Here is a 57,671-nt window from a genome sequence, read left to right as displayed (position 1 = left end):
GATGCGTTAAGAATAATATCATTTTTTGCAACTAATGAACCTTCATTAACAATTGATTTTTTACTCTTTAATTGGATCGCTTTTTTACTGTAAATTTGTTTGCTGTTACTGATGTCATTTTGACTACTCAATCGTATATCTTGTTGAGCCTGCAAAGCACCCTTATTGACGATTTTACCATCCGCTGTCACGGTAATGCTTCCTGCACTCGCACCTAATTCACCCGCATTATGCACACCAACCCCTTTTTCGGTTCCCACTAGGTTGATTTTACCTGCGTACATGCCACCCAATGCCGAAACATCTATCGATACTTCAGGTTTGTCACCTGCTTGCTCATCCAACGGCGTGATTTTTTGGGTGTCTCGACTGACTTTATTACGCCCCGTCACCACGGTTAACTCATTCGCCCAAACCGATGAGTTAATCGATACCGTACGAGCTATTAAATCCGTATAACTTTGTGTTGAACTGTCAAGCCCTTTTCCTGTGACCGCAATATGTCCTTGCTCAACCTGATACCCCGTTAAATCACCATTCTCTATTATCGGTTTTCCTGTCGTTAGCGTGCCACGGCTGGCATTAATAAATCCACAACCATTACAGGTGATCCCCGATGGATTGGCGATAACAACCTGCGCTTTTTGACCCGCAACTTCAACCACTCCATTTAATTGACTCGGGTTGCGTGAATTGACTTCGTTTAATATGATTTTTGCCGATCCCGTGCTATTTAATAATTCATTCCCCTGAACATACCCCCCAATTTGCGTTTTGCTAATCTTACTGCTGTTATTTAAAATAACCCCTTGCTTGGAAACATCAAATTGTTGGTATTTATTATGTGATACCCCTTTCTTATTCGGCGTTTGTATATTTACCTGCGTAGTGCCATTAGCTGCTGATGTGACCAAGGGTTGTTGTTTTTTGTTGGCTTGACCGTCTGGTACGATGTGACTACCATAAACTGGAGAGCTAATACTAACAAAGCCTAACGAAATAGACATAAAAAAGGTTATCGGTTTTAATTTAACAAAAAGCGATTTAAGGGAAGCTTGCTCCCTTGCAGATGAAGTTTGTTCACTGCCTATCGGTGTTTTAGCAATATCCGCAACAACCATCTGCATGCCACGTTTTTTGTTAAAAATCACTCGGTATAAACGCTTATTCATAATTTATTCCTTGGTCCTTATTTATTCTGTTATTGTTTTTTATGCTACTTTTAATTGGTAAATTCTCAATATACAATACGCTAAAAGCTAATTTAGTAATTCCAGTTAACACTGAATCCTAACACTAATGGGTTAGTTTTAAATCCTTTGGGTTTGCGTATCGGTGTCCCCGCAAATAAATCATAGTAAAAACCATAATTATTGCCCCTAACACCCATAACTCCTCCCGTTAAGTGTCTACCTAATAAATATTCACTCTTCGCCCCAGAAACTTCACCCGTATCTATCCCTAAGTAAGGCTCATGATTAAAAGGGGCTTGCCAAGCAAGCTCATTACGCACATACCACCCTCGGTCCGCTTTTAACGTTAATTCTCCATCAAAACCACGAACACTCCAGCGACCACCTATCGAAAACTGGTCCGGCGAGGTTAAATGCTCCCCCCGAGTATATTGACCTTGATAATCAAAACGATAACGTAATTGTTGTTCGCCTAAACGAAAAGGAACGTTGGCTGAAAAATTAACTAAAAAAATGTTCGATAACGCACTGCCATTATCTTCCGGATTATGCTCCTCTGGCGCTTTTTTAGCATTGAACCAACGAACCCCTTTTTGATAGGTGAGCCCTGCATCAAATGTCATATCATTAATATAATGCCGATGTTGTAAACCTAATTGCCAGTGTGTCGTTTTTCGTTGCTGGATTTCTATTTCGGTGTCATCAATGTAGTTATGTGATTGACGTAAGCTAATACCATAACTTAATGTCGTTTTTTGTGACTCATTGCGGTGAATCACCCGACTAAGTTGTATATTTTCATTGCGACTTCGACCACTGTATTTATAATCATAATTTTGTCCAGCTACCGTTTGATGATATTTATTCCCCGATAACGAAGCATTAAACAACCAATAGCCCCATGGCACAGAATACGATAATAGATAATTGCGTGAGCCATATTTCCCTTTACCATTTAAATCATGACCTCCCGACGCATAAAAAGAATCACTCAATGATAATAAGTTATCCAAATAAATTGTCGCACCACCTTGGTCCCGACCTGTCGTCTTTGTGCCTGAATCATCCACCGATAAACCAATGCGCCACATCTTACTTTGCTTGCGACTAATAACAATATCACTTTCTCCTGGTTTGTCTCCAGGGACCAGATGCATCTGAGCACTTACCGTCGGCAAACGTTGTAAATTTTCAAGCCCTTGCTCAATATCGCGTAAATTGAGTGTTTTCCCTTCTCTAACCGGTATAGCACTATAAAGTTGCGCATATTTATCACTATCATCACTATAGTTAATGTGTCTGACTTTTCCTTCAACAAGCAATAACTTTAATGTCCCATCACCTAAATCTTGCTCTGGCGCAACCACTCGGGTCGTAATAAAACCATAACTCACTAAACGGTCTTGTAATTTACTCATCAATAAATTGATACCTTGACCGCCCAAACAATGCCCTTCCCCTTGTTGGACAAACTTTTTTAAAGGAATATACCAGGGCAACTGGTCTCTACCTACTAATTCAACACGATGAATATTGAAACACAATGACTCAATAGGGAAATCTATCTCTGAAGTTGAGGTTGTTGCAGGTAATAAACGAATATCGGGAGAGGTTGGAGTTAATGTTTCTTCAAGTGCTTTTTGACGTTCTTGTTGGTGGATTAATTGCTGGTCACTAAGTGTTTGTGTTTGTGGTTCTGCCAACAAATTTGAAACGGGAAAGATAATTAATGTTAAACCTAATAGATACTTTTTCATCAAAATGTTTCTTAGTTTAATTTAAGCCTAATATTTAATCAAAATCAGATCAAATACTAAACTGGATTAAATTTAATGTCTATAAAAAACACAGATTAATGTTATTAAATAATTATTTTTTATATTATTTCAGTAATTATTTTTATCATTTATTAAGCTTTAACGGTAAAAGTCACTTACGTTATTTACGATAATTTGAGAAATGGGCGTAATAAATATAGAAAATAACGCTTTTATTACATACAAGAAATATAATAATTACTCTAAAAAAAACACCCTAGATTACACAAAAAACACAAATAAAATCAATACCTTTTCTGACCGATTTTTTGTAAGAAAAAATAGTGAGTTAATGTGTTTTTTATGTTTTGAATAGAAGGAGATATGGCACAATAAGCAATACAGTAAACAGGATTTGTTAGCCATCGCGTATGAAAATAATAATGGCTAAAAAGCGGTGCTAAGCAAAAATTAGTAATTAAAAAATTAATTATCTGATTTAGTGAAAATATTAACTACTATCTTTAAATAACAAAGATACAAAATTTTTGACAAGATAAAATCCCAGCATTAAAGCTGGGGTAATATTATTTACCCGAATATTTTAATTCCATAGCGACGACACTCTAAATACCAAAATGCTATCCCTGTAGGAATACCAAAACAAGCTGCTTTACAAGCTATATATATCATTAACATCATATATAAAATCTACTTTATACATAATAAATAGTATTATTGATATGGTTAATTCAATTATGATTACACTACAAAAAAACAGAAAAGGAACTACAGTTACACAATATAATAATGCCAAATATTTTCTATTTTTTATCCTTAAAGCCTTTTTTAATAATATTTTCTGTTAATGTACTAAACCTGTAACTATCCTCTAAAATAGTACAGCAAAAAGTAGTACATTCGCTTTGGTAAGAATAACACAGTACCAAATCGTCTTTATATTAAAATTATAGTTTAAGCAGAGATTTTCTGAATCTAGTTTACAATCACAACTTCTGCGGTACTATTTGCCCATTTTTTACATTGGTATTGCTTATTATCTTGTAAAAAAGATTCAGGATTTTATACCGTTTCATATCTAACCAAGTCATTAAAAACCACTAGCTTGAAGAACTTGTTTTTTTGTGGTTAGCTTTAAACTAAGCAAAACTAGTTGATGAATGTTGATATTAAACGCTTTGGCGATAATTTGTGATACAGCTGTATTCCTGCACCGATAAATTGCTTACCTTGATAAATTCGCACTAAGGTTTCAACTTGCGCAGAGCTTTCAAGTTCGATGCTTCGTCCTAATAATATGTCTTTACCTTGCGCATTACTAAGGATGATTTTTGGGCGTTCTTGCAATGGGCTGTCTATCGGCATTAGTAAATCATCTTTAAGTTCGATATTTTGTAGCTGCTCTAAGGTGACCATGTTTTCAATCGGGTAATTGGATACTTGTAAACGCCTTAAATAAATAACATGTGCCCCACAACCAAGTAATTCACCTAAATCATCAATGATCGTTCGAATGTAAGTTCCTTTAGAGCAGTGTATTTCTAACGTTAATTCTCGATTATTGGCGTTAAAATCAATAAATCGATTTTCGTAAACGGTAATAGGTCTTGCTTCACGTTCAATGACAATGCCTTGGCGAGCATATTCGTAAAGTGGTTTTCCTTGATATTTTAGTGCTGAAAACATGGTTGGTACTTGTAAAATATCGCCACGAAAATGCGTTAATGCTTGGTTAATTTGTGATTCAGTCACTTTGACTGGTTTAGTACAAATAATTTGACCATCAGCATCAGATGTATCGGTTCGTTCACCAAGTTTGGCAATCACACGGTAGCGTTTATCTGAATCCAATAAATACTGCGAGAACTTGGTTGCCTCGCCAAAACAAATAGGTAACATGCCTGTCGCTAATGGATCAAGCGCACCTGTGTGCCCCGCTTTTTTAGCGTTAAATAACCATTTTACTTTTTGCAATGCATCATTAGATGTCATGCCTTGTGGTTTGTCTAGTAATAAAACGCCGTGAAGATCACGGCGAGTTTTTTTTATATTTATCATTTATTTTATACACAAATATATAGTTACCTGAAATTTTTGACAAAATCAGGGCTATTTTTAATATTAATCTTTATGACGTTCATTATCCTGTTTGATAACATCTGCTACCAAACTCGACATTTGCATCCCCTTAACTAGCGATTCGTCGTAAAGGAATTTGATTTCGGGAATGATTCGTAAACGCATCGCTTTGCCAATTAAAGTGCGAATATAACCTTTAGCGTCATTAAGTACCGCTAAACCTTGTTCAATCACTTGAGGATCGTCGTCATTTAAAAAAGTGACAAACACTTTAGCATAGGCAAGATCACGAGAGATATCAACACCTGAAACCGTTACCATACCAAGACGAGGATCTTTAATTTCTCGTTGTAAGATAATTGCAATTTCTTTTTGTAGTTCATGTCCTACTCGAGATGAACGATTAAATGCTTTTGCCATATCTATTTTCCTTAAAAAATGAATAAGCAAGGCCTAAAACCTTGCTTATAACATGTTGCGTAATAATTAGATAGTACGCTTGATTTCGATGGTTTCAAAGACTTCGATCGTATCGCCGACACGAACGTCGTTGTAGTTACGCACACCAATACCACATTCTGTTCCGTTACGCACTTCATTAACGTCATCTTTAAAGCGACGTAATGATTCAAGTTCGCCTTCATAGATAACAACGTTATCACGCAGTACACGAATTGGGTTATGACGTTTAACCACACCTTCAGTGACCATACAGCCAGCAATAGCACCAAATTTAGGTGATTTAAACACATCACGCACTTCAGCAAGACCAATAATTTCTTGTTTATATTCTGGTGCAAGCATACCACTCATTGCTTGTTTAACTTCGTCAATTAAGTCATAAATAACAGAATAGTAACGTAGATCTAAGTTTTCTGATTCGATCACTTTACGCGCAGAGGCATCGGCACGTACGTTGAAACCTAAAATAATCGCATTCGATGCCGCAGCAAGTGATGCGTCTGTTTCAGTGATACCACCTACGCCAGATCCAATAATTTTAACTTTAACTTCGTCAGTAGATAGTTTAAGTAATGAGTCGGAAATCGCCTCAGTAGAACCTTGAACGTCTGCTTTTAAGACAATATTAAGTTCAGAAACATCCCCTTCAGTCATGTTACTAAACATATTTTCAAGTTTCGCTTTTTGTTGACGAGCAAGTTTTACATCACGGAATTTACCTTGTCGGTAAAGGGCAACTTCACGTGCTTTCTTTTCATCACGCACAACAGTGGCTTCGTCACCGGCAGATGGTACGCCAGATAAGCCAAGAATTTCAACCGGTATTGATGGACCTGCTTCAGTCACTTCTTTACCAAGTTCGTTACGCATTGCACGGATACGTCCGTATTCAAATCCACAAAGAACAATGTCACCTTTACGCAAAGTACCTGATTGAACAAGAACAGTTGCTACCGAACCACGACCTTTATCAAGGAATGATTCAATTACCACGCCACTTGCCATACCTGTTTCGTATGCGGTTAATTCAAGGACTTCTGCTTGTAGTAAAATCGCCTCAAGTAGTTGATCAATACCTGTTCCCGCTTTTGCTGAAACATGAACAAACTGAGTATCTCCACCCCAATCTTCTGACATTACACCATATTGTGCAAGTTCACCTTTTACCCGTTCAGGATCGGCTTCTGGTTTATCAATTTTGTTAACAGCAACAACGATTGGTACATTTGCAGCTTTAGCATGTTGAATAGCTTCAATTGTTTGTGGCATCACGCCATCATCGGCAGCAACAACAAGTACCACAATATCAGTAGCTTTAGCACCACGAGCACGCATTGAGGTAAATGCCGCATGCCCTGGAGTATCTAAGAAGGTAATTTCACCGCTTGCAGTTTTAACATGATAAGCACCAATGTGCTGAGTAATACCGCCAGCTTCGCCTGATGCGACTTTGGCTTTACGGATGTAATCAAGTAATGAGGTTTTACCATGGTCTACGTGTCCCATAATAGTAACAACTGGTGCACGAGAAACCTTTTCAGCCCCTGTATCACGGTCGCTCATAAGTGATTCTTCAAGTTCATTTTCACGACGTAATACCACTTTATGCCCCATTTCTTCAGCAACTAATTGCGCAGTTTCTTGATCAATAACTTGATTAATGGTTGCCATTGCCCCCATTTTCATCATGGTTTTTATCACTTCAGAGCCTTTTACTGCCATTTTGTTCGCAAGTTCAGCAACTGTGATCGTTTCACCAATCACAACATCACGATTAACCGCTTGCACTGGTTTGTTAAAGCCTTGTTGTAAGGTACTTTTACCTTTCTTTTTATGACCACTGCGAGTTGCTGCTCGTGCTTCTTCGCGTTCTGCTTTACCTTCTGATAATTTGCTACCTTTTTTCTGTTTATTCTGTTTACCACTGCGACCTCGACCACGTGCGCTTTCAACTTCACGGTCGGTGTCGTCTTCAGCTGCTCGGGCATATTTCGATGTTGTTACATGATAATCTTCTTCTTCGGTAGTTTCGCTTTCATCAACATCATTATACTGCTCCGCTAATTTACGTGCTTCTTCAGCCATACGTTTAGCGTCTTCTTCTAATTTTCGACGATTTTCTTCTTCGGCTTTACGTTTAATTTCGTTTGCTTCCGCTTCTAATCGTGCTTTTTCTTCTTGTGCTTTTTTTACTTTTGGATCAGTGGATTGTTCTTGCGCTGCTTTTGCCTTTTCTTCTTGTGCACGCTTTTTAGCTTGTGCTTCTTCGCGTTTTTTTGCCTCTTGTGCGGCTAGTCTTTCTTTTTCTTCCGCTTCTTTTTGGGCTTTTTGCTCAGCTTCAAGGCGAGCCTTTTCTTGCTCTGCGGCAATTTCGGCGGGATCGCGTTTAACGAAAGTTCGTTTTTTACGAACTTCTACTTTAATTTCTTTGCTTTTGCCACCCCCACTCGACACATTCAAGGTTGAGTGCGTTTTACGTTGCAATGTTAACTTTGTTGGGCCTTGCTGAGGTTTTAAGTGAGCAAGCAAAGCTTCTTTTTCCTTTTGTGTCACAGTATCAGATGCAGATTTGTTCATCCCCGCATCGGCAAACTGTTGCAAAAGAGTTTGCACTGGAGTGTTGATCTCTTTAGCCAGTGTTTCGATTGATACTTTGGTCATGTATTACTTTTCCTCAATTATTCATCTGCAAACCAACAAATATTACGTGCAGCCATAATAAAATCGCCAGCTTGTTCTTTTGTTATACCTTCAATATCAGCTAAATCATCAGTACCTTGTTCTGCTAAATCTTCCAAAGTAATGATGTCATGTTGTACTAATTGATAAGCTAACTCTTGTGTCATACCAGGTAGATTTAGTAAATCTTGAGCTGGTTGTTTTTCACCACTATTTGCTAGTGCAAGTGTTGTTAATGCATCTTTTGCTCGACTTCTTAATGCTTCAATCAGATCTTCATCAAGTTCTTCGATTTCAAGCAATTCATCAACCGGTACATAGGCAAGTTCTTCAAGCGAAGTAAAACCTTCTTCAACCAATAATTGAGCAAGGTCTTCCTCAATATCCAAATGTTTTACAAAATTACTGATTGCCGCAAAAGATTCAGCATGATGTTTTTCCTGTAAATCTTCGGTGCTCATTACGTTTAATGTCCAACCAGTAAGTTGCGATGCTAAGCGAATATTTTGACCGTTTCGACCAATGGCCTGTGGTAGAGTGTCGACATTAACCGCAACATCCATGGTGTGCTTATCTTCATCAACAACGATCGAAACCACGTCGGCTGGAGCCATAGCATTAATAACGTATTGTGCTGGGTTGTCGTCCCATAAAACAATATCAATACGTTCACCACCGAACTCATTAGATACGGCTTGCACACGTGCACCACGCATTCCTACACAAGCTCCAACAGGATCAATACGGCGGTCGTTACTGCTTACGGCAATTTTAGCACGGGAACCTGGATCTCGAGCCACGCCTTTGATGTCAATCGTTTCTTCACCAATTTCAGGCACTTCAATGCGGAATAATTCTTCCATCATTTCTGGGTTTGAACGGCTAATACAAAGTTGAGCAGGTTTATTATTTTGCTCTACAAGATATAAAATACCACGAACACGATCACCAATACGGAAATTTTCACGCGGTAACATGTCATGACGTGACATCATAGCATCAGCATTGTTGCCTAAATCAAGAATTACGCTATCACGATTGGTCTTTTTAACAATACCTGTCACAATATCGCCAATACGATGTCTAAACATGTCAATTACCATGGCACGTTCTGCTTCACGTACTTTTTGTACAATCACTTGTTTAGCCGTTTGCGTGGTGATACGATCGAAAGCAACGGATTCAATTTGTTCTTCAACATAATCACCTAGTTGTACTGATGGGTCTTCGTATTGTGCTGCATCTAACGTCATTTCTTTCGTTGGTTGCGTAACGTCATTAACAACTAGCCAACGGCGGAATGTGTCATAATCACCAGTTTTATGATCAATTTTTACGACAACATCAATATCAACAGCATGTTTCTTTTTAGTGGCCGTTGCTAATGCAGTCTCTAGTGCTTCGAAAATTTTGTCGCGCGTAAGCGCTTTTTCGTTTGATACTGCTTCAACAACAGCTAAAATTTCTTTATTCATCCTTTTACATCCGTACTCTATTTAAGGTTAAAATTAGGTACAATGTTTGCTTTTTGTATATTGCTAAAAGCAAACACTTCATCATTATCATCAACAGTTAATGTGATCATTTCACTGTCGATAGACTTAATTCGTCCTTTCCATTTGCGACGGTTAGCAACAGGAATACGCAGACTCACTGTAACTTCTTCGCCGATAAAACGCTGATAATGTTCAAGCGTAAACAAAGGCCTGTCCATTCCTGGCGATGAAACTTCAAGATTGTAAGCATCTTTGATAGGGTCTTCGACATCAAGAACTGCACTGATTTGTCGGCTAACATCAGCACAATCATCAACCGTTATACCATTTTCACTATCGATATAGACTCGTAATACAGGATAACGACCACGAATATATTCAACCCCGACTAATTCAAAACCAAGTGCATTAACTGGCTCTTGGATAATGCCGGTTAATTGTTGTTCTATATTAGCCAAACAAACCTCCACTGCAGAAAATAAAAAAGGGCATAAAGCCCAACATTTTTTTAAACTTACGTTTAAATGATAACACGAAAAAAAACCTCGACATGCGAGGCTTACATTTAAATACTAACTATAATGAAGCCACTTGTTTCGAACTTTCATAAATAAAAAAGGGTAGATTGGTTTATGAATGAAAATTTAAGTGGTTGCGGGGGCTGGATTTGAACCAACGACCTTCGGGTTATGAGCCCGACGAGCTACCAAGCTGCTCCACCCCGCGATAGATGAGTGAGAATTATACGGTATTTTGAATAAAATGCAACTGGAAATCACGGTAGTTTTATTAATATGTTTAAAATCACAAAAAATATTACACATTAATTTTTTCGTGTTTAACATTGTATCGGTGCCTGCTTCCTTAAAATGAAATAATAGCTGAGTTTATATAAGCACAATAATTTGATTTTCAATGCAACTATTGTGCCTATAACTCATTGTCATAAATTACTTACATAAATTACTTATTAGTTGTCTTTTTCATTGTTTTAACAAAATGGGCTAACTGGCTAAGCATCTGTTCTGAATTATTAAGATTTTGCTCAATAATTTTAACCGTTGCTGATCCACTGATTGCGCCTACCGCACCTGATTTAATGGCTTGGGCCACTTGTTCAGGATCTGAAATACCAAATCCTTGAATCGCTGGTGGTGCACCAAATTCAGTTAATTTCTTTAATAAATGTGCAAGTGGTTTATTGGCACGATTTTCAGTACCTGTGACTCCTGCTCTTGATACCAAATAGGTATAGCCTTTGCCTTGACTTGCGATATTTTTAATGACTTCATCGTTGGCATTAGGAGGACAAATAAAAATAGGAGCAATATTGTATTTTTCGGCAGAATTTGTAAATTCTGATGAATGTTCAACAGGGACATCAGCAATTAAGACTGAATCAACCCCTGCCTTGGCACATTTGGCATAAAAATTATCAATACCTTTTTTAAAAACTAAATTAGCATAAATCAATAACCCAATTGGAATATCAGCATATTGCGATCTAATCTTGGTTAAGATATCAAAACACTTTTCAACCGTTATTCCACCATTAAATGCACGAATATTGGCATTTTGGATAGTTGGACCATCGGCCATGGGATCTGAAAATGGAATTCCAAGCTCTAACGCATCAGCACCCGATTCGATTAATGTTTGAATAATTTTAAGCGACAATTCTGGTGTTGGATCACCAATAGGAACAAAAGGAACAAAGGCACCTCGTTTTTCAGCTGTTAACTTAGTAAACAGTTTTTGATAACGGTTCATTCCACTTCTCCTTTTGCTTTTAAAATATCATAAACGGTAAAGATATCTTTATCACCACGACCTGATAAATTAACAATTAATAGCTGATCTTTAGTTGGGTTTTCTTTGATCATTTTCATGGCATAGGCTAATGCATGCGATGATTCTAATGCAGGAATAATGCCTTCACTACGTGATAAGGCTTTAAATGCTTCTAACGCTTCTTCATCAGTAATAGAAACATAATCAGCTCGCCCTATGCTATCTAAGTAAGCATGCTGTGGTCCAACCGATGGGAAGTCAAGCCCTGCTGATATTGAATAGGATTCTTCGATTTGTCCTTCGTCGGTTTGCATCATTGGCGATTTCATACCAAAATAAATCCCCAATTTGCCGTGTTTAAGCGATGCGCCATGTTCACCTGATTCAATACCATGCCCTCCAGGCTCAACACCAATTAATCTAACCGATTTATCGTCAATAAAATTAGCAAACATACCAATAGCATTTGAACCACCACCAACACAAGCAATAACAGCATCAGGCAAGCGTCCTTCTTTTTCAAGAATCTGCTGTTTAGCTTCACGGCTTATCATCTGTTGAAATTCACGCACAATTGTGGGGAAAGGGTGTGGTCCAGCTGCTGTACCAAGCATATAGTGGGCTTTTTCATAACTACCAGACCAATCTCGCAATGCTTCATTACAGGCATCTTTCAAAGTTGCTGATCCCGTTTCAACAGGGAGCACTGTTGCCCCCATTAATCGCATTCTAAACACATTTGGGGCTTGGCGTTTAACATCTTTTGCCCCCATATAAATTCGGCATTTTAAACCAAGTAATGCGCAAGCTAAGGCTGATGCAACACCATGTTGACCTGCGCCTGTTTCAGCTATAATTTCGGTTTTTCCCATTCTTTTGGCAAGTAAGGCTTGCCCTAATACTTGATTTGTTTTGTGTGCACCACCATGAACTAAATCCTCTCGTTTTAAATAAAGCTTAGTTTTAGTTCCTGCAGTTAAATTTTTACATAATGTCAGTGCGGTTGGTCTACCAGCATAATTAACTAATAGGTCATTAAACTCTTTTTGGAAGCTTGGGTCATTTATTGCAGAAATGAAGGCATCCTCAAGTTGCTCAAGTACTGGCATTAATATTTGAGGAACATATTGCCCACCAAATTCGCCAAAGTAAGGATTTAATTTAGACATAACCATTCCTTTTTAAATTAAAAAATTAAATTTTTTCAAATACTGCTTGGATCTTCTGTTTATCTTTAACCCCGGGTGAAACTTCAACCCCTGAATTAAGGTCAACACCAATCACATTCGTCGCTAAAGCTGATTTGATATTTTCTGGATTAATGCCTCCAGCTAAAATGACATTATTTAGATCTTGATTATCAAGTAGCGACCAATCAAAGCTTTTCCCTGTACCGCCAGTACCGTGATCAAAGATATAACGAGACACTAATGGATTGGCATGTTCAGGTACAGCACCATCAATACTTAATGCTTGCCAAATTTGACAAGTTTTGGGTAATTCTTGGCGCAATGTTTTGATATAGTTTTCATCTTCATCCCCATGCAATTGCACTGCATATAAAGATAACTGTTTTGCTATTTGGCATACGGTTTCAATATCTTCATTGCGAAAAACCCCAACCCAGTTAAGTGGTGCTGCGGCAATAACTGTTCTTGCTTTAATGGGTTGGATATAACGCGCTGAATTTGTAACAAAAATCAAACCACCATAAACCGCACCGGCTTGATAAGCACTAACCGCATCTTCCGCACGGGTTAAGCCACAGACTTTATTTTCCCCTAACATTACTTTGCGAATTGCTAACGTTAAGTTGGCTTCTGACATTAACGCACTGCCAATTAAAAAGCCATGTGCATAATGGCTAAGATCTTTAATTTGATTGTGAGTATAAATTCCTGACTCACTAATAATAATACGATCATTAGGAATCAATTTAGATAAGTTTTTTACGCGATTTAAATCAACGCTAAGATCACGTAAATTACGATTATTAATCCCAATCACTCTAGCCCCAAGATCGATTGCTCGTTCAACTTCGTCTTCGGTGCTGGCTTCAGTCAATATGCCCATATTAAGTTGATGAGCAATATGACTTAAATGACGATACTCATCGTCCGTCAATACTGATAGCATTAAAAGTATTGCGTCAGCTTGATAATAACGTGCCAAGTAGATCTGATATTCGTCAATAATAAAATCTTTACAAAGTATAGGTTGTGTAACTTCATTTCGAACTATGGGTAAAAATTCAAAACTACCTTGAAAATATTTTTCGTCTGTCAGCACCGAAATAGCCGAAGCATAATTTTTATAAACCTTAGCTATACTTGCGGGATTAAAGTCATCTCGAATTAATCCTTTTGATGGTGACGATTTTTTACATTCTAAAATAAAGACAGTTTTAGGTTGATTTAGCGCCTGATAAAAATTGCGATCACTAGGGGATATCGCTGATTTAAAGGTATTAACTGGCTTTACTGCTTGCTGCTCAGTTAACCAAATTTGTTTATCCTCAATGATTTTTTTCAATACTGTTGCCATTTCAACATTTTTTACTAATGCTGCAATTGCCATATTATTCTCCACTCATTATCTTGCTGCTAATTGTTGTAATAGTGTATAAGCTTTACCACTGTGCATCATTTCTATTGCACGCTGCGCATTTTGTTTTAAGTCTTCCTCACCGAACAAACTCATTAACATCGCAACATTAACCGCAATAGCTGCCTGATGAGCTGGTTTACCATGACCTTGTAAAATGGCAATCAACATATCACGATTCTGCTCTGGTGTCCCGCCTTCAATATCTTTTAAGGTAAATGTTGGTAAACCAAAATCATCAGGAGTAATTGAGAAGTAATGGATTTCGCCATTTTTAACTTCGGCAACTTGAGTTTCACCATGAATAGCAACTTCGTCCATTCCTGCACCATGCACCACATAAGCATGGGTATAGTTCAACATTTTTAACGTTTCAGCAATTGGTTTAATTAAATCAGGATGATACACGCCTAATAAAATACGTTTAGGACGTGATGGGTTTATTAATGGTCCTAGTACATTAAAAATGGTACGCGTTTTTAACTGTTGGCGAATTGGTGCTGCATGACGGAATCCTGAATGATATTGCTGCGCAAATAAAAAACAGACTCCAAGTTCGTCTAATGCTTGACGAGATGCTTGAGCTGGCATATTCAATTTAATACCTAAAGCAGATAATACATCCGAAGATCCCGATTTACTTGATACCCCACGATTACCATGTTTTGCCACTTTATAGCCCAATGCAGCTGCTACAAAAGCACTCGCTGTTGAGATATTAATACTATTGGTACCATCGCCACCTGTCCCTACAATATCAGTAAAATCATAATCGGGAATATCAAAAGCATCAGCATTTTCAAGTAAGGCTTGAGCGGCACCTGCAATTTCATCAGGTTTTTCACCGCGAACTTTCATACTAATCACTGCGGTAGCCAAGACGGTTGGTTCAATCTTACCTTGAATAATTAAATTAAAGAGGATTTTACTCTCATCTTGAGTGAGCACTTGCCCCAAATATAATTTATTTAAAATGGATTGAACATTGTATTCTTGTTTATCGACAATGGCTTCTTGTTTTGGTTTTTCTTCTTTTTGAGGTGGCGTAAGTGCCCACTCTATCGTTTGCTCTAATAATTTTACGCCTTGAATAGTTAAAATCGATTCTGGATGGAATTGAAAACCACAAATGCGATCTTCATCATTACGCACCGCCATAACAACATTATTACAAAGTGCATTGATAGTAAGTGTTTTGGGAATATTCTCCCCTTTTAAAGAATGATAACGTGCAACAGGTAACGGATTTGGTAACCCTTTAAACATGGCTTGCTCGTCATGCTCAATCAGCGATGCCTTGCCATGTAAAATATCACCAGCAGGTACAATACTACCACCATAAGACTCCACAATAGCTTGATGACCAAGACAAATACCAATGATAGGCAATTTACCTTTTAAACGTTTTAACAGCTCTGGCATACATCCTGCATCACTTGGTGCTCCTGGACCTGGTGATAACATTAAAATAGGGTTTTGCATTTGCGATAATTTTTCAATAATCACATCAGCCGGAATAGTATTTCGATAAATCGTCACACAATGCTTACTATTACGTAATTGATCGACCAAGTTATAAGTAAAAGAATCAATATTATCAATAAATAAGATATTAGCCATTAGAATACACCTTCTACATTATGCGCTGCCATGATAGCTCGAATAACTGCTCGTGCTTTATTTCGTGATTCATCTGATTCAGATTGCGGTTCCGAATCTAAAACAACACCACTACCAGCTTGTACTGTCGCTATGCCATCTTCTACATAGGCACTACGAATCACAATACAGGTATCAAGATCGCCATTAGCAGTAAAATAGCCTACTGCACCACCATAACTACCACGTTTTACTTTTTCAGACTCAGCAATTAATTGCATGGCTCTAATTTTAGGTGCCCCAGTTAAAGTTCCCATATTCATGGTTGCTTGATAGGCATGAAGGGCATCTAAATCATCACGCAGTTGCCCAACAACTCTTGAAACTAAATGCATCACAAAAGAGTAGCGATCGACTTTTAACAAATCTTTGGTGTAACGAGTACCGGGTTTACAAATACGCGCTAAATCGTTGCGCGCTAAATCGACTAACATTAAGTGTTCTGCCAGTTCTTTCTTATCGGTACGCATTTCGAGTTCTAATCGACTATCTAAATCATAATCAATATCGCCATTAGCAGTTAGACCTCGTGGACGTGTTCCTGCAATGGGATATATCTCAATCTGATTTGTTGCTTTAGTATATTTAAGTGCACTTTCAGGCGAGGCGCCAAATAACACAAAATCACTATCTTGCATATAAAACATGTAAGGGCTTGGATTATTGGTTTTTAATACCTGATAAGCTGATAACGGTTGTGGACAAGGTAAACTAAAACGCCGCGAAGGCACAGCTTGAAATATTTCTCCCTGCTCAATTGCATCTTGCATTTTTTTAATAACTGTATTGAAATCATCATCACTTTTATTACATGTCACATCGATATTAGCAAGGGACTGAGTATGAATGGTTTTCATTGGGCTATTTAATGTTGCTTGTAAATTAGCTAACCGTTGTGTTAAACGCTCAGTTTCTTTTGAATCAGAAGTAAAAACCGTCGTTTTTAAAATGGATTTATGATCTTTGTGATTAATTTCTAGTAATGTTTCAGCTAAATAAAAACAGAAATCTTGACAACGCTGCTCATTAGGTAACTTAGGTAAGTTTTCAAATCCAGCGACAAGATCATAACCAAATAATCCCCCGACAAAAATCGCATCAGAGCTTGCTGTCAAAGGTAGATTTACTACAGTTAACAGCATTCTTAATGCATCAAAGACAGATAGCGATTTTAAACGTGAATCTTCGTCTTGCAAATTATCAATAGTCGGAAAAACTAACGTTAACTTTTGCTCATTTACTCGTTGCTCCACAACATTATTCGCAAAAGCCTGTTGTAATAACGGTAACAGCTTTTCACCATTAGAGGTTAACGCATGGAAAGTGACTTCATTGTTGATTGCCGTAATACGCAATGCACTATCAACAATCATTACACTTTTAATCCCTTGCTTATTATCAATTTCGGCTGATTCAAGCAACAATGTTGCCGGTTTACTATTACATAACTGATAAAACACTTGGGTTGGATCTTGATAATAACCGATGGTTTGGGTTATTTGTGTTAATGTCGGCTTATTCATTGTTGACTCTCTACTGTTTAAATTTTTATTTAGACTGATTCGTTTAACATCCAAAAACTAAAAAACCCGCATAAAACGGGTTTCGTAAAATAAGATAATCTCATTACATCACCCACAAAAAGTCATACGCCACCAACCAAAGCGAGTGAATTGACGAGTAATAAGATGTAAATATTGTGCTTTCATAATTTTTATTGATTAAAAATAAACTTTGTACTATTAAACTAGTTCAATGATGCAATGTCAAGGATTTAAATTTAATTTTATGATGAAAAACCAATCAATTTAAATAACTCACTATTTTTTTTAATAGGTAATAAAAAAAGACTTAAATAAAAAACTTCTTATTTAAAACTAGTCAAAAAATTCAATAGCCTATAAAATAGTTAACTCATTTTTATTATAAAAAATTATAAGGATTTTTGAACTATGCCAGTATTTTATATCGTCATTGGTGTTATTGTTTTACTTGCGTTAATTACGGTTTTAAAAGCAATTACGATCGTTCCACAAGGTTATCAATATACTATTGAACGTTTTGGTAAATATACCCATACCCTTGAACCTGGTTTAAATATCATTATTCCATTTATGGATGGTGTTGGTCGTAAAATTAATATGATGGAACAGGTACTTGATATTCCATCACAAGAAGTTATTTCAAAAGATAATGCCAATGTGCAAATCGATGCGGTATGTTTTATTCAAGTGCAAGAAGCTGCAAGGGCTGCGTATCAAGTTAATCAGCTTGAACGTGCGGTGATTAATTTAATGATGACCAATATCCGTACCGTGCTTGGTGGCATGGAATTGGATGAAATGTTATCACAACGTGATCACATCAACTCTAAGTTATTAAGCATTGTTGATGATGCAACTAGCCCATGGGGAATTAAAATTACTCGTATTGAAATTCGAGACGTTCGCCCACCAACAGAATTAATTGCTGCGATGAATGCGCAAATGAAAGCAGAACGTAATAAACGTGCAGAAATTCTTGAAGCGGAAGGTGTTCGCCAAGCAGCGATTTTACGCTCAGAAGGTGAAAAGCAATCTGAAATCTTAAAAGCAGAAGGTGAAAGACAATCTGCCTTTTTACAAGCTGAGGCTCGTGAACGTGCTGCTGAAGCAGAAGCAAGAGCTACTCAAATGGTTTCTGATGCAATTGCAGCAGGTAATATTAATGCAATTAACTACTTTGTTGCCCAAAAATATACTGAAGCGTTACAACAAATTGGCTCAGCTGATAATAGTAAAGTGATTATGATGCCACTTGACGCGTCAAGTTTAATGGGTAGCATTGGCGGTATTGCTGAATTGATTAAAAATACGAAATAAAAAATCAATTTTTATACTTAAACATAGTGTTTCCCTAAAATTTTTTGACAAAATTTATAAACGCTATGTTTAAGATTTTTACTGAATGAATTTTAAAGGTAATTGATAATGAATGATTTTTTTATGGTTTTCTATAATTCGCCTCATTGGGTATTTATTGCCTTAGGAGGTTTACTGCTAATTGCAGAGTTACTTGGCACGGGTGGCTACGGGCTTTGGAGTGGAATTGCAGCCATTATTGTTGGTCTAATTGCTTGGGTTTTACCCCTTTCTTGGCCAACTTTGTGGATTTTATTTGCAATTCTAACGCTTGTATCTGCTTACCTTTGGTGGCTTTGGCTCAAAAAGCAAGGTAAAGATAAATCTAGTAAAGGCGAAATCAATCAACCACAACAAGATTTAATTGGTATTAAAACCGTTGTCACTGATGCTATTGTTAATGGTTCAGGTCGAGTAAAAATCAAAGATGGAACGTGGTCAGCTAGCTGTGATCAAGATTTAGATATTGGCCAAACAGTTGAAGTTATTGGTGTGAATGGTTTAACTTTGGATGTACTGCCTATAAATCATTAATATTATTCATTCTATTTGGTTATAAAAATAAACAGGACGCATTAACAATGCGTCTTTTTGTTATAAGAGCGAAAAATGAATGACAAAAAAATGATTTTCATTTGGGTAAATATTTGAAATCACCTTTTTCAATTCACTTAATGTCATATTCTCTTGTTTTGCGTGTTCTTCTGTTAATTGTTCAAGAGTGATTGGTGTAACGCTAATTATTTTTATAGTACAAAAATACTCATCAGTTTCAAAAGTTCCAACACGAAGCTTATCACCAACTTTAAAATGTGATTCACTTCTATCTCTGATAGTAATGACTTTTAGACCTGCTAATATATCAGACTTAAAACGTTGATAAAAAGTAATATCATTTTGCACGGTATCATCCTATGTAAAAAGTTAATTAGCTTTAGATTTTATTTTTACAACAGTATATAACCATTATTACCTAAAAAAATACTCAACAATAGACTTAAGATTGTTGAGTATAAAATAGCAAATTGATTCTAGATAATACGGCTAGGATACTATAATTAATAGTATCCTATTGCTTAGTATTTAATGCGACATCGATGTCTTCACGCCACCCTCAGGAATTGGCACATAAGCCGTTTCTTTATCTGTTCTTTGTTTATTATTGCGTACTTTTAACGCCGTTTTAATACCAAAGAAGATAATACCGTAAACAACCAATAAGAATAAGATACTTAAACCCGCATTGGTATAATTATTAATAACAATATGGTGCATATTATCAATTTGTTGTGCGGTTAAATCACTACCCTCAGCAATGCGACGATTGTATTCATTCGCTAAATAGAAGAAACCTTCTAATTGCGGGTTATTGCTAAATAATTTCAATGATAATGCCCATGTTGTACAAATCAATAACCAGATAGCCGGAATGATAGTTACCCAAATATATTGCGCTCGTTTCATTTTGATTAATACAACTGTTGCTAAGACTAATGCAACCGCGGCTAACATTTGGTTAGAAATACCAAATAATGGCCATAAGCTCTTAACGCCACCTAATGGATCAACTACACCTTGATAGAGTAAATAGCCCCACAAACCAACGCAACCAATTGTGCCAATAAAACCAGCAATAAGTGAGTCTGTTTTTTTCAAAAATGGAACAAAATTACCTAATAAATCTTGTAGCATAAAGCGGCCAGATCGGGTACCTGCATCAAGTGCTGTTAAAATAAATAGCGCTTCAAACAAAATACCAAAATGGTACCAAAAGCCCATATCTGCACCAGGTAGAATTTGATGGAACACATGCGCAATTCCTACTGCTAATGTTGGCGCACCGCCGGCACGATTTAGTACTGATGGTTCACCAATGTCTTTTGCGGTTTGGATAATTTGATCTGGAGAAATAACAAACCCCCAAGAGCTCACTGTTGCCGCAGCATGTGCTGTTACGTCTTGCAATTGAGCCATGATCATCGGCGCATCTTCAGTACCAAGTTTATGAAGATCAGGCATAGTAATACCTAATGCTGCAGGTGGTGTATTCATTGCAAAATAAAGACCAGGTTCAATAATTGACGCCGCAACCAAAGCCATCATCGCAACAAACGATTCCATCAACATTGCACCATAACCAATAAAACGGGCATCGTTTTCATTAGCAAGTAATTTAGGTGTAGTACCTGACGAAATTAATGCGTGGAAACCAGAAACTGCACCACAGGCAATAGTGATAAATAAGAATGGAAATAACGACCCTTTCCAAACAGGTCCTGTACCATCAACGTATTGTGTAACAGCTGGCATTTTTAAATCAGGATTTAAAATAACAATACCAATCGCTAAACCAACAATAACACCAATTTTTAGGAAAGTCGCCAAATAATCTCGTGGCGCTAAAATTAACCATACAGGTAACATTGCAGAAACCAATGCATAACCAACTAATACATAAGTAATCGTTGTTGCTTTGAAGGTTAAAGCTGGGCCCCAATATGCATCATGAGCAATAACACCACCAAACCAGATAGATAAAACAAGTAGTACAATACCAATCACAGATACTTCAGCTACTCTACCTGGTCGAATAAATCGCATGTAGATCCCCATAAACAGAGCAATCGGCACAGTTGAGCAAACAGTGAAAACACCCCATGGACTTTCCGCCAAGGCTTTAACCACAATTAGCGCCAATACAGCTAAAATGATCAACATAATTAAGAAGCAACCAAATAGCGCTATCGTGCCTGGTATTGGTCCCATTTCTTCTTTAATCATTTCGCCTAAAGATGAACCGTTACGGCGAGATGATAAAAATAGCACCATAAAATCTTGTACAGCACCAGCAAAAACAACACCAGCCAGTAACCAGAGCGTACCCGGTAAATATCCCACTTGGGCAGCAAGTACTGGACCGACTAAAGGTCCTGCACCTGCAATAGCGGCAAAATGGTGCCCAAACAATACATATTTATTCGTTGGAACGTAATTTAAACCGTCATTATTGAGGACTGCTGGAGTTGCACGAGTTGGATCTAATTGCATTACTTTTTTAGCAATATACAAGCTATAGTATCGATATGCGACTAAGTAAATCGAAACTGCCGCCGCAACAATCCAAAGTGCACTAATATGTTCACCTCGCCGTAGTGCAACAACAGCTAAACAACATGCACCAACAAAAGCTAGGATGAACCATGGAATATGCTTAAAGATTTTATTATTCATAATGATTCTCTTTGTGATTTATAAGATTAATTAGTTTGTTACTTAGTACCATAATGCGTATTGTTAAAAGACATTGTGACAAGATAAAACGGAAATTTTACCAATATCAACACCTATTTTTCATACAAACTAAAGAAATAAGCAACAACTAAAGACCTTTTTGTGTTCAAGCGTATAGTAATTTTTTGTTTTTAAGAATGATAACAATATTTAGGTTATAGGTTAGATAAAGAGTGTGAGTGGTTATAATTGGCAACTTAGCGGTAAAAGAAATAGTAATAAGGCAAAAAGATATCAAGGTTATTATAATCCCAATAGCTCTTTAAGTGATTTTAAATAACGACGGCTAACTGGCACAGAAACATCGTTGATAAGAATAACATCAACCCCTCCAGTTTGATTAAAACGAATTTCTTTAAGTTTTTTCAGATTAATCAGATATTGCCGATGGCAACGGATAAGGTCCGTTTTATTCTCAAGAGTTTTTAATGTTAATTCGGTTAGATACTCATTATTTTCTTGATTAAATACATAAATACCACTTATTTTGGAGGAGACATAAAATACATCATCAAAATTCAATAAATAAATTCGGTTATGGCCAACACATGGGACATATTTTAGATTTTGATTAATGCCATCTAATTGATTAATATTTCCTGAAGAACAATGATTATGCAAACGATATAAAGTTTTGTTTAATCGTTCTTGTTCAACAGGCTTAAGCAAATAATCAAATGCTTGTTCTTCAAATGCTTTAACCGCAAATTCACCATAAGCTGTTAAAAACACAATTCTTGGCATAGTTTCAGGATCAAGCATTGATAACATTTCCATACCATCTATTTTAGGCATTTGGATATCTAAAAACACGACATCGGGTTGAAGTCGATGAATTGCACGAATCGCTTCAATTGCATTGTTACATTCAGCCACGATACTAATTTCAGGATCAGTTTCAAGCAAACAGCGTAAATTTTCACGGGCAAGTAATTCATCATCAACAATAATAACGTTTAACATTACGCACTGATATCCTCTTGTAAAGGTAGTATTAGCATAACTTTAGTATATTCATCAGGTTTACATACTATTTTTATACCATACTTTTCACCATAACGAATCTTAATTCGTTTATCAACTAAATTAAGCCCCAAACCTTTGGTATCTTTTTTATGTTCACGATAATGGCCTGCATTATCGATCACTTCTAAAACCAATGATTGATCTGACTTATAAGCACAAATAGTTACATTACCATCACCAAGTAATTGAGATGTACCATGTTTAATAGCATTTTCAACAATCGGTTGCAATGAAAAAGCAGGCAATTGTGCATATTCTAGTTGAGGGGAAATATCAATTTTGATAGTTAACTGATCCATAAAACGCATTTTTTCAATTTGTAAATAAGCATTAACGTGTTCTATTTCATCTTTTAATGTAACAATTTCTTCTGTTCGTTTTAAATTTTTCCGGAAAAAGGTTGATAAGTTTTGTACTAATTGTGATGCCTGTGTTTTATCACGCCGAATAACCGCCAATAGTGTATTTAAGGCATTAAATAAGAAGTGAGGATTAACTTGCGCATGCAACAATTTAATTTCAGTTCTAGATAACAGTTGCTTATAGTGCTCATTTTGACCAGCCAAAATTTGTGCAGACAATAAACTTGCAATTCCTTCGCCAAGTGTTCGATTGATCGAACTAAATAACGTATTTTTTGCTTCATAAAGTTTAATTGTCCCCACAACAGTATTATTTTCTCCTCTCAAAGGAATCACGAGAGTCGATCCTAAACGACAGCTTTTATTGATTGAGCATTGATAAGGCTGATGAACGCCATCAAGATATTGCACTTCATTTTTCTCGATCGCTTCTAAAGTACTATTAGATGTTATCAATGTTCCAGGCAAATGATGGTCATCACCAATACCAATAAATGCGAGTATTTTTTCCCGATCGGTAATTGAAACAGCACCGATATCAAGTTCTTGATAAATAATATTGGCAACTTTAGTACTATTTTGCTGATTAAAACCATCACGCAACAAACCTTCGGTACTCACAGCGATTTTTAATGCCTTAGCTGAAAAAGCTGAAGTATAACGCTCAAACATCGCGCGTCTATCAAGTAAAATCCTCATAAACATCGCAGCACCAATACTATTGGCTACAATCATGGGAGCTGCAATGCTGCTAACAGCATGTAACACTACATCAAAAGGTCGAGAGATAAGTAAGACTAAGATCATTTCAAGCGATTCAACTAATAAACCTAACATACCAACTAAAAGTGGATTATAAATCAGATCAACACGCCCCTTTTTCATCAATACATAATGCAATAACCCACTAATTAACCCAATTAAAATAGTAGATAGCATACAACTCTCAGCTGTAATTCCCCCTAAAGTATAACGATGAATACCACTTGTGATCCCAACCAACAGACCAACGACAGGGCCACCAAGTAAACCGCCTAAAATAGCACCAATGGCTCGTGTATTGGCAATAGTGTCTTCAATATGCAGGCCAAAATAGGTACCCATAATACAAAATAATGAAAAAATGCAGTAACAAACTAATTTATGAGGCAAATGCACTGTCACTTGCATAAGCGGAATAACGATAGGTGTTTTACTTAGCAAATAAGCTATCACTAAATAAACACACATTTGTTGAAGAAGCTGTAAAATAAGATCAAATTCAAACATAATACTGACCACAGCAACAAAACCGTCGACAACTGTCGACGGAAATTAAAATTTATTTATCAAGCAAAGAGAAGGTTTTCTTATCTTGTGTTCTTGAATCACTACCAATAAACACATTAAATTTTCCTGGTTCTGCAACATATTCCATTTTATCATTCCAAAATTTTAACATGTCATATTTAATAACAAACTCAACTTCGCCTTTTTCATGAGGCTTTAAATTAATATTTTCAAAACCAATCAACTCTTTAACAGGGCGACTTACTGATGCTGTCACATCTTGCAAATAAAGTTGCACCGTTTGCATCCCTTCTTTATTACCGATATTTTCAACATTCACTTTAACAATAATTTCGCCATCTTTGTTCATTTCAGAACTCGATAATGAAAAGTCCATTGCAAAGTTGGTATAACTTAAACCAAAACCGAATGGAAATAACGGATCATTTGGACTATCAAAATACGACGTCGTATATTTGCCCATATTTTCAGTACCTCTTGGACGTCCTGTATTTAAATGACTATAATAAACAGGGATTTGTCCAACATTATCAGGAAAAGACATCGGCAACTTTCCTGAAGGGTTATAATCACCAAATAACACATCAGCAATAGCGTTACCACCTTCCGTTCCTAAAAACCACGTTTCAAGCATAGCATCAGCTTGTGCATATTCTTCAGATAACGTTAATGGACGACCATTCATTAAGACAATAACCAACGGTTTACCCGTTTTTTTCAATGCGTTAAGTAACTGTTTTTGGGTTGCGGGCAAAGAAAGATTTGTTCGACTTGATGATTCATGAGCCATACCTTCAGCTTCGCCAACAAAAGCAACTACAACATCCGATTTTTTAGCGATACCAATGGCTTCGGTAATCATTTGTTTCGCTGATCTATGATCAAATTTGGTGGTTTCTCCGTATAAATTTAAAAATCGATACAAATTTGCATCATCTGAAAGATTAGCACCAAATGCATAACTTACTGATTTTGAATTATTAACTGCACGTTTAATGCCTTCTAATGGCGTTACCGCCAAATTAGCACGCCCTGCTCCTGACCAACTACCTAAAATATCACGTTGTGAATCAGCTAATGGACCTATAACTGCAATTTTTTTATTCTTAGTTAATGGTAGAATTTCATTGTTATTTTTTAATAGAACAATGCTACGTCGAGCCACATCACGCGCTTCCTCACGATGCAAACGATCGTTAGCAAACATCGTTTCAATATTTAATTTCGGATCTAAATTGCGATAAGGATCACTAAATAACCCCATATCGTATTTTAACTCTAAAACATGACGGCAAGCTTGATTAATTTCATCTTCGGTAATCGCCCCTTCTTTAACTAATTCAGGTAAAAATTGTAAGAAGTATTCATCGTTCATACTAATATCAATACCCGCTTTAATCGCAACTCGCACGGCATCTTTCGGATCACTGGCCACACCATGATTAATCAGTTCACGTATCGCCCCGTGATCACTTACCACAACGCCATCAAAATGCCACTGATTACGTAATACTTCGGTTAATAACCAATGATTTGCCGTCGCAGGAATACCATTAACACTCACAAGCGAAACCATCACAGCACGGCTACCAGCATCAATTGCGGCTTTATAAGGCACAAGATACTCTTGGAACATTTTACGTTCACTCATATCCGTACTATTATATTCACGTCCGCCTTCAACTGCACCATAGAGTGCAAAGTGTTTTACAGTAGTAACTAGAGATTTTTTATCTGCAAGCGACTGCTTTTGCATTTTTTCAACAAAAATTCGTCCCGCCTCTGATGTCAAATAAGGATCTTCACCAAATCCTTCTGACACACGGCCCCACCTTGGATCGCGTGTAATATCAACCATCGGTGCCCAAGTAATGTTTAATCCATCCGATGTTGCTTCATCGGCTGATACTTCAGCAGCTTTAGCTATCGCACTACGATCCCACGTTGATGCAATACCTAAATTAATTGGAAACACGGTTCGATGACCGTGAATGATATCAAATCCAAAATAGAGAGGAATTTTATTAGGGGATTTTAAAGCTCGTTCCTGCATTTGAGAAAGATCTGGCTCAACAATAGTATTAAAAATACCGCCAATTTCACCTGCTTCGATTTGATCAAGTACCTTATTTAATGTTAGATCACCACCAACACTGACTAAACGCAGTTGCCCCACTTTTTCTTGGATCGTCATTTTTGATAATAGATTATCAATAAAGACTTTCTTTTCTGCGTTTGTTTTGCCATTTAGTTCTTGCGCAAATAAAGGACCAGAAAAGACAAGAAAAAATAAAAATAGAGCTAATTTTTTTATCATAATAAATATTGTTATAATTAAGAGGATAGACAAGTAAATAGCATAACGTATTCATCAAAAAAAATCTTGCTCTTTAAGCTACTTATGTATAAGTTTTAAAGCACTATCGTTTTATTTTATAAACAATCATGCTTAAAATGAGGCCTTTTCTTAATCTTTCTTTATTTTATTTAAAATTCTTTACAAAAATGAAGGTAAACAATTAGTTGGAAAAGATAATATTACCGATAAATATCGGCAATATTACTCACAAAAAGCATCAATCTCTAAAATTAGTAAATTGGAATGGTTGACCAAATTCGCCGTTTTTAACTAACGCCATCGTCGCTTGTAGGTCATCGCGTGATTTACCTGTCACACGAACTTGTTCGCCTTGCACTTGGGCTTGTACTTTAATTTTGCTGTCTTTAATTGCTTTTACAATTTTCTTAGCTAACTCTTTATCAATCCCCTGCTTAAGTTTAACCGTAATACTATAAAGCTTACCGCTGTGCTCCATTTCTTCAGGGATTTCAAGTGCACCACCATCAATACCACGTTTAGCAAGTTTATCTCGTAAGATATCAAGTAATTGTTGTACTTGGAAATCAGATTGGCTCGTTGCTTTAATCGTTTCATTTTTTTCATTTAACTCAAACGATGCTTCAACATTTTTAAAATCCCAACGGGTGGTTAGCTCTCGAGTAGCATTTTCAACGCCATTTTTAACTTCAGGCATTTGGATTTCAGAAACGATATCAAAAGAAGGCATAAATTCTCCTCTTCTAATGGTTATAAACTTAATGGTTATAAAATAATATTAAAACCGCCTAACAAGTTAAGCGGTTTAAAAAAACAAATGTAAAATTAATCAATAGTACGAAGTAATTCATTGATGCCAACTTTACCTAAAGTCTTAGCATCCACTTTTTTCACAATAACCGCACAATAGAGGCTATATTTACCATCTTTGGTTGGTAAATTACCAGAAACAACCACAGAACCTGCTGGCACACGTCCATAATGAACTTCGCCCGTTGCACGATCGTAAATTTTAGTACTTTGACCAATAAACACGCCCATTGAAATTACGCTGCCTTCTTCAACAATTACACCTTCAACAATTTCACTGCGTGCACCAATAAAACAGTTATCTTCAATAATTGTTGGGTTAGCTTGTAACGGCTCTAAAACACCACCAATTCCCACACCACCTGACAGGTGAACATTTTTACCAATTTGTGCACAAGAACCAACAGTTACCCATGTATCAACCATAGTACCTTCATCAACATAAGCACCAATATTGACATAAGATGGCATTAATACAGTATTACGAGCAACATAAGCCCCTTTACGAGCAATAGCAGATGGAACAACACGGAAACCTTCTTGTTGAAATCTTGACTCGTCGTATTCAGCAAATTTTAATGGTACTTTGTCATAATAGTTAGTCGCCCCACCATTGATTAATTGGTTTTCGTTAATACGGAAAGAGAGCAAAACAGCCTTTTTTAACCATTGGTGAGTCACCCAATCGCCATTGATTTTTTCGGCGACACGCATCTTACCGCTGTCTAATAAAGCGATACATTGATTGATTGCATCACGAGTTACGGTATCCACATTTGATGGTGTAATTTCAGCACGTCGTTCAAATGCTGCTTCAATAATTGTTTGTAATTGTTGCATCTCTAATTTCCTTTAACTTATAAATCCGTTGGCAAAGAATAAATGAGTAAACAGTATAATATAATATTCCTCGCTTTTTAAGTGGTTTAATCAAAACACCACAATCAATATCCAATCAATCAAAAACAATCGAAATCTTAGTAAAGTAATAGGAAATTACAAAAAACAGAAAAATAAAAACTTTAATAAAATCAATACCTTTCCTGACCGATTTTTAGCGAAAAATCAGGCCTTTTTGTTTTGGTTAATAGAATGAATTGGGTGCGGTGATTTCGGACGTTTTGACCTTGGGTGAATAAAATAGCTCTCGTGACCACGTCCGAGCTAAGGAAATTAAAGCGAATTCCCTTAGCAATCCCGCGCTTGGCTGCAGAATGTGGCCTGCGGCTGCCCTCCGCCGTCGCTCGGTCTTAACGCACCGGCTATGATTCGCTCCCAGCGAAGCATAGCCTCGCCAAACATCCCTGTTTGGCGTGCTAACCTCGCTCTGTTGTCGGCACATTCTGACGCCGGAATAGGACAAACAACATAACCATCGTTTTTTGGAAGGGTTATTGTGTTTTTATAAGGCGATTTTTGTTAAAAAAATAGCAAAAAAAACTTTAATAAAATCAGTATCTTTTCTGACCACTTTTTGAGTGGTTAAATGACTGTTATTAAAGTGCTCTATTCGCGGTTTTGTTGATTTGTTAGTTGCCGGCACTTTGCTTAGGTTGTGTAAGTGTTTGATTTAGCTTGAAAACGGAAAAACAAAAACTTCAATAAAATCAATACCTTTTCTGACCGCTTTTTGGCGTAATTTTTAAATAAACCTTTCATCAAAACAAAAAGAAAAGTATTAACGAAAAAAACACAATTTATTTGAGCAATGTATCACAAATCAAGAATAAAAAATAATCAATTGTTTTATTCAAATATACTCTACAACCATTGTGATATATACCAAGACAATATTATGCAAGATTTGGGATTTTCATTACTAGAATTGTTAATAACTATCTGCATTAGCGCTATTTTAGCCGCTATTGGCATTCAACATTGGAAAGAGCAACAACTTCGAAATGAGTTAGCATCCACAACTAAACAGTTGGCTTATTTTATATATGAAGTTCAAGTAAAAGCTTCAACTAAAAATGAAAATTATATTATTCACCAATTTACATCACCATGGTGCATCGCAATTACTCAAGATGAAAAACCCACCTCGTGTAATGAAGGTGTGCTTTATTTTATAAAACCAGATAATTCTGTTGAAATTAGTGAACTATCAAACAATAAAGACGCTTTAATTTTAGGACGCCGTAACTTAGCACAAACGATGTCTTTTCAATTAAAAAATAAAATAGGTACCAGCAGAGTTTTTGTTTCCTTTCTTGGGCGCATTCGTTTTTGCGCAGAAAACAGTCATATAGCTGGCCTACCACCATGTTAAAAATAGCTGGATTTTCCTTATTTGAAATGCTTATTAGCATCATATTATCTAGCCTTATTATTATGGGAATGACGTCATTTTATATTCAATTACAAACCAATATTATGCAATATTACCAAAAAACACGTTTACAGCAGGCAATCGATCTTGGATTAGCTGGCATGAAAAAAGATATCAAGCGAGCAGGTTTTATTGCAAATGATCCTCAAAAAATGACAACCAAAGCGATTGAAATTAATGAACGGATGAAATGTATTATCCTTCGATATGACAGTGAAATCCGCAATTCTTGGGTTTGGAACATTGAAAACCCCATGAAATCAGATGTTTTTACCTATCGCTATAAAGAAAACAACATAGCCTATAGAACAGGATCATTAAATTGTTTTGGGAACAAGTGGGAAAATTTATTTGATTCAAATGAAATCAAAATTACCTATTTTGCAATAAAACAACTGCCTGATGCGATTAGATTATCAATTACAGCAGAATTAATAAAAAATAAGCAAATTAAATATCACACCACTGAAATTATCAAAAATGAAAATCGATTTTAACTCAAACCCCGCCTCGTCTGGATTTAGCACCATTATGATGATGATCATTTTGATGGTTGTTGGGTTGGTGTTATTAATTGGTTTCAATTTACTTATTTGCTCGTGGCAAAAAGCCATCTTAATAGAAAATCAATATTATCGGCAATTTAATCAAGCTAATTCATCTTTAACTTGGGCAATAACTCAAAATTGGCAAGCCCCTAAGGCTAATTGGCATTGTATGACCGAACCAACGTACCATTTAAAGGCCTGTATAAAGCGATCTTTATTAAAAGTTGATAATTATGTATTAGTCCGAGGCGAAGCCGAAGATGAAGACTATTTTCTATATACGCTTGCACATTTTGATAATAATCGATTGATTGTTGAAAAAGGCCATTGGCTCGACTATTGCCCTGAAAAAAAGGCTATTTATTGTGAATAATAAAAATTTTGCTGGCTTTAGTCTGATTGAAGTCATGATAGCTACACTACTATTTTCAATTATTATGTTGGGTTTTATTAATTACCAACAAACATTACTCAATAAACATCGCTATTTTGCCAACAATCTACGTGCCAATAAAATTGCGTTTCAGCTACTTGATAGTTATCCCTATACTAGCCACAAAATTATCCCTTCTGGTTGGCAATATAAGATCACAAACAAAATCTATAATGCCCAGTGTAAAATGGTGGTGATAACAGTTAGCACACCGAATAAACAAGTCGTCAAGCAACAGCGCTTTTTTTGTGATTTACATTAATATTTATCAATTAAACATCATTTAGTCACCTAACCAGTTATGCAAAAGTTGTAAAACTTGTTGCGTTTTTTCGGCGTGGACATTGTGCCCTGCGCCTTCAACCACTTCGATTTTCGCGTTAGGAAATTGATCAAAAATAGCTTGATAAGCATCATCCGTAATATAAGTTGAATTGCCACCTCGTATAAATAACGTTGGTTTTAACCAAGGCGAAATTATTTGCCAATCACAAATATGTTCATACTGATCATTAATAGCTTGAACATTAAATAACCAACGTTCATTTTTAAACGACTTTAATAAAAAAAGAATGATTGCATCATTAATGCCGGCTTGTTTCATCAAATCCATGATCTGTTTTTTATCGGTAATATGGTTTGTAAGACAATAAGTTAATACTCTTAGAATAATCGCATTGGCTGAGCGGTAATATTTTATCGGCGCAATATCAATTGCGGCTATTTTTTGAATATCATTAGAGAGCAGTTGTGACAATCGCAAAGCAACCTTTCCGCCCATAGAATGACCAATTAATATCATCTCTTTTAACTTTAAATCATGACAAAGTTCGGCCACATCTTCGGCCATCACTTGATAGTCCATTTTATCAGACCAAGGCGAATACCCATGATTACGCAAATCAACTTGCACGGTTTGATAATGCTTTGCAAACTCTTTTGCTAGCATATTTAAATTATCTAAACTACCAAAAACCCCATGCAAAAATACAATCGGTTGTCCATTACCCTGTAATCTATAGTTTAATTTCATATTTTAATTCAACTCATTATTTAAGTGGCATTATTATACGTCTATTTTCAATACCATCACCGATTAATTCAATAACCATAATTTGTATAAATATGATAGAATTTAACACCAACTTTTTAACTAGTGTTAAGCCATATGTTTCAAAATAACCCTCTACTTGCACAATTAAAACAAGAACTCCACGAACAGACCCCTCGCATTGAAGGTATTGTTCGAGCTCATGAAAAAGGATTTGGTTTTTTAGATACCGATAGTAAAAAAAGTTATTTTATCCCAGTTGCTAAAATGAAAACGGTTTGTAATGGCGACAAAATTTCAGGATCAATTATCAGTAATAACGATAAAGAATTTTTTGAACCCGAATTATTGATCGAAAGTAGCTTACAAAAATTTATTGGCAAAATAGGCTTTCAAGATCGTGCAATGGTTGTTTACCCTGAAAACATGCCTACTCATTTTGCTATTCGTTGCAAAATAAACGAGCAGGTTAGTGAAAAACTAAAAGAAGGCGATTGGGTTGTTGCAACGTTACTTTCTCATCCTTTACAAAAAGAAACTAAACATTTTTTTGCCGAGGTTACTCGTTTTGTTGCCGACGGTAATTCACCTTATCAACTTTGGTTAAAAACTCTAGCACGCTATGATTTAGAAACACATTCCCCTCAAGCCAATGAATTAACTATTAGTGATACAGAACTTGATAACCGTCAAGATTTAACCGATATTCACTTTTTTACCATCGATAGTGAAAACACCGAAGATATGGATGATGCTATTGCGGTTTCTAAAGATGAACAGGGTTTTTATCAACTAATGGTTGCTATCGCTGATCCTACAGCTTATATCTTACAAGATAGCAAACTTGATAACGTGGCCAAAACTAGGAATTTTACCACTTATTTACCTGATTTTAATATCCCTATGCTTCCCAAAGAGCTCGCCAATGAACTCTGTTCATTAAAGGCCAATCAAAAACGCCCTGCAATGATCTGTAAAATGCGCATTGACAATATTGGCAATATTATTAACGATGATACAACCTTTATGCCGGCTTGGATCGAATCAAAGGCTAAGCTAGTTTACAATAATGTTTCTGATTTTTTAGAAAATAATGGCGAATTGGCAACCAGTGACCCTACTATTAAACAGCAACTTCATTGGTTAGCTGACTTAGCTAAAATTCGTATCACATGGCGACAAAACCATGCATTGGTTTTTAAAGATAACGGTGATTATTGTTTTGAACTAGATGAAAACCGCCAAGTAAAATCAATAATTAAAGAAACTCGTCGAATTGCTAATCATATCGTTGAAGAGGCCATGGTTCTTGCCAATCAGGCTTTAACGTTACAATTACAAACTAACATTGGTTTTGGGATTTTTAATATTCATTCTGGTTTTGATAATAAATATATCGAGCAAGTCGTAAAATTTTTAAACGACAACGGAATTTCTGAATTTGATAAAGAATCGCTATTATCCTTTGACGGTTATATTAAATTACGACGTATTATAGATAATGAACCATTTTTAGCAACCAAGCTTCGTAAGTTCCAAAGTCCTGCTGATTTTTCAATTGAACCACAACCCCATTTTGGCTTGGGCTTTGATGCCTATGCAACATGGACATCACCAATACGTAAATATGGCGATATGGTTAACCATCGATTAATAAAAGCATATATCCGCTCACAAGAATTAACTACGCCAGATAAAGAGCACCTAAAAAGTATGAATGAAAGGCGTAAAATGTTACGGCTTGCTGAACGTGATATGACCGAAAACCTTTATGCTCAATATTTAGCAAATAAAATCGATCAAAGTTACTCGGCTGAAATTGTCGATATCAATCGTGGCGGGGCACGTGTACGTTTATGCGATATCGGTGCCTTTGCTTTTGTGCCAATTTCAATGATTCACCCAATCAAGGAAGAGATTACACCATATCCAGATGAAGGCACTATCAAAATAAAAGATGAGGTGTGTTATAAACTTGCTGATATCGTTACTGTTATTATTCGCCAAGTTAAAAACCAAAATCAATCAATCATCGCCAAGTTTGCTGATGAAGGTAAAAAATAAGTTTATTTTTATCTGAACTTACAGACTTTACCACCACTGCTTGCCCCGATATAAATCAGGGCAAGTCAAACCCAAATTAACAATATTTTTTAATCTTTCCCCCCCTTTTTTTTATTAAAAATATCTGCTATCTTTCACGGCTCAAAATGATAAATTTTAAAATCTAAATCAACAACAACTTGGGGGGCGATAATGTCAATTCATGGACATGAAGTATTGCATATGATGGACGGAAATAGTTACACGGAAGCTTCCTTACTTAATGCTATCAACGACAAGTTTGGAGCAGATGCAAGGTTTCATACTTGTTCTCAGTCTGACATGAATGCTGAGCAACTTATTGCCTTTTTAAAAGCAAAAGGTAAATTTAAACCTTCTGTTGCTCATGAATCTGAATTTACAGTAGATAATAAAAAAATATGTAAACATTAAAAAAGCAACTATACCTAATATATAATACGCTTTTTATAAATTTAGTTTAATCTGCTAGTGTTTTTGAAACAATAAGAGTATATAATTTTTCGCAACAATAGTCGTTAGTCGTATTATTATGGCTAATAATGCATGATATTAATAGTAAAGTTATTTACTTTAAAAATTATATTCAAGAATATGTTCATGGAATTTGATAAATGAAAATAAGTAATATCCTTGTATGCGCCATTGTTTCTATTCTTGTGGCAAGTTGTGCAAAAAAAATTTCACCAATAAAAAACAAAGAAACAATATCACAGGTGGATCAGATATCTTTATTAAAACAACAAACAGAAATAAATAACCCTTATATTGTTGATGCAAAAAATAAATTAATTCAATTTGTTGGTAGCAAAAACTTTGATAACTATATCATCAAGCATGGCATTTTAAATTGTCAAGGCGATAATAACCAATCGTCCTGTGTTTTGAACTTTTACTTAAGTGAATATTATAAGTTAAAATATGATATGCAACTTAAAAAGTGGGTAGAAGAAAACCAAGCCCAACACGATATTGAATTGAATAAAATAAAGGCAACTGAAAACAATATTAAAAACTATTGTCAATCCTCGGCTGATTTTATTGAAGCAATTTATACAAAAGATACAGATAAAATAACACAGTATTTTCAACCGAAATTTAAAATGTCTGCTCAAGATATATTATCCTTACAAACAAAAGTAACCAAGGATAACTATTCTCTATTTTTGATCGAAGAAAACCCTAGCATCCTTCAAGAAATGAAAGTTGATTATGTTGAAGAATGCTTGAATAACCCAAAAGATAATATTATCAACTACTTTAATATTTTTAGATAATAATGCGAGTCTTTATGTACAATTTATTACCCAATAATTCGTTTAATAAAAAACTAATTTACAAGGCGCTTTGTGTGGCTTGCGTTTCTTGCATTAGCTTTTCTTCGTGGGCTTTTTCGTTTGATGATGTGATTGCAAAAGCTGAAAAATTATCAAAAAAAAATTACGTTCAACCGTCTAAAAATATTCCCAATGAATTGTCATCTTTACAATTTGCGGATTATCAAAAAATTCTATTTAATCATCAAAAGGCTTATTGGGGAGATCGAAAGAGCCGTTTTAAACTTGAATTTTATCACGAAGGAATGTACTTTGATATTCCAATAAAAATCAATGAAATTGTTGATAATCAAGTTAACCCAATCCAATATGACCCTAGCTATTTTGATCTAAGCCAAATCAATCTTGATAAACTTGAAACTAAAGACCTTGGCTTTGCAGGCTTTAAAATTCATTATCCAATCAATAACCCAACAAAAACTGACGATGAAATATTTTCAGCTCTCGGAGGTAGTTATTTTCGTGCCGTAGGTAAAGATCAACACTATGGTCTTTCAGCTAGAGGGCTTGCCATTGATACGGGGGAAATGTCGGGTGAAGAGTTCCCTCGTTTTAAAGAGTATTGGATTGAAAGACCGCAAGCCAATCAAAAACACTTAGTTATTTATGCTTTGCTCGACTCACCAAGTGTCACCGGTGCTTATAAAATTACACTGATTCCAAGTGTGGATACGACTATCACAATGCAAGCAAAAATCTTTTTCCGTAATTCGGTAAAAAAATTGGGTATTGCTCCATTAACTAGTATGTTTTTATTTGGACCTAATCAACCCTCTCCATTACTAAACTATCGTCCAGCTATGCATGATTCTAATGGTCTGTCAATTTTAGCTAATAATAACGAGTGGATCTGGCGTCCATTAAATAATCCTAAGCGTTTATCGTTTTCATCCTATAGCTTAGAGAACCCCAAAGCGTTCGGTTTAATTCAGCGAGATAAAGGCTTTGATGATTATCAAGATCTTGATGATCACTATGAAAAACGACCAAGTGTCTGGACTGAAATTTTGGGAAATTGGGGAAAAGGTCGAGTTGAATTAGTTGAAATTCCAACCGCTGACGAAACTAACGATAATATCGTTGCATTTTGGGTGCCTGAAAAGCAATACAAAGAGGGCGATATGCTTGACATAAAATATCGCTTACATTATTCATTAAATGAAAATAAGCGTTATCCTAACGATGTTGCAAGAGCGGTTAGCACACGTTTATCGCTTGGTGATATAAAACAAGCCAACCTGATTCGTAAACTTGACGGTTCTAATGCTTATGTAATCGACTTTGCAGGCCCTGAGTTATCAGAAAAATTGCCAGTTAAAGTAATTTCAAGTATGAACAATGGTTCTATAGTCAGTTCTGAGGCACAATATAATCCGGAAATTAAAGGCTGGCGGGTCATTGTTCGCTTCAATGTTGAAGACAGTAAAAAAGCAACTGATATTCGCGTGCAACTCGCTTCGCAAGAAACCAATAAAGTGATTTCTGAAACGTGGAGTGGGCAATATCCCGCACAATAATTATTATAATATGATAAAAATATGAAAAAAGATTACTTTGCCAATCTTTCTGACGCTGAGCTTTGGCGTCAGAAATCAGAAAACAATGCAATATCGCCTGACGATGTCAATTTTTTAAAATATCGTTTAAATCAAGTCGGTGACACGACTTCTTTTATTGATGAGCGAAGGCAACAGCCAAGTTACCCTGAAGTTGACCGTGTTTCAATTCAACCTCAAATCTGGAACCAACGCTATACCGCCAAGTCAAAACATGGCATCAATATTCTTGCCATCATTCGTCGTCTTATTATGTTTGCACTTATTGCCGTACAAACATATTACGGAACCACTTACCTTGCTTCTTTACTACCTTATCAAAGTTGGCAAAAAATCAATTTTATGGCCAATTGGGATATCAATCCTGAATTAGCCATTTACAGCATAATACCTTATATTATACAAGGTGCAATTATAGTCCTATTTGCTATTTTATTTTTCTGGATTTCAATTGGTTTTTGGACCAGCATTATGGGGCTAATATTAGCGGTAATGGGTAAAGACCGTTATACTATTGCTATTTCTAATGATCCGGCATCACATATTGATACTAAACATCGAACCGCACTTGTTATGCCAATTTGCAATGAAGATGTCGCTCGAGTATTTGCGGGATTGCAAGCCACTTATCAATCCTTGGTTGAAACAGGTCATGCGGCTTGTTGTGATTTTTATATTTTAAGTGATACAAATGATCCCGATCTTTATGTAAACGAACTTAAAGCATGGGCTGAATTTAATGCGACAAAACAACAAAATGGCTGCAATATTTTTTATCGTCATCGCAAACGCCGAGTTAAACGTAAAAGTGGTAATATTGATGATTTTTGCCGTCGTTGGGGGCATCAATACGAATACATGATGATCCTTGATGCCGACAGCATTATGACAGGTGATTGTATATTAAAAATGATCGCCATGATGGAAATGAACCCTAAAGCCGGCATTTTGCAATCACCGCCAAAATCGGTCAGAATGACGACACTTTACGGAAGGATTCAGCAATTTGCCAACCAGATTTATAGTGATATATTTTGCTCTGGCACACACTTTTGGCAGCTAAGCGAAGCACAATATTGGGGACACAATGCAATGATTCGCTTAAAACCTTTTATTGAGCATTGCATACTATCGCCACTGCAAAAACGAAAAGGTCCAATACACATCTTATCGCACGATCTGGTTGAAGCAACACTAATGCGCCGTGCTGGTTATGGCGTTTGGATTGCTTATAATATGAATGGTAGTTACGAAGAACTACCTGGTAATATGATTGAAGATCTTAAACGTGATAACCGCTGGTGTATGGGTAACTTAATCAATCTAAGACTAATCTTTAAAAGTGGCATAAAATTAACACACCGAGTCATGTTTGCAACCAGTGGTATGGCGTATATTTCATCATTATTGTGGTTAGTGTTTTTAATATTTTCAACACTATTGTTATTGGTATTTAATATTTCTGAGCCTCAATATTTTTTCCAACCAAACCAATTTTATCCAACTTGGCCTAGATGGGATGAACAATTGGCGATTCAGCTACTGTCCACCACCATGGTTTTGCTATTTGCACCAAAATTCTTTAGCTATGGCATTATTATAGCCCGAACTGGGGCAAAAGATGTTGGTGGCATATTTAAATTAACTTTATCAATATTTATTGAAATGATTTGGTCAATGATCTTAGCACCAATACGTATGATCTTTCATAGTAAATTTGTACTTAAAGCATGGATGGGAAGTAAAATTCAATGGAAATCACCATCTCGAAGTGACGATGCATTAACATGGGGCGAGTCATTTTATTTTTGTTGGCCACTATCATTATTAGGTATTGTGTGGTTATGGGTGATTATCTGGTTAAATCCACAATTTACTTATTGGTATATTGCCATATTAATACCTTTAACTATTTCCCCTTTAGTGATTAGAGTATCAGGACTTTCAAGTATTGGTATGAAAGCCCAAAAATTAGGATTATTTTTAACACCGGAAGAAACCCACCCTGCAAAAGCAGTCACACTGACGGGTGAATATCTAGTTAAAACCGAAGCGGCTTTTATGCAACACGGTTTTGTGATGGCGTTAGTCGATCCTATCTATAATGCGCTTGCTTGTGCATTATCAACATCACGGCATCGAGTTAATAATAAAAACCAACAAAAACGCAATGAGCTTATTGCTCAGTATCAACAAATAGATTTAGAAAAAATAAGTAAAGAACAACAGTTAGCGATTTTAGAAGATCCTATTATTCTTTCAACTTTACATCGTCATATTTGGCAACAGCAAGAAAAATACGACAATCTATTCACTTTATGGCAAAATGAACGCCAACAATAAAAAATAGGGCTATTGCCCTATTTTCTTTTTTAGTAATAATCAAATTCCATGGATATTTTTTATGACTTGGCAACCTTCTGCATCTATTAACAATTTACTTAAGCGCGCAAAAATTACTTCTCAAGTACGGCAATTTTTTGCTGATCGCTGTATATTAGAAGTCGAAACGCCGACCTTAAGCCAATATGCTGTAACAGACGTATATTTAAGTTCTTTCCACACTACATATTTAAAACCAGGGGAACTCGACGAACAACAAGGGCAAAAAATGTCATTAATTACTAGCCCTGAATACCATATGAAACGTTTACTTGCCGCTGGTAGTGGTCCTATTTATCAAATATGCAAATGTTTCCGCAATCATGAAGAAACCAGTCGTTATCATAATCCTGAATTTACCATGCTTGAATGGTATCGTATCCAATTTGATATGATGCAAATGATCAATGAAGTCGATGACTTACTACAAACCATTCTAGATTGTGAACCTGCTGAACGAATTTCTTATCAAAAGGCATTTCAGCGTCATCTTAATATCGACCCTTTAGAAGCGGATCATACAACGTTAATCAATGCTGCCAAACAACTTGATATTGGGATTAATACAGATAGTTATGATAAAGATGGATTACTCCAATGCTTATTTACTTTTGGCGTTGAACCCCATATAGGTAAAGATAAACCTGTTGCAGTATTTAACTTTCCGGCATCACAAGCCGCATTAGCCGCTATCAGCACAGAAGATCATCGTGTTGCTAGCCGTTTTGAGTTTTATTATAAAGGTGTTGAACTTGCCAATGGTTTTAAAGAACTCACTAACCCACAAGAACAACGCATGCGTTTTGAACAAAATAATTTAGATCGCGCTAACCAAAATCTACCGCCACAAAATATTGATATTGAGCTACTAGCCGCAATGGAAGCAGGACTACCAGACTGTGCAGGCGTTGCCGTAGGGTTAGATCGTTTAATTATGCTCGCCTTAGAAAGCAACAACTTAGATGACGTCATTTCATTTACTTTTGAAAGGGCTTAATCATGTTCAGCACTTTAGGACTAAGTGGATGGTTTACCATTATTATTGGCATTTTCGCCTTAATTTTATTGGTGTTAATTATAAAGTCTCAACTAACGATTAATAATTTACATCAACTGTTTGATCTGCAATTGTTACAAAAAAAGGAAGAAAACCAAACTTTAACAACTCAAGTAAAACAATTAGAGCATGAGTTAGAACTGTATCGACAACAGAATTTGGCACAAAACGTCAAAATTAGCGAACTCAAAACTCGTTTAGAAGAAACATTAAGTGCAACACAAGAACGTCAAACTATACTAGAACAAAGCGAACAACGGCTTACGACTCAATTTGAAAACCTGGCCAATCGTATTTTTGAACACAGTGGTAAAAAGATTGAACAACAAAATAAACAGAGCCTTGATTTTTTACTTTCACCACTTAAAGAGCAGTTAGAAGGTTTCAAAAAACAAGTTCAAGATAGTTTTGGGCAAGAAGCTAAAGAACGCCACACATTAACCCATGAAATTCGTAACTTGCAACAGCTTAATGAACAAATGAGCAAAGAAGCAACCAACCTAACCAATGCATTAAAAGGCAATAACAAAACCCAAGGAAACTGGGGAGAATTCATCTTAAGCCAGATTTTAGATAATTCAGGATTGCGCTCAGGTTATGAATATGAAACTCAAGTCAACTTAACCAATGAAAGCAACCAACGATTACAGCCTGATGTCATTGTTCATTTACCGCAAGGCGGTGACGTGGTTATTGACTCCAAAGTCACCTTAGTCGCCTATGAACGACATTTTAATAGTGATGACGAAACCGTCAAAGCAAAAGCGATGACTGAACATTTAGCTGCGGTCCGTAATCATTTAAAACAGCTTAGTCAAAAAGACTACCATAAACTTATTGGTATTAATTCATTAGACTATATTTTGATGTTTATTCCTGTCGAACCTGCATTTTTAAGTGCAATCGATAATGATCCCGCATTAATCAATGATGCCTTAAAAAGTAACATTATGATAGTCAGCCCAACCACCTTGTTAGTTGCATTACGAACTATCCACAATTTATGGCGCTTTGAGTATCAAAACCGTAACGCCGAACTGATTGCTGATAGAGCAAGCAAACTCTACGACAAAATGCGGGGCTTTGTTGAAGATATGGAAAACCTAGGCAGTTGTTTAGACAAAGCACAACAAACTTATCAAAACTCCATGAATAAATTATCAAAAGGTCGTGGCAACGTTATAGGACAAATTGAACGATTCCGTGAAATGGGTATTGAAGTTAAAAAACCGATTAATCCGGACATCGCCTCACTTTCAATGGAAGAGTCAAATAATAAAAATGATGAGAGTGAATAAATCAATTAGTACATTGCTAATGAGTTAACACGCATTGAACCATTTAACTAGTTGTAAATTATATTTTAGCATTACATTATGATAAACATTACATTATGATAAATAAGTAAAAGCCTTGATTCACGATTATTTGAAATAAGTGTATACTCATCGAATGTAAAGAGGAATTGAATATGACCAAAAAACAAGACAAAGAACCAAGTTTCGAAGAGACACTTAAGCAACTTGAAACTATCGTAACTCAACTAGAAAATGGTGATCTTCCATTAGATGAAGCACTAAGTGAGTTTGAAAAAGGAATTAAATTAGCAAAAACAGGACAAAAACAATTACAACAAGCCGAGCAACGCATTCAGATTTTATTATCTGAAAATAGTGACGCCGAACTGTCAGAATTCTTAATTGATGATAATGAATAGTTTAAAACCATTACAACAACGAATTGATTCGTTTTTAACTGCTTGCATGTCGCAAATCGAACCATCCACACTTCAACAAGCAATGGAGTACAGCTTGCTAGCAGGAGGAAAACGAATACGACCTATTTTGGTCTATTTGACAGGTCAAATGTTTAATTGCTCACTTTCTAAATTAGACGAAGCCGCAGCAGCTATCGAATCTATTCATACTTACTCATTGATTCATGATGACTTACCTGCCATGGATAATGACGATTTACGCCGTGGAAAACCAACTTGCCACATCCAATTTGGTGAAGCTGAAGCAATCCTTGCTGGCGATGCTTTGCAAAGTTTAGCCTTTTCGTTGTTGTCAAAAAGTAAGCTCATTGATGCAGAAGCTAAAATTAATATGATAACCGAGCTTGCTCATGCTAGTGGTGTTGCTGGTATGTGCCTTGGACAATCACTAGATTTACAAGCGACACATCAACAAATCGATATTGAACATTTGCAAAAAATACATTGTTATAAAACTGGAGCATTAATCAAAGCATCCATCCGTCTAGGCGCTTTCGCATGCGGTGAAATTGCAAAACCTTATTACCTAATGCTTGATCAGTACGCCGAAGCAATTGGACTGGCATTTCAAATTCAAGATGATATTTTAGATATCATTGGTGAACAATCAATTATGGGCAAACCGAAAGGATCAGACCTTGCTCATGAAAAGAGCACATATCCTGCATTAGTTGGACTTGATAACGCAATAAAACTCACCGAACAACTTTATCGGCAAGCTATCGATAGTCTAAAACAAATACCTTATAATAGTCAGCCACTACAAGAACTGGCTGGTTTTATTATTAATCGAAATAGCTAACAGCTAATTAAAAAATAACATTACATAATGAATTTAGATAATTATCCTTTGTTAAAACAAATAAACTCGCCCAAGGATTTAAGGCAGTTTCCTCAGTCACAGTTATCGGCTATTTGTCGAGAGCTTAGACAATATTTACTAACGTGCGTTAGTCAATCAAGTGGGCATTTAGCATCGGGATTAGGTGTGGTTGAATTAACCACTGCATTGCATTATGTTTATCACACTCCGTTTGATAAAATCATCTGGGATGTAGGTCACCAAGCTTATCCACACAAAATCTTAACGGGTCGCCGAGATCAAATGCTCACTATCCGCCAAAAAGGTGGTTTACACCCGTTTCCTCACCGTAGTGAGAGCGAATATGACGTACTTACCACGGGTCATTCTTCAACTTCGATCAGTGCTGCATTAGGGATTGCAATTAGTGAGCAAAAAAAACAATCAGGGCAAAAAGTAGTAGCCATTATTGGTGACGGCGCATTAACAGCAGGAATGGCATTTGAAGCAATGAATCATGCTGGGCATATCAAATCCGACATGTTAGTGATTGTAAATGACAATGATATGTCAATTTCAGCAAATACTGGTGCGCTTAAACAACATCTAGCTCAAATATTAGCAAGTAAAGCTTACACCTCTTTTCGTGAAAGTGGCAAACGTATGCTAGCAAATATTCCGCCATTAAAAGAGCTCATAAAAAAAACAGAAGAACACTTAAAAGGTTTAGTCACCCCCGCAATATTATTTGAAGAACTTGGTTTTAATTATATTGGCCCTGTTGATGGGCACGATATTGACGCTTTAGTTGCAACCCTACAAAGGGTTCGACAATTAAAAGGCCCACAACTACTTCATGTTATTACCCAAAAAGGTAAAGGCTATGCGCCTGCTGAAAAAGACCCAACATTATGGCATGGCGTCCCCAAATTCAATCCTAACGATGGAATATTACCTACTAGCCAAAAAGTAGCGCCAACTTATTCACAGATTTTTGGCGATTGGCTATGCGAAATAGCGCAAAATGACAAACGTCTAATGGCAATAACGCCAGCAATGAGTGAAGGTTCAGGCATGGTAGAGTTTGCCAATCGTTATCCTGACCAGTTTTTTGATGTTGCGATAGCTGAACAACATGCAGTAACACTTGCCACAGGGTTTGCTATTAGTGATCTAAAACCGGTTGTTGCCATCTATTCAACTTTTTTACAACGTGCTTACGACCAAGTAATACATGATATTGCTATTCAAAACCTACCTGTATTATTTGCCATCGATCGCGCTGGTATTGTAGGTGCCGACGGCGAAACACACCAAGGTGCATTTGACTTAAGTTATTTACGCTGTGTACCCAATATGGTTATCATGACCCCAAGCGATGAAAACGAATGCCGACAAATGCTCTACACAGGCTATTTACATAATGGGCCTGCTGCAGTGCGTTATCCTCGTGGTGAAGGCACTGGTGCACAACTTATGCCATTAACAGCCATTCCATTAGGACAATCTAGATTATGTCGACAAGGGAAAAACATTGCTTTACTAAATTTTGGCACTTTACTTTCAGAAGCTTTACAAGCTGCTGAGCAAATTAATGCTACAGTCATCGATATGCGCTTTGTTAAGCCACTGGATGAAAAAGTCCTTTTGCACATAAGCCAAACTCATAATATACTTGTCACCATTGAAGAAAACAGTATTAAAGGTGGTGCCGGTAGCGGCGTCAATGAATATCTATTATCGAAAAAAATAAAATGTGATATTTTAAATATTGGACTCCCTGATAGGTTTATTCCTCAAGGATCTCAAAGTGAGATAAGACAAGAAATAGGGTTAGATCAAAAACACATTATCGATAAAATTAATAATTTTATGAATCAATAGGTTAAATATGGAAACTCAAGCTGTCACTATTCAAATTTTTGGACGAACATTAAAGTTCAATTGTCCTGTTGATGAAGTCGACGCACTTAATAGTGCCGCAAAAGATTTAGATGCGCGCTTAACAAATTTACGAGAAAAATCGCCTCAGATTAGCAGTGATCAACTTATTATTACTGCAGCACTGAATATTTCTTACGAACTGACAAAAGAAAAACAAAAAAGCAACGAATTTGGCGATCGACTAAAAATGTTACAACAGTTACTTGATTCTGCACTAAATACCAACAATTAACCATTTAAATTGTAAATTTAATACAAATAGTATTGTATGATCTGATAAATTTTGTATCATGATAAACATCTCTGAGATGATCGCGATATGGGTTAGTCCCCTGAGCCGATAATCTTATCTTAAGAACGGAGTGATTTTTAATTGGTGAGTATGCCTTACTTGTAAGGAAACCTAAAAATTAAAACACAATGTTCACCTTGAACCTCGGGTTCAAGGGTTACGACCCTAACGACATCTTGGAGTTTCCTTTCAACCTTTTTCTAAAAGGTAAAAATGGCATGAACATCAGGCAAATAATTCGTCAAAAAAGACGGCAATTATCCTCCACTGAACGCAATATTGCTCAGCAAACGATATATCAACAAATTTTTCACCATCAAGCCATTAATACCGCAAAAAATATTGCCATATTTTTATCATTTGATGGTGAAGTCGAAACAACCCCCATCATTGAATATTTATGGCAACAAAATAAATCTGTCTATTTACCCATTATTCACCCTTTTGTCTCTACACATTTACTCTTTTTAAAATACACTAGTCAAACCCAACTGATTAAAAATAAATTTGGCATATTTGAACCAAAGTTAAACGTATTAGACGTATTACCTAACAACCAACTTGATATCGTTTTTACACCACTAGTTGCTTTTGATCAACGTGGCTATCGAATGGGGATGGGGGGTGGATTTTATGACCGATTACTAGCAAATTACCAAACAAAAAAAATCTTACCTATTGGGCTTGCTTTTGCTTGTCAAAAGGTACAACATATTGACAACAAACCTTGGGATATCAAACTACCCGAAATTATTTACGCTTAAATTTAATAATAACAAATTAAAATAGCTAAAATTTATAACAAGTAGCAATGTGCAAATAATCTAGATTAATATTTTAGTAATAAAACTGATTTTATTCTTAAGGCTAAATGCATTTTTCGAATATAGAAATAATCGAATATAACTTTATTACTATGCACTACTGTTACCATGTACTACTGTTACGACGTACTACCGTTCTAATTCTAATACATAATATTCAAAAGTAATTGAGTCTTTCATATTTAAAAGCTTTTTTAATATAAAATAAAGGAGTGTTGCAATGTCAGACAAAAAAGTACTAACCACTAATAACGGTGCACCAATAGCCGATAACCAAAACTCCCGAACTGCGGGGCCTCGTGGTCCAGTGTTGTTAGATGATTTTCAACTTATCGAAAAACTCGCCCATTTTAACCGTGAAAATATCCCAGAAAGACGAGTTCACGCCAAAGGATCTGGTGCTCATGGCACCTTTACAGTCACCAATGATATCACCAACTATTCTTATGCCAGCTTATTTGCTAATGTTGGCAAAAAAACACCTGTTTTTGCAAGATTTTCAACTGTTGGCGGAGAGCGAGGCTCATCTGACACAGCGCGAGATCCCCGTGGATTTTCAGTAAAATTTTACACAGATCAAGGCAACTGGGATATCGTCGGCAATAATACCCCTGTTTTTTTTATTCGCGATGCAATCAAATTTCCTGATTTTATTCACACTCAAAAGCGTGATCCTAAAACTAATTTAAAAGATCCACAAATGATGTGGGATTTTTGGTCTTTATCGCCAGAATCGCTTCACCAAGTCACTATTCTATTTTCTGACCGTGGTATTCCTGATGGTTACCGGCATATGCATGGTTATGGTAGCCATACTTATAGCTTAATCAATAAAGATGGCATTCGTACTTGGGTAAAATGGCATTTTAGAACCGAACAAGGTATCAAAAATATTCATCCTAAAAAAGCCGCAGAAATGGATGGCACTAATCCAGATTCAGCACAAGAAGATCTATTTAAAGCCATTGAACGTGGTGACTATCCAAAATGGCGACTTTATATACAAGTCATGACCGAAGAACAAGCCAATAACCACCCTGAAAACCCGTTTGATGTCACTAAAGTTTGGTCACAAAAACAATACCCATTAATTGAAGTGGGCGTAATGGAACTAAACCGAAACCCTGAAAACTATTTTGCCGAAGTTGAACAAGCAGCTTTTGAACCAAGTAATGTGGTTCCAGGTACGGGCTTATCACCAGATAAAATGCTTCAAGGACGTGTTTTTGCTTATGCTGATGCGCACCGCTATCGTATTGGAACTAATTATCAACAACTACCAATCAATGCGCCAAAATGCCCTGTGCATAATTATCAACGTGATGGCGCAATGCGTTTTTATACTCCTGATAATGCACCTAACTATGAGCCTAATAGCATCGACAGCGCACCAAAACAGCAACCACAATATGCCGAACCACCAATGCATGTACCTGCAGGCACAATGGACAAGCATGATCATCGTGTTGATGACGATTATTACTCACAACCACGCGCATTATTTAATTTAATGCAGCCTGATCAAAAACAACTGCTTATTGATAATATCGTTGGCTCGATGAAAAACGTCAATCGAGACATTCAAATCAGGCAGCTCAAACACTTCTACAAAGTGCATCCTGATTATGGTTCAGGAATTGCCAAAGGATTAGGCATTAATATAGACCTAATAAAAAATTAGCACTAAAAATAACAATGCCGACTAAACTTAGCCGGCATTTCATTACCTACTGAAAATACATATCGATAATGGCACAACATTTACACAAAAGCTTTCATTCACTAGGCTACACAGTATTGCCATAGCTTATTATTAAATTAGTCAACCGTTATCAAAATGGTTATATTAAGCAATATAACTGCATACAATAAGCAAAAATATTAAATTTATTCTTATTAAATAATCTATTACAACTAAAAATAATAATGAACAATTCCTTTTTATCGTTTATATTGTACATATACAGTTTTAGATAAGTCAGTTAAAAAGATTGAAGATAAAAAGGACTAACCAATGAAAGCCATTAAACTAGCTATTATATTATTGTTTAATTGTGCCGGAGGATTGCTAAGTTATCAATGGTGTTATCGCTTTATCAAAAAACAATACCATACACCTGAATATTATTATTTAATATATTACGGATTGTGTTATTTCTGTTTTATTCTTATTTCAATCTTCATTTTAAACAAAATAAAAAAACCATCAAAACTAGTCATTTGCGGTTTACTTATTGGCATTTTAATTAGCCTTATTTTTATGATTATCCCTCAGTTAATTCACGATCCTTATTTATATCCGCGTTATTTAATTGATTTAATTGGTTTCAGTTTGCTGATCTCAGCATGGATCACGCTTAATTTTATCATATACCCAGCCATTTTATTGTGCTGTCATTACACGATTTTGGGGATTGAAAAAATATATAGCAAAATTAATTTAAACTGACAATCAATTATCAAACCGAATAGATATGCTTTATTCACGCTATCTTGATCTCAAAGATTTGTGCATAGCTGTTTCATCTATTTTGGATGAATATGGATTAAAATAGTGTTGTTTTTCCCTTCATCTTTCGATAAAGCAGTTAAAAAAATTGAAGATAAAAAAAGGCTAATCAATGAAAACCATTAAGCTAATTATTATATTACTGCTTAATTGCATCAGAGGATTGCTAAGTTAGCAATAGTATTATCACTTTCATAAAAACAATATCCAATTGATTATATTTTATTTTTCACAAAATCAATGAAAATTCACCTACCTAATTTACAAATTAGCGAACTCTATAAAAACCACTTTGCAAACCCTTTTTTATTGTGTATCTTTCCCATCTAAAAGAGATCGTCATACCCAATAAGATTTATAGCATAAGGAAAAAAATTATGTCAATCAAAGAAAATAAAATGGCTATACAAAAATTTTTAGAATTTATTAACACAGGGAATGTTGAGTTATCTAAAGAAATAATATCAGAAGATGCCATATTTTATGCACCAACAAGCCCAGAACCATTGAAAGGACCTTCAGGCTATATGTATGTACTAAATATGATGCGAAGCGCTTTTCCTGATATCCAATGGAAACTAGATGAAGTTGTTGCAGAACAAAATATTGTTGCAACTCGCTTCACACTAAACGGCACGCATAAAGGTCATTTTTTTGGAATTGAACCATCAGGAAAGAAAATTGAAGTAACTGCCATGAATTTTTATTATTTTTCAAATGGTAAAATTATCAAAGAATATGGACAACCTGATATATTTGGATTACTAAAGCAAATAGGTGCATTAAATTAATAACCCGTCATTACTTTTAACGTATTAAATATGTTAATGACAACACATTGTGTCACCAAATAAACAATACACCAAAATCCAACTTAACGACGTTTTTTTCGAGCCGTTATTGCTACCAATAACGGGCGATGACACTTATAAATCATGTCAGCAGGTAACATAATTAATTCAGCTAACGGCACTGCCCAATCAGGAATTTCAGTATTTTCAGGGTGTTTATCATCGATGGGGATATCAACAGAATAACGCTGCTCACTGGCAAACAAAGCTTGTTTTTTAGCGATATCCGTATCATCGGCATCGCCGAGCATTTGGCAGTTATCAAGCACTTTTTGAGCGAAAATATCGGGCCAATTGGCTGGTTCATTTTTAAGTTCAACAATCTCAGCGATATGCCGAAGCATATCACGAAATAGCAATAGATAAACCATCTGCAAATTACGACCTGAAAGCTTGGCTAATTGATCATCAGATAATTTATCATTAATAACACCCGGTCCCCATTTAAAAAACAGCGTCTCTTTATACATTTTGATAACAGGTTTAATTGATTTAAATTGTGGCTCAATGAGTTTATCAATTTCACCTGAAAGTTGCATAGTAGGATAACCAACATGATTACGCCCATTAAGATCTCGCTCAGTAAGTGGCTTTTGTTTCTTACGAAATAACAAATTTTTAAGTAATCCAAACATATTAAACCTTTACTATCTATTTTTTTGCCGAACAATCTCAAACAAACACACACCTGTTGCCACCGACACATTAAGCGATGACACAATGCCCGCCATTGGGATGCTAACCAACTCATCGCAGTGTTCTTTAGTTAAACGGCGCATACCTTCACCTTCAGCCCCCATTACCAAAGCAAGTGACGTTGCAGTTGATGTTTTATAAAAATCGGTTTGATAAAGCGTACGCTCAGCTTCACCAGCGGTGCCCACAATCCAAACTTGATACTCGTCTTGCAACATACGCATAGTACGCGCCAAATTGGTCACTCTAACTACAGGTACGCTTTCAGCTGCACCACAGGCAACTTTTTGTGCGGTCGAATTCAGCGGTGCGGAGCGATCTTTTGGCACAATAATAAAATCAACCCCAGCGGCATCAGCAGTACGAATACAAGCACCTAAATTGTGCGGATCGGTCACGCCATCTAAAATTAAAATAACGGGGCTTGGTTGCTGTTCCATTAATAGCGGAATATCGTTTTCTTGATAACCTCGGTTTGGTTTTACCATGGCTAAAATACCTTGGTGTACGCCGTTTTTTGACTTTTCATCTAACCATTGACGATTAGCTATTTTTACAGGCAAGCCAAGCTGCTCTAATTGGCGCACAACAGCAAGAAGGCGTTTATCTTCACGCCCTTTAATAATAAATACTTCAATGATTCTTTCTGGCGAACGTGTTAATAATGCTTCAATGGCATGCAGGCCATAAACTGTTTCACTCATTTATTTGTTACTCTTTTATCTTATTAACTATTTGGTTTTATTGGTTGATTTACTACGTTTTTTACTTTTAGCTTTCACTTCAACTTTAGCCGTTGATTTCATGCTTGATTTAGCGCTCGATTTTGCCTTTTTTGGGGTACTTGATTTAGTACTTGGCTTAGTATTTGGTTTCGTACTACTTTTTTTACTGGTTGATTTTTTATCTTTTCGCTTAACGGGTAAGTCAGCTTGTTGAGCGTTTTGGGCTTGTTTAGACTTATCCTTTGCCGTTTTACCTTGACGTTTTGGCTTATTATTACTGCCCACTAACGAAAAATCAATTTTACGCTCTTCTGGATTGACGTTATCGACTTTCACTTGCACTTTATCGCCCAAACGATAAGTAAAGCGAGTATTTTCACCAATCAAACGATTGCGTGAACCATCAAACGTATAATAATCATTTTCTAGCGATGACACATGCACTAAGCCATCAATAAATAGATCATCTAACCGCACAAAGAAACCAAAATTCACCACGCTCGAAATCGTACCGTTAAAAACCTCGCCGACATGATCTTGCATATAATCACATTTAAGCCAATCAACTACATCACGCACCGCTTCGTCCGCACGTCGTTCGGTCATGGAACAGTGCTCACCAAAATAGAGCATTTCGCTGGTAGTATAACGGTAGCCACCTGTTTTACTGGTCTTTTGTTGTTTATCCGCTAAAATCCATTTAATCGCACGATGCAAAAGCAAATCAGGATAACGACGAATTGGCGAAGTAAAATGTCCATATTCCTCAAGTGCTAAACCAAAATGTCCGCGGTTTTCAGGATCATAAATAGCCTGCTTCATGGAACGCAAAATAACCGTTTGCAGCATATCATGATCAGGACGTGTTTCAACCACCGTCATTAATTCGGCGATATCTTTAGGTTTAGGATTAGCGCCTCCACCAAGCGACAACCCAAGTTCACTTAAAATACTACGCAAATTATTAATGCGATCTTCATCAGGCCTGTCATGCACACGGAATAATGAAGGAATATCCGCTTTAATCACTAATTTTGCCGCAGCCACATTGGCTAAAATCATGCACTCCTCAATGATTTTATGCGCCACATTACGTTGTGCTAGTTCGACACTTTCAATACGCTTATCAGCATTAAAGATAAATTTAGGCTCTTCTGACTCAAACCCTATCGCCCCACGAGCAACCCGTGCTTTATCAAGCACATTATAAAGCCCGTAAAGGTTCTCAAGATGAGGAACCAAGTCACGGTAATGTTCGCGAAGTTCTTCATCTCCCTCCAAAATCTTCGCCACTTTGGTATACGTTAACCGAGCATGCGAATTCATCACCGCTTCGTAAAACTCATACCCCGTCAACCGCCCACGATTAGACACCGTCATTTCACAAACCAAACACAAGCGATCCACTTGCGGATTTAACGAACACAGTCCATTAGATAAAACTTCAGGAAGCATAGGCACCACACGCGATGGAAAGTAAACCGACGTACCACGCAAACAAGCCTCTTTATCTAACGCTTTGCCGGGCCTAACATAATAACTCACATCCGCAATCGCCACCCACAACCGATAGCCACCGCCACGGTTTTTTTGACAATAAACCGCATCATCAAAATCACGGGCATCTTCGCCATCAATAGTCACTAATGGCAAATTTCGTAAATCTTTACGACCTTTTTTGGCGCTTTCGGGAACTTGATCAGTAAATTTGCTGGCCTCGGCTTCAACCTCGTTAGGTAGTTCATAAGGGATTTCGTGATTACGCAAAGCAATATCAATGGCTAAATTTGTGCCCATCATTTCGCCAAGCACTTCCTTAATCACACCCACCGCTTTTTGGCGACGCTCTGGTCGTTGTTGTAACTCAACCACCACAACCGCTCCCATGCGTACGGTGCGATCGGGTTTACCCGTTATTAAAATATCAAAGTTCAAACGGCTATCATCAGGCACCACAAAACCAACGCCTTGCTCGATAAAATAACGACCAACAATTTGATTACTACGAGGCTCTAAAATTCGCACTACCCTAGCTTCGGTTTTACCACGGTATTGCGTGCCGATAGGCTGGGCTAAAATCACATCGCCCTGTAAGACTTTCTTCATCTGTTCTGGTGCTAAAAAATAGTCCTCAGGATTACCCTCTACCCGCAAAAAACCAAAACCATCACGGTGGGCAATAACCTTACCTTTAACCATGTCGAACTTTTCTGGCAGGGCATAACACTTACGACGCGTAAACACCACTTGACCGTCACGCTCCATCGCACGCAAACGACGGTGCAATGCCACTTTTTGCTCATCATTTTTAATGTCGACAGCTTGAGCAATTTTTTCTAAACTGGCAGGCTTTGCTTCTTGTTTAAGGTAATCTAAAATAAGCTCTCGACTGGCAATTGGGGAATCATACTTCTCGGCTTCGCGGTCAAAAAATGGGTCTTTTATCATAAAGGAATATCCTGTGACTAATATTAGTGCTAGCATAACATAGAGTGGTATAAGTTAACATCAACATTCTATTTAATAAACAAGAATCAATTGATTATTAGCTTAGTTTTAAAAGAATAGTTCAGTATCTGAGTTATAGTAAAAATAATTAAAATAATAACAGTTAAAAATAAGGAAATAAAAAAATGGAAAAAACCCTACCATCAGTATTAAAAATAGTGCATTGGAGTTTAATTATACTACCGGGGTTGTTAGGAGCAAGTTTGTTCGATTACTCAGCAAACAGTTGCTTTGAATTAATACATGAAAATATTATTTTAATTTTTCTTTTGTTAATTATTTCTGTATTAATGATATTTTTCTCATTAAATCTATATCATGAAGACGTATGTAATTTTCTTACTTCATCAATAATGATCACCGTAGCAACATCCTATATTGCAATTTTATCACCGCCTGTTGCTTATTTTGTTAGGGGGTATGGTTTTTATAATTTAATGGCTTTTGGACTTTTTATAATTATAAATATGCTACCAGCTATTTTAACATCGATGTCAATGTAGTTTGTTTTTTGGAAAAAAACTGCGCAAAAAAACTTCAATAAAATCAATACCTTTCCTGACCGTTTTTTTGGAGTTTTTGCGTTTTTTTTTATAAAAAAGTGACTCATAAAAGCCTCTCAAGATTATGTTGTTGTCTTGTTACGGCGTCAGAATGTGCCGACAACAGAGCGAGGTTAGCACGCCAAACAGGGATGTTTGGCGAGTTTGTGGCGCGCTTGGAGCGCTTCCACAAACGGTGCGTTAAGACCGAGCGTCGGCGTCGGGTAGCCGAAGGCCACATTATGTAGCCAAAGCGTGGGATTGCAAAGGGAATTCGCTTTAATTCCCTTTGCTCGGACGTTGTCACTGTAGCTATTTTGTTCACCAAAGGTCAAAACGTCCGAAACCTTGCCGTACTACAAATAGACCACAGCTTTAAACCGCCACAGCGTAATCCACTAAAACTGCCATCGACGCTTTCTGCGTCGGCGGCGGGGGGGCGGCGCTATTGTGGCTTTGCCACAACGGCGCAACCCTAAGGGAAACGCCCCAACTTACGCGGGGGCTTTATTCTTTGTTATATTGTCCTCTCAGGCACCGTAACCCCCTTCCGCGCCCTAAGGATTAAGAACTAAACGCTAAAAGCTAAGGTGCGGTGCAAAGGCCATAGTGACGGTCGCTGTCACTGTAGCTGTAGACGAAGCCGTCGTGCGAGTAGACACCGAACTGGTAGCGACCCGTAGCGGTGCTCGTCCAGTAGACGCTGTAGACGAAGCCTACACCGTAGTCGCGCATGTGGCCCCACTCCGTGAAAAATCCTGCGCCTATGTTACGCTGGTAATGGTTACCAGATGAGCTAGGGGCTGCGCCTGAAATAGGATTAGTTCCTGTTTTGACCGCATTGGTTAAATCCCTTACCCCAGGCATCCGATAACCCAAACTATAACACCATGATTCTTGACGATAAGCGGTATCTGATTTAGTACGATTGACGAACCACTGCCTCAACACAAATCCATACCGAACCTCATTACCACTTCTATCCCTACCCACCAACTCAAACGTCTGTGGCAAAGATGGACGTGTTAGTGAACGTGGATTATCTGACCTTATTTGACTACTACTTGCCCTTGGACCGCTCAATTTTACCCGTGTGACTGAGCCATTCCAACTCACCGTTGCGCTTATACTACCACTTGTGTTAACTGTCCAACTTAACTGACTTCCATCTAATCCACCTATATCCAAATCAAAATACAAACCATCTGCTCCTGTAGTAGGGAAATTTTGGCCGTAAGATGATGGACTCGTTGACTGAACTAAAAAGCCCTTACTAGGATTCCATATGTTAGATGGACCTGCATAGCGGGGGTTGTCGTCAGAATCAATGCCAGTTGTTCCACCATACAACAAATTCGGCCTGACCGAACAAATACGGATATCGTCATTTGGATTAATATAATAATCCACCGTAGCGCCACTAAAACTACTACTTCTTGGTACGCCATACTGCGTACTTAATGTGCCACCTGTACTTGTTAAAGTTACCTTATAAGGTGCACTACATATACTTAATGCATCAGTACGATTAACCGTAGTACCGTTTTTATCGGTAAACGCCACCGATATACCCCCCGATGCAGTTACTCCACCTACTCCCTGTCCGTCTCCATCATCATCACCCCAATAACCCTGACTCACCAAATCATTCATCGTGATTGAACTCCGTGATGGTGGAACTATCGTCTCTATATGACTTAAGTTACTCCCCACATATGGCAACCTGATTGGATTGCTTGGTGTTGATGGGTTCGTTGACCTTGTGTATACCGTTCCATCCTGCAACTTTATTGACAATAAACGGTCTGTATTCGTTAATTTTGTTACCCCTCCATCAAACGTTAAATACGGCGCACTCCCCTCGATAGCCCTTGAGGTATAAGCCGTTAACGCCTCTGTATCCTGCGTATATGACAATAACAACAATGGCGCTAAGAATAATGCCGATTTTGATAATAATGGTGATTTAAATAGTAACGGCGGTTTGAATAACAATGGCGGTTTTAATAACCACTTGGATATCGGCGATAATTTTGCCGAAAATATGGCCGATGACGGCGTCGATTTCGCTACGCGAAATGACTTCGATGATAAAAATAACTGTGGCGCCCTATTTTGAACACCGTGCGAATCAATAAGATTTAGGGCATAGGTTTGGCAGGCCAGATGCCAGATGCCAGATGCCAACCATGGTAATGCATTTTTATTCCCTTGTCAAGTAATTTATTGTTTTTTATCGATTTTTCTATCCGTTCGCTTTATTTTTGAGCGATTCCCTGCTTGAATAAGCCTAAAAATTATAACTTGATGGTGCATAATCTGCCACTTTTTTTGTTAATTTATTGTAAAGATTTGTTAGAAGGTTGAGTGCGTTGCTTTGGATTTTTTTGGGGGTGGTTTTGTTTGATAAAAATGCCTTGAAAAAACTTTAATAAAATCAATTCCTTTTCTGACTGATTTTTTGGTGGAAAATCAGTTTTTTTGTTTTGGTGAATAGAATAAATTGGGTGCAGTGGTTCGGACGTTTTGACTTTTGGTGAACAAAATAGCTATCGTGCCCACGTCCGAGTCAGGGAATTAAAGCGAATTCCCTGACAACCCACGCTTTGGCTGCAGAATGTGGCCTTCGGCGCCCCTCCGCAATTACTCGCATCATCCCTGATACTCGCCTCTTCGAGGCCATCTTCGCTTTGCTCAGATGTTCAAATTTGTTCCAGACAAATTTGTCAAGCGCGCCACAAACTCGCCAAACGTCCTGTTTGGCGTGCTAACCTCGCTCTGTTGTCGGCACATTCTGACGCCGGAATAAGGCAGATAGCATAACCTTCAGTGGCTTTTATAAGTCACTTTTTTATAAAAAACACTGCAAAACCCCCAAAAAATCAGTCAGGAAAGGTATTGATTTTATTGAAGTTTTTATAGGTGTTTTTTTTAAAAAAACACTCCATCACCACTATTTGTTTTGTTCCCGCTCAATCGCACGGTAACCTATATCATGCCGATAAAAACAACCATGCCAATAGATGTCTTTGGCTTGCTGATAAGCCCGTTGTTGGGCTTCAAGTACCGTGTTACCAAGTGTGGTTATGCACAATACTCGCCCGCCATCAGTGTAGACATGCCCTTTTTCTAAACTAGTACCCGCATGAAAGATTTTGCAATCTTCGGTTGATTCGGCAGGCAATCCAAGGATGACATCTTTGGTATTATATTTGCCTGGGTAACCGCCAGCGGCAAGCACCACGCCTAATGCAGGTCTTGGCTAGAAATTATGTCGGTATAGCCACATTAGCATGTTGCATAATATGGCTAAAAATATAAATAGACATATGATTAATACAAAATATCAACAGCTTCTATTTAACTTCAATTAATCATTTCCATTTTTTTCTTTTTTTGTATCTACGTGGGGTTTCGAGAAAACTAATAAAAAAAACGTTTAAAATCATTATAAAAGCCACAAACCAAAAAAAGGTTAAACTTGTTATTGATAAATCTCCATGGGGAACAAGAATAAAAATACTATATAAATTAATAGAATAATAATATATAATCGCACAGATTCTTTTATTATTTAAACTTTTATTCTGCTGATAATCTGTAAGTATATAACCTGAAAAATAGTAACGAATGTAAACACAAAAAAATGCACATATACAAAAACT

At 36.6% G+C, this 57,671-nt stretch carries 45 protein-coding genes, 1 tRNA gene, 1 other RNA gene and 1 pseudogene (1 of these 48 running past the window's edge); 22 read left to right on the top strand and 26 right to left on the bottom strand.

The window, feature by feature from the left end:
• The 13 genes from GQ596_RS04360 to GQ596_RS04300 form a co-directional block, all read right to left on the bottom strand.
• The coding region annotated (locus tag GQ596_RS04360; RefSeq protein ID WP_160400458.1) for a hemagglutinin repeat-containing protein crosses the window boundary (this coding region is incomplete at its 3' end): on the bottom strand, positions 1-1,172 show 1,172 of its 7,777 nt. Its footprint begins 6,605 nt before the window's first position.
• A 92-nt stretch (positions 1,173-1,264) separates the two neighbouring features.
• A complete protein-coding gene (locus tag GQ596_RS04355; protein WP_160400457.1) occupies positions 1,265-2,950 on the bottom strand; it encodes a ShlB/FhaC/HecB family hemolysin secretion/activation protein in 1,686 nt (561 codons plus the stop codon).
• Positions 2,951-4,120: 1,170 nt separating this feature from the next.
• On the bottom strand, positions 4,121-5,029 hold the full coding sequence (gene truB, locus GQ596_RS04350; RefSeq protein ID WP_160400456.1) for a tRNA pseudouridine(55) synthase TruB: 909 nt from the start codon (positions 5,027-5,029) through the stop codon (positions 4,121-4,123).
• 63 nt (positions 5,030-5,092) lie between these two features.
• Positions 5,093-5,470 carry a 30S ribosome-binding factor RbfA gene (gene rbfA, locus GQ596_RS04345; RefSeq protein WP_160400455.1) on the bottom strand — a complete coding sequence of 126 codons (378 nt, stop codon included), beginning with the start codon at positions 5,468-5,470 and terminating at the stop codon, positions 5,093-5,095.
• A gap of 66 nt (positions 5,471-5,536) precedes the next feature.
• On the bottom strand, positions 5,537-8,173 hold the full coding sequence (infB, locus tag GQ596_RS04340) for a translation initiation factor IF-2 (RefSeq protein WP_160400454.1): 2,637 nt from the start codon (positions 8,171-8,173) through the stop codon (positions 5,537-5,539).
• Positions 8,174-8,190: 17 nt separating this feature from the next.
• On the bottom strand, positions 8,191-9,666 hold the full coding sequence (nusA, locus tag GQ596_RS04335; RefSeq protein ID WP_160400453.1) for a transcription termination factor NusA: 1,476 nt from the start codon (positions 9,664-9,666) through the stop codon (positions 8,191-8,193).
• Between the two features lie 17 nt (positions 9,667-9,683).
• Positions 9,684-10,145: a ribosome maturation factor RimP gene (gene rimP / locus GQ596_RS04330; RefSeq protein WP_160400452.1), complete on the bottom strand. Its 462-nt coding sequence runs from the start codon at positions 10,143-10,145 to the stop codon at positions 9,684-9,686.
• Positions 10,146-10,336: 191 nt separating this feature from the next.
• Positions 10,337-10,413 (bottom strand) — tRNA-Met (locus tag GQ596_RS04325).
• Between the two features lie 237 nt (positions 10,414-10,650).
• Positions 10,651-11,457 carry a tryptophan synthase subunit alpha gene (trpA, locus tag GQ596_RS04320; RefSeq protein ID WP_160400451.1) on the bottom strand — a complete coding sequence of 269 codons (807 nt, stop codon included), beginning with the start codon at positions 11,455-11,457 and terminating at the stop codon, positions 10,651-10,653.
• Complete coding sequence (gene trpB / locus GQ596_RS04315; protein WP_160400450.1) at positions 11,454-12,647, bottom strand: tryptophan synthase subunit beta; 1,194 nt, start codon at positions 12,645-12,647, stop codon at positions 11,454-11,456. Before trpB ends, trpA begins: the two co-directional genes overlap by 4 nt.
• Positions 12,648-12,672: 25 nt before the next feature.
• Entirely contained in the window at positions 12,673-14,055 is a 1,383-nt protein-coding gene (trpCF, locus tag GQ596_RS04310; RefSeq protein ID WP_160400449.1) for a bifunctional indole-3-glycerol-phosphate synthase TrpC/phosphoribosylanthranilate isomerase TrpF, read from the bottom strand.
• A gap of 15 nt (positions 14,056-14,070) precedes the next feature.
• Complete coding sequence (gene trpD, locus GQ596_RS04305) at positions 14,071-15,702, bottom strand: bifunctional anthranilate synthase glutamate amidotransferase component TrpG/anthranilate phosphoribosyltransferase TrpD (RefSeq protein WP_160400448.1); 1,632 nt, start codon at positions 15,700-15,702, stop codon at positions 14,071-14,073.
• Positions 15,702-17,264, bottom strand: a complete 1,563-nt coding sequence (locus GQ596_RS04300; RefSeq protein ID WP_160400447.1) for an anthranilate synthase component 1 — start codon at positions 17,262-17,264, stop codon at positions 15,702-15,704. The genes trpD and GQ596_RS04300 overlap by 1 nt, the downstream gene beginning before the upstream one ends.
• A 429-nt stretch (positions 17,265-17,693) precedes the next feature.
• Between GQ596_RS04300 and GQ596_RS04295 the strand changes: the two genes are divergently transcribed.
• Together GQ596_RS04295 and GQ596_RS04290 are read left to right on the top strand one after the other, a co-directional pair.
• Positions 17,694-18,602 (top strand): SPFH domain-containing protein, encoded by a 909-nt coding sequence (locus tag GQ596_RS04295; RefSeq protein ID WP_160400446.1) that lies wholly within the window; start codon positions 17,694-17,696, stop codon positions 18,600-18,602.
• Positions 18,603-18,710: 108 nt separating this feature from the next.
• Positions 18,711-19,175: an NfeD family protein gene (locus GQ596_RS04290; RefSeq protein WP_202112437.1), complete on the top strand. Its 465-nt coding sequence runs from the start codon at positions 18,711-18,713 to the stop codon at positions 19,173-19,175.
• A 60-nt stretch (positions 19,176-19,235) separates the two neighbouring features.
• On the opposite strand, the gene yqfB is transcribed toward GQ596_RS04290, so the two are convergent.
• The 7 genes from yqfB to dapD all read right to left on the bottom strand — a co-directional run bounded on the left by yqfB (position 19,236) and on the right by dapD (position 28,598).
• The gene (gene yqfB, locus GQ596_RS04285) at positions 19,236-19,544 is read right to left on the bottom strand and encodes a N(4)-acetylcytidine aminohydrolase (RefSeq protein WP_160400445.1); all 309 of its coding nucleotides are present in this window, start codon (positions 19,542-19,544) and stop codon (positions 19,236-19,238) included.
• Positions 19,545-19,724: 180 nt separating this feature from the next.
• Positions 19,725-21,875 carry a carbon starvation CstA family protein gene (locus GQ596_RS04280; RefSeq protein ID WP_160400469.1) on the bottom strand — a complete coding sequence of 717 codons (2,151 nt, stop codon included), beginning with the start codon at positions 21,873-21,875 and terminating at the stop codon, positions 19,725-19,727.
• A 300-nt stretch (positions 21,876-22,175) separates the two neighbouring features.
• Entirely contained in the window at positions 22,176-22,895 is a 720-nt protein-coding gene (gene btsR, locus GQ596_RS04275; protein WP_160400444.1) for a two-component system response regulator BtsR, read from the bottom strand.
• Positions 22,895-24,589 (bottom strand): sensor histidine kinase, encoded by a 1,695-nt coding sequence (locus GQ596_RS04270; RefSeq protein WP_160400443.1) that lies wholly within the window; start codon positions 24,587-24,589, stop codon positions 22,895-22,897. The genes btsR and GQ596_RS04270 overlap by 1 nt, the downstream gene beginning before the upstream one ends.
• 52 nt (positions 24,590-24,641) lie before the next feature.
• Positions 24,642-26,927 (bottom strand): beta-glucosidase BglX, encoded by a 2,286-nt coding sequence (bglX, locus tag GQ596_RS04265; protein WP_160400442.1) that lies wholly within the window; start codon positions 26,925-26,927, stop codon positions 24,642-24,644.
• Between the two features lie 259 nt (positions 26,928-27,186).
• Positions 27,187-27,678 (bottom strand): YajQ family cyclic di-GMP-binding protein, encoded by a 492-nt coding sequence (locus tag GQ596_RS04260; protein WP_160400441.1) that lies wholly within the window; start codon positions 27,676-27,678, stop codon positions 27,187-27,189.
• Between the two features lie 95 nt (positions 27,679-27,773).
• Complete coding sequence (gene dapD / locus GQ596_RS04255) at positions 27,774-28,598, bottom strand: 2,3,4,5-tetrahydropyridine-2,6-dicarboxylate N-succinyltransferase (RefSeq protein WP_160400440.1); 825 nt, start codon at positions 28,596-28,598, stop codon at positions 27,774-27,776.
• 955 nt (positions 28,599-29,553) lie between these two features.
• On the opposite strand from dapD, the gene GQ596_RS04250 reads away from it, so the two are divergent.
• Genes GQ596_RS04250 through GQ596_RS04235 form a run of 4 tightly spaced genes read left to right on the top strand, consistent with a single transcriptional unit; the run spans position 29,554 to position 31,333 of the window.
• Entirely contained in the window at positions 29,554-30,030 is a 477-nt protein-coding gene (locus GQ596_RS04250) for a prepilin-type N-terminal cleavage/methylation domain-containing protein (RefSeq protein ID WP_160400439.1), read from the top strand.
• Positions 30,024-30,587: a prepilin peptidase-dependent protein gene (locus GQ596_RS04245; protein WP_160400438.1), complete on the top strand. Its 564-nt coding sequence runs from the start codon at positions 30,024-30,026 to the stop codon at positions 30,585-30,587. Before GQ596_RS04250 ends, GQ596_RS04245 begins: the two co-directional genes overlap by 7 nt.
• Positions 30,571-31,011, top strand: coding sequence for a DUF2509 family protein (locus tag GQ596_RS04240; protein WP_160400437.1), 441 nt, complete (start codon positions 30,571-30,573; stop codon positions 31,009-31,011). Before GQ596_RS04245 ends, GQ596_RS04240 begins: the two co-directional genes overlap by 17 nt.
• Positions 31,004-31,333 (top strand): prepilin-type N-terminal cleavage/methylation domain-containing protein, encoded by a 330-nt coding sequence (locus tag GQ596_RS04235; protein WP_160400436.1) that lies wholly within the window; start codon positions 31,004-31,006, stop codon positions 31,331-31,333. The genes GQ596_RS04240 and GQ596_RS04235 overlap by 8 nt, the downstream gene beginning before the upstream one ends.
• 21 nt (positions 31,334-31,354) lie before the next feature.
• Here GQ596_RS04235 and GQ596_RS04230 read toward each other — a convergent pair whose 3' ends face one another.
• Complete coding sequence (locus tag GQ596_RS04230; protein ID WP_160400435.1) at positions 31,355-32,104, bottom strand: alpha/beta fold hydrolase; 750 nt, start codon at positions 32,102-32,104, stop codon at positions 31,355-31,357.
• A 135-nt stretch (positions 32,105-32,239) separates the two neighbouring features.
• Here GQ596_RS04230 and GQ596_RS04225 point away from each other — a divergent pair, with 135 nt between their 5' ends.
• The 15 genes from GQ596_RS04225 (at position 32,240) to GQ596_RS04155 (ending at position 49,475) form a co-directional block, all read left to right on the top strand.
• Positions 32,240-34,186: an exoribonuclease II gene (locus GQ596_RS04225; protein ID WP_160400434.1), complete on the top strand. Its 1,947-nt coding sequence runs from the start codon at positions 32,240-32,242 to the stop codon at positions 34,184-34,186.
• Positions 34,187-34,378: 192 nt separating this feature from the next.
• Positions 34,379-34,618 (top strand): YecH family metal-binding protein, encoded by a 240-nt coding sequence (locus GQ596_RS04220; RefSeq protein WP_202113735.1) that lies wholly within the window; start codon positions 34,379-34,381, stop codon positions 34,616-34,618.
• Positions 34,619-34,818: 200 nt separating this feature from the next.
• Positions 34,819-35,481: a hypothetical protein gene (locus GQ596_RS04215; RefSeq protein ID WP_160400433.1), complete on the top strand. Its 663-nt coding sequence runs from the start codon at positions 34,819-34,821 to the stop codon at positions 35,479-35,481.
• A 14-nt stretch (positions 35,482-35,495) separates the two neighbouring features.
• Complete coding sequence (locus tag GQ596_RS04210; protein ID WP_160400432.1) at positions 35,496-37,058, top strand: glucan biosynthesis protein G; 1,563 nt, start codon at positions 35,496-35,498, stop codon at positions 37,056-37,058.
• Positions 37,059-37,079: 21 nt separating this feature from the next.
• Entirely contained in the window at positions 37,080-39,440 is a 2,361-nt protein-coding gene (gene mdoH, locus GQ596_RS04205; protein ID WP_160400431.1) for a glucans biosynthesis glucosyltransferase MdoH, read from the top strand.
• Between the two features lie 61 nt (positions 39,441-39,501).
• On the top strand, positions 39,502-40,476 hold the full coding sequence (gene epmA / locus GQ596_RS04200) for an elongation factor P--(R)-beta-lysine ligase (RefSeq protein WP_160400430.1): 975 nt from the start codon (positions 39,502-39,504) through the stop codon (positions 40,474-40,476).
• 2 nt (positions 40,477-40,478) lie between these two features.
• Positions 40,479-41,834: a DNA recombination protein RmuC gene (gene rmuC / locus GQ596_RS04195; RefSeq protein WP_160400429.1), complete on the top strand. Its 1,356-nt coding sequence runs from the start codon at positions 40,479-40,481 to the stop codon at positions 41,832-41,834.
• Positions 41,835-42,007: 173 nt separating this feature from the next.
• Positions 42,008-42,253, top strand: coding sequence for an exodeoxyribonuclease VII small subunit (gene xseB / locus GQ596_RS04190; RefSeq protein ID WP_160400428.1), 246 nt, complete (start codon positions 42,008-42,010; stop codon positions 42,251-42,253).
• Positions 42,240-43,115: a (2E,6E)-farnesyl diphosphate synthase gene (gene ispA / locus GQ596_RS04185; RefSeq protein WP_160400427.1), complete on the top strand. Its 876-nt coding sequence runs from the start codon at positions 42,240-42,242 to the stop codon at positions 43,113-43,115. The genes xseB and ispA overlap by 14 nt, the downstream gene beginning before the upstream one ends.
• 27 nt (positions 43,116-43,142) lie before the next feature.
• Positions 43,143-44,999 carry a 1-deoxy-D-xylulose-5-phosphate synthase gene (dxs, locus tag GQ596_RS04180; RefSeq protein ID WP_160400426.1) on the top strand — a complete coding sequence of 619 codons (1,857 nt, stop codon included), beginning with the start codon at positions 43,143-43,145 and terminating at the stop codon, positions 44,997-44,999.
• A 7-nt stretch (positions 45,000-45,006) separates the two neighbouring features.
• Positions 45,007-45,291 carry a cell division protein ZapA gene (zapA, locus tag GQ596_RS04175; RefSeq protein WP_160400425.1) on the top strand — a complete coding sequence of 95 codons (285 nt, stop codon included), beginning with the start codon at positions 45,007-45,009 and terminating at the stop codon, positions 45,289-45,291.
• Positions 45,292-45,356: 65 nt separating this feature from the next.
• Positions 45,357-45,538: non-coding RNA, 6S RNA (ssrS, locus tag GQ596_RS04170), on the top strand.
• A 31-nt stretch (positions 45,539-45,569) separates the two neighbouring features.
• Positions 45,570-46,115, top strand: a complete 546-nt coding sequence (locus GQ596_RS04165) for a 5-formyltetrahydrofolate cyclo-ligase (protein ID WP_160400424.1) — start codon at positions 45,570-45,572, stop codon at positions 46,113-46,115.
• 280 nt (positions 46,116-46,395) lie between these two features.
• A complete protein-coding gene (locus tag GQ596_RS04160) occupies positions 46,396-47,856 on the top strand; it encodes a catalase (protein ID WP_160400423.1) in 1,461 nt (486 codons plus the stop codon).
• Positions 47,857-49,061: 1,205 nt separating this feature from the next.
• Entirely contained in the window at positions 49,062-49,475 is a 414-nt protein-coding gene (locus GQ596_RS04155) for an ester cyclase (protein ID WP_160400422.1), read from the top strand.
• An 83-nt stretch (positions 49,476-49,558) separates the two neighbouring features.
• On the opposite strand, the gene GQ596_RS04150 is transcribed toward GQ596_RS04155, so the two are convergent.
• The 3 genes from GQ596_RS04150 to rnr are packed head-to-tail and all read right to left on the bottom strand — an operon-like array spanning position 49,559 to position 53,404.
• The gene (locus tag GQ596_RS04150) at positions 49,559-50,170 is read right to left on the bottom strand and encodes a hypothetical protein (protein ID WP_160400421.1); all 612 of its coding nucleotides are present in this window, start codon (positions 50,168-50,170) and stop codon (positions 49,559-49,561) included.
• Between the two features lie 12 nt (positions 50,171-50,182).
• Positions 50,183-50,935 carry a 23S rRNA (guanosine(2251)-2'-O)-methyltransferase RlmB gene (rlmB, locus tag GQ596_RS04145; RefSeq protein WP_160400420.1) on the bottom strand — a complete coding sequence of 251 codons (753 nt, stop codon included), beginning with the start codon at positions 50,933-50,935 and terminating at the stop codon, positions 50,183-50,185.
• Between the two features lie 27 nt (positions 50,936-50,962).
• Positions 50,963-53,404, bottom strand: coding sequence for a ribonuclease R (rnr, locus tag GQ596_RS04140; RefSeq protein ID WP_160400419.1), 2,442 nt, complete (start codon positions 53,402-53,404; stop codon positions 50,963-50,965).
• A gap of 185 nt (positions 53,405-53,589) precedes the next feature.
• Between rnr and GQ596_RS04135 the strand changes: the two genes are divergently transcribed.
• On the top strand, positions 53,590-53,967 hold the full coding sequence (locus GQ596_RS04135; protein ID WP_160400418.1) for a hypothetical protein: 378 nt from the start codon (positions 53,590-53,592) through the stop codon (positions 53,965-53,967).
• A gap of 624 nt (positions 53,968-54,591) precedes the next feature.
• Here the strand turns inward: GQ596_RS04135 and GQ596_RS04130 are convergent.
• Complete coding sequence (locus GQ596_RS04130) at positions 54,592-56,193, bottom strand: hypothetical protein (protein ID WP_160400417.1); 1,602 nt, start codon at positions 56,191-56,193, stop codon at positions 54,592-54,594.
• Between the two features lie 766 nt (positions 56,194-56,959).
• Positions 56,960-57,265: pseudogene (locus GQ596_RS04125) on the bottom strand (phosphoribosylglycinamide synthetase C domain-containing protein); the annotation flags it as partial.
• Between the last annotated feature and the right edge of the window lie 406 nt (positions 57,266-57,671).

The organism is Gilliamella sp. Pra-s60, assembly GCF_009795755.1.
In the GTDB taxonomy this organism is placed as follows: Bacteria; Pseudomonadota; Gammaproteobacteria; order Enterobacterales; family Orbaceae; genus Gilliamella.
Note: the sequence above shows the minus strand (reverse complement) of the source record. Positions and strands in the feature narration are given on the sequence as shown.

Bases quoted from the DNA above. Each gene is read 5' to 3' on its own strand.
- GQ596_RS04355 (WP_160400457.1), bottom strand. From the start codon at position 2,950: ATGAAAAAGTATCTATTAGGTTTAACATTAATTATCTTTCCCGTTTCA.
- truB (WP_160400456.1), bottom strand. From the start codon at position 5,029: ATGATAAATATAAAAAAAACTCGCCGTGATCTTCACGGCGTTTTATTA.
- rbfA (WP_160400455.1), bottom strand. From the start codon at position 5,470: ATGGCAAAAGCATTTAATCGTTCATCTCGAGTAGGACATGAACTACAA.
- infB (WP_160400454.1), bottom strand. From the start codon at position 8,173: ATGACCAAAGTATCAATCGAAACACTGGCTAAAGAGATCAACACTCCA.
- nusA (WP_160400453.1), bottom strand. From the start codon at position 9,666: ATGAATAAAGAAATTTTAGCTGTTGTTGAAGCAGTATCAAACGAAAAA.
- trpA (WP_160400451.1), bottom strand. From the start codon at position 11,457: ATGAACCGTTATCAAAAACTGTTTACTAAGTTAACAGCTGAAAAACGA.
- trpB (WP_160400450.1), bottom strand. From the start codon at position 12,647: ATGTCTAAATTAAATCCTTACTTTGGCGAATTTGGTGGGCAATATGTT.
- trpCF (WP_160400449.1), bottom strand. From the start codon at position 14,055: ATGGCAATTGCAGCATTAGTAAAAAATGTTGAAATGGCAACAGTATTG.
- trpD (WP_160400448.1), bottom strand. From the start codon at position 15,702: ATGGCTAATATCTTATTTATTGATAATATTGATTCTTTTACTTATAAC.
- GQ596_RS04300 (WP_160400447.1), bottom strand. From the start codon at position 17,264: ATGAATAAGCCGACATTAACACAAATAACCCAAACCATCGGTTATTAT.
- GQ596_RS04295 (WP_160400446.1), top strand. From the start codon at position 17,694: ATGCCAGTATTTTATATCGTCATTGGTGTTATTGTTTTACTTGCGTTA.
- GQ596_RS04290 (WP_202112437.1), top strand. From the start codon at position 18,711: ATGAATGATTTTTTTATGGTTTTCTATAATTCGCCTCATTGGGTATTT.
- btsR (WP_160400444.1), bottom strand. From the start codon at position 22,895: ATGTTAAACGTTATTATTGTTGATGATGAATTACTTGCCCGTGAAAAT.
- GQ596_RS04270 (WP_160400443.1), bottom strand. From the start codon at position 24,589: ATGTTTGAATTTGATCTTATTTTACAGCTTCTTCAACAAATGTGTGTT.
- bglX (WP_160400442.1), bottom strand. From the start codon at position 26,927: ATGATAAAAAAATTAGCTCTATTTTTATTTTTTCTTGTCTTTTCTGGT.
- GQ596_RS04260 (WP_160400441.1), bottom strand. From the start codon at position 27,678: ATGCCTTCTTTTGATATCGTTTCTGAAATCCAAATGCCTGAAGTTAAA.
- dapD (WP_160400440.1), bottom strand. From the start codon at position 28,598: ATGCAACAATTACAAACAATTATTGAAGCAGCATTTGAACGACGTGCT.
- GQ596_RS04250 (WP_160400439.1), top strand. From the start codon at position 29,554: ATGCAAGATTTGGGATTTTCATTACTAGAATTGTTAATAACTATCTGC.
- GQ596_RS04245 (WP_160400438.1), top strand. From the start codon at position 30,024: ATGTTAAAAATAGCTGGATTTTCCTTATTTGAAATGCTTATTAGCATC.
- GQ596_RS04240 (WP_160400437.1), top strand. From the start codon at position 30,571: ATGAAAATCGATTTTAACTCAAACCCCGCCTCGTCTGGATTTAGCACC.
- GQ596_RS04230 (WP_160400435.1), bottom strand. From the start codon at position 32,104: ATGAAATTAAACTATAGATTACAGGGTAATGGACAACCGATTGTATTT.
- GQ596_RS04225 (WP_160400434.1), top strand. From the start codon at position 32,240: ATGTTTCAAAATAACCCTCTACTTGCACAATTAAAACAAGAACTCCAC.
- GQ596_RS04220 (WP_202113735.1), top strand. From the start codon at position 34,379: ATGTCAATTCATGGACATGAAGTATTGCATATGATGGACGGAAATAGT.
- GQ596_RS04215 (WP_160400433.1), top strand. From the start codon at position 34,819: ATGAAAATAAGTAATATCCTTGTATGCGCCATTGTTTCTATTCTTGTG.
- GQ596_RS04210 (WP_160400432.1), top strand. From the start codon at position 35,496: ATGTACAATTTATTACCCAATAATTCGTTTAATAAAAAACTAATTTAC.
- mdoH (WP_160400431.1), top strand. From the start codon at position 37,080: ATGAAAAAAGATTACTTTGCCAATCTTTCTGACGCTGAGCTTTGGCGT.
- epmA (WP_160400430.1), top strand. From the start codon at position 39,502: ATGACTTGGCAACCTTCTGCATCTATTAACAATTTACTTAAGCGCGCA.
- rmuC (WP_160400429.1), top strand. From the start codon at position 40,479: ATGTTCAGCACTTTAGGACTAAGTGGATGGTTTACCATTATTATTGGC.
- xseB (WP_160400428.1), top strand. From the start codon at position 42,008: ATGACCAAAAAACAAGACAAAGAACCAAGTTTCGAAGAGACACTTAAG.
- ispA (WP_160400427.1), top strand. From the start codon at position 42,240: ATGATAATGAATAGTTTAAAACCATTACAACAACGAATTGATTCGTTT.
- dxs (WP_160400426.1), top strand. From the start codon at position 43,143: ATGAATTTAGATAATTATCCTTTGTTAAAACAAATAAACTCGCCCAAG.
- zapA (WP_160400425.1), top strand. From the start codon at position 45,007: ATGGAAACTCAAGCTGTCACTATTCAAATTTTTGGACGAACATTAAAG.
- GQ596_RS04165 (WP_160400424.1), top strand. From the start codon at position 45,570: ATGAACATCAGGCAAATAATTCGTCAAAAAAGACGGCAATTATCCTCC.
- GQ596_RS04160 (WP_160400423.1), top strand. From the start codon at position 46,396: ATGTCAGACAAAAAAGTACTAACCACTAATAACGGTGCACCAATAGCC.
- GQ596_RS04155 (WP_160400422.1), top strand. From the start codon at position 49,062: ATGTCAATCAAAGAAAATAAAATGGCTATACAAAAATTTTTAGAATTT.
- GQ596_RS04150 (WP_160400421.1), bottom strand. From the start codon at position 50,170: ATGTTTGGATTACTTAAAAATTTGTTATTTCGTAAGAAACAAAAGCCA.
- rlmB (WP_160400420.1), bottom strand. From the start codon at position 50,935: ATGAGTGAAACAGTTTATGGCCTGCATGCCATTGAAGCATTATTAACA.
- rnr (WP_160400419.1), bottom strand. From the start codon at position 53,404: ATGATAAAAGACCCATTTTTTGACCGCGAAGCCGAGAAGTATGATTCC.
- GQ596_RS04135 (WP_160400418.1), top strand. From the start codon at position 53,590: ATGGAAAAAACCCTACCATCAGTATTAAAAATAGTGCATTGGAGTTTA.